At 36.4% G+C, this 57671-nt stretch carries 47 protein-coding genes and 1 tRNA gene (2 of these 48 cut by a window edge); 19 read left to right on the top strand and 29 right to left on the bottom strand.

The features are described 5' to 3' along the window. The 4 genes from trmD to deoC all read left to right on the top strand — a co-directional run. A protein-coding gene (gene trmD, locus JO178_RS16730) for a tRNA (guanosine(37)-N1)-methyltransferase TrmD (protein ID WP_291938330.1) crosses the window boundary here: on the top strand, window positions 1-240 show its end. It extends 432 nt beyond the left edge of the window; only the last 240 of its 672 coding nucleotides appear in the window; its start codon lies beyond the left edge, outside the window; its stop codon occupies window positions 238-240. A 365-nt stretch (window positions 241-605) separates the two neighbouring features. Then, entirely contained in the window at window positions 606-1541 is a 936-nt protein-coding gene (locus JO178_RS16725; RefSeq protein WP_291938328.1) for an endonuclease, read from the top strand. Between the two features lie 27 nt (window positions 1542-1568). Then, window positions 1569-2039, top strand: a complete 471-nt coding sequence (locus tag JO178_RS16720) for an Lrp/AsnC ligand binding domain-containing protein (RefSeq protein WP_047490188.1) — start codon at window positions 1569-1571, stop codon at window positions 2037-2039. A 4-nt stretch (window positions 2040-2043) separates the two neighbouring features. Beyond that, a complete protein-coding gene (deoC, locus tag JO178_RS16715; RefSeq protein ID WP_291938322.1) occupies window positions 2044-2787 on the top strand; it encodes a deoxyribose-phosphate aldolase in 744 nt (247 codons plus the stop codon). Between the two features lie 58 nt (window positions 2788-2845). On the opposite strand, the gene dusB is transcribed toward deoC, so the two are convergent. After that, window positions 2846-3841 carry a tRNA dihydrouridine synthase DusB gene (dusB, locus tag JO178_RS16710; RefSeq protein ID WP_291938320.1) on the bottom strand — a complete coding sequence of 332 codons (996 nt, stop codon included), beginning with the start codon at window positions 3839-3841 and terminating at the stop codon, window positions 2846-2848. Between the two features lie 197 nt (window positions 3842-4038). Between dusB and JO178_RS16705 the strand changes: the two genes are divergently transcribed. Further along, a complete protein-coding gene (locus JO178_RS16705; RefSeq protein ID WP_291938318.1) occupies window positions 4039-6009 on the top strand; it encodes a T9SS type A sorting domain-containing protein in 1971 nt (656 codons plus the stop codon). A 73-nt stretch (window positions 6010-6082) separates the two neighbouring features. On the opposite strand, the gene JO178_RS16700 is transcribed toward JO178_RS16705, so the two are convergent. After that, a complete protein-coding gene (locus JO178_RS16700) occupies window positions 6083-9319 on the bottom strand; it encodes a hypothetical protein (RefSeq protein WP_291938316.1) in 3237 nt (1078 codons plus the stop codon). Window positions 9320-9472: 153 nt separating this feature from the next. Here JO178_RS16700 and JO178_RS16695 point away from each other — a divergent pair, with 153 nt between their 5' ends. The 3 genes from JO178_RS16695 to JO178_RS16685 all read left to right on the top strand — a co-directional run bounded on the left by JO178_RS16695 (window position 9473) and on the right by JO178_RS16685 (window position 12214). Next, the gene (locus JO178_RS16695; protein ID WP_291938314.1) at window positions 9473-10249 is read left to right on the top strand and encodes a T9SS type A sorting domain-containing protein; all 777 of its coding nucleotides are present in this window, start codon (window positions 9473-9475) and stop codon (window positions 10247-10249) included. A gap of 206 nt (window positions 10250-10455) precedes the next feature. After that, window positions 10456-11286, top strand: a complete 831-nt coding sequence (locus JO178_RS16690) for a T9SS type A sorting domain-containing protein (protein ID WP_291938312.1) — start codon at window positions 10456-10458, stop codon at window positions 11284-11286. 118 nt (window positions 11287-11404) lie between these two features. Beyond that, complete coding sequence (locus JO178_RS16685; RefSeq protein WP_291938310.1) at window positions 11405-12214, top strand: lamin tail domain-containing protein; 810 nt, start codon at window positions 11405-11407, stop codon at window positions 12212-12214. Window positions 12215-12267: 53 nt separating this feature from the next. Here the strand turns inward: JO178_RS16685 and JO178_RS16680 are convergent, their stop codons facing one another. The 8 genes from JO178_RS16680 to JO178_RS16645 all read right to left on the bottom strand — a co-directional run bounded on the left by JO178_RS16680 (window position 12268) and on the right by JO178_RS16645 (window position 21590). Then, complete coding sequence (locus tag JO178_RS16680; protein WP_291938308.1) at window positions 12268-15090, bottom strand: aminopeptidase; 2823 nt, start codon at window positions 15088-15090, stop codon at window positions 12268-12270. A 55-nt stretch (window positions 15091-15145) separates the two neighbouring features. Beyond that, a complete protein-coding gene (gene pyrF, locus JO178_RS16675; RefSeq protein WP_291938306.1) occupies window positions 15146-16525 on the bottom strand; it encodes an orotidine-5'-phosphate decarboxylase in 1380 nt (459 codons plus the stop codon). A 114-nt stretch (window positions 16526-16639) separates the two neighbouring features. After that, window positions 16640-16981, bottom strand: coding sequence for a DUF1232 domain-containing protein (locus tag JO178_RS16670; protein ID WP_291938304.1), 342 nt, complete (start codon window positions 16979-16981; stop codon window positions 16640-16642). Window positions 16982-17066: 85 nt separating this feature from the next. Beyond that, a complete protein-coding gene (locus tag JO178_RS16665) occupies window positions 17067-17606 on the bottom strand; it encodes a TlpA disulfide reductase family protein (RefSeq protein ID WP_291938302.1) in 540 nt (179 codons plus the stop codon). Between the two features lie 41 nt (window positions 17607-17647). Continuing rightward, entirely contained in the window at window positions 17648-18211 is a 564-nt protein-coding gene (locus JO178_RS16660; protein WP_291938300.1) for a thioredoxin family protein, read from the bottom strand. A gap of 17 nt (window positions 18212-18228) precedes the next feature. Further along, complete coding sequence (gene aroC, locus JO178_RS16655; protein WP_291938298.1) at window positions 18229-19299, bottom strand: chorismate synthase; 1071 nt, start codon at window positions 19297-19299, stop codon at window positions 18229-18231. Between the two features lie 41 nt (window positions 19300-19340). Further along, the gene (locus JO178_RS16650; protein WP_291938296.1) at window positions 19341-20984 is read right to left on the bottom strand and encodes a hypothetical protein; all 1644 of its coding nucleotides are present in this window, start codon (window positions 20982-20984) and stop codon (window positions 19341-19343) included. A 51-nt stretch (window positions 20985-21035) separates the two neighbouring features. Next, on the bottom strand, window positions 21036-21590 hold the full coding sequence (locus JO178_RS16645; RefSeq protein ID WP_291938294.1) for a glycine zipper domain-containing protein: 555 nt from the start codon (window positions 21588-21590) through the stop codon (window positions 21036-21038). A gap of 320 nt (window positions 21591-21910) precedes the next feature. Between JO178_RS16645 and JO178_RS16640 the strand changes: the two genes are divergently transcribed. Beyond that, the gene (locus tag JO178_RS16640; RefSeq protein WP_291938292.1) at window positions 21911-22357 is read left to right on the top strand and encodes a hypothetical protein; all 447 of its coding nucleotides are present in this window, start codon (window positions 21911-21913) and stop codon (window positions 22355-22357) included. Between the two features lie 400 nt (window positions 22358-22757). Here JO178_RS16640 and JO178_RS16635 read toward each other — a convergent pair whose 3' ends face one another. Further along, the gene (locus JO178_RS16635; protein WP_291938290.1) at window positions 22758-23588 is read right to left on the bottom strand and encodes a glycosyltransferase family 2 protein; all 831 of its coding nucleotides are present in this window, start codon (window positions 23586-23588) and stop codon (window positions 22758-22760) included. Between the two features lie 505 nt (window positions 23589-24093). Next, complete coding sequence (locus JO178_RS16630; protein ID WP_291938288.1) at window positions 24094-24288, bottom strand: glutathione synthase; 195 nt, start codon at window positions 24286-24288, stop codon at window positions 24094-24096. A gap of 607 nt (window positions 24289-24895) precedes the next feature. On the opposite strand from JO178_RS16630, the gene JO178_RS16625 reads away from it, so the two are divergent. Next, window positions 24896-25285, top strand: a complete 390-nt coding sequence (locus JO178_RS16625; RefSeq protein WP_291938286.1) for a hypothetical protein — start codon at window positions 24896-24898, stop codon at window positions 25283-25285. A gap of 550 nt (window positions 25286-25835) precedes the next feature. Here JO178_RS16625 and JO178_RS16620 read toward each other — a convergent pair. From JO178_RS16620 to thrA, 7 genes are all read right to left on the bottom strand, one after another. Then, window positions 25836-25909, bottom strand: a tRNA-Cys gene (locus tag JO178_RS16620). Window positions 25910-25967: 58 nt separating this feature from the next. Beyond that, a complete protein-coding gene (locus JO178_RS16615) occupies window positions 25968-26474 on the bottom strand; it encodes an RDD family protein (protein WP_291938284.1) in 507 nt (168 codons plus the stop codon). A gap of 37 nt (window positions 26475-26511) precedes the next feature. After that, window positions 26512-27876: a DUF4403 family protein gene (locus JO178_RS16610; protein ID WP_291938282.1), complete on the bottom strand. Its 1365-nt coding sequence runs from the start codon at window positions 27874-27876 to the stop codon at window positions 26512-26514. Window positions 27877-27910: 34 nt separating this feature from the next. Next, on the bottom strand, window positions 27911-28279 hold the full coding sequence (gene folB / locus JO178_RS16605; RefSeq protein WP_291938280.1) for a dihydroneopterin aldolase: 369 nt from the start codon (window positions 28277-28279) through the stop codon (window positions 27911-27913). A gap of 4 nt (window positions 28280-28283) precedes the next feature. Continuing rightward, a complete protein-coding gene (gene thrC, locus JO178_RS16600) occupies window positions 28284-29588 on the bottom strand; it encodes a threonine synthase (protein WP_291938278.1) in 1305 nt (434 codons plus the stop codon). Window positions 29589-29601: 13 nt separating this feature from the next. Continuing rightward, window positions 29602-30528: a homoserine kinase gene (locus JO178_RS16595; protein ID WP_291938276.1), complete on the bottom strand. Its 927-nt coding sequence runs from the start codon at window positions 30526-30528 to the stop codon at window positions 29602-29604. A gap of 10 nt (window positions 30529-30538) precedes the next feature. Beyond that, window positions 30539-32989, bottom strand: a complete 2451-nt coding sequence (gene thrA, locus JO178_RS16590; protein ID WP_291938274.1) for a bifunctional aspartate kinase/homoserine dehydrogenase I — start codon at window positions 32987-32989, stop codon at window positions 30539-30541. Between the two features lie 343 nt (window positions 32990-33332). Here thrA and JO178_RS16585 point away from each other — a divergent pair, with 343 nt between their 5' ends. Then, window positions 33333-33503: a hypothetical protein gene (locus tag JO178_RS16585; RefSeq protein ID WP_291938272.1), complete on the top strand. Its 171-nt coding sequence runs from the start codon at window positions 33333-33335 to the stop codon at window positions 33501-33503. Between the two features lie 48 nt (window positions 33504-33551). On the opposite strand, the gene nadA is transcribed toward JO178_RS16585, so the two are convergent. The 3 genes from nadA to JO178_RS16570 all read right to left on the bottom strand — a co-directional run bounded on the left by nadA (window position 33552) and on the right by JO178_RS16570 (window position 36186). Continuing rightward, complete coding sequence (gene nadA / locus JO178_RS16580) at window positions 33552-34571, bottom strand: quinolinate synthase NadA (protein WP_291938270.1); 1020 nt, start codon at window positions 34569-34571, stop codon at window positions 33552-33554. A gap of 104 nt (window positions 34572-34675) precedes the next feature. After that, window positions 34676-35239 (bottom strand): guanylate kinase, encoded by a 564-nt coding sequence (gene gmk / locus JO178_RS16575; protein WP_291938268.1) that lies wholly within the window; start codon window positions 35237-35239, stop codon window positions 34676-34678. 89 nt (window positions 35240-35328) lie between these two features. Then, a complete protein-coding gene (locus tag JO178_RS16570) occupies window positions 35329-36186 on the bottom strand; it encodes a DUF1732 domain-containing protein (protein WP_291938266.1) in 858 nt (285 codons plus the stop codon). Window positions 36187-36280: 94 nt separating this feature from the next. On the opposite strand from JO178_RS16570, the gene miaA reads away from it, so the two are divergent. Then, window positions 36281-37195 carry a tRNA (adenosine(37)-N6)-dimethylallyltransferase MiaA gene (miaA, locus tag JO178_RS16565; RefSeq protein ID WP_291938264.1) on the top strand — a complete coding sequence of 305 codons (915 nt, stop codon included), beginning with the start codon at window positions 36281-36283 and terminating at the stop codon, window positions 37193-37195. A 264-nt stretch (window positions 37196-37459) separates the two neighbouring features. Here the strand turns inward: miaA and JO178_RS16560 are convergent, their stop codons facing one another. The 4 genes from JO178_RS16560 to JO178_RS16545 all read right to left on the bottom strand — a co-directional run bounded on the left by JO178_RS16560 (window position 37460) and on the right by JO178_RS16545 (window position 44371). Then, on the bottom strand, window positions 37460-38872 hold the full coding sequence (locus tag JO178_RS16560; RefSeq protein ID WP_291938262.1) for an efflux transporter outer membrane subunit: 1413 nt from the start codon (window positions 38870-38872) through the stop codon (window positions 37460-37462). Between the two features lie 150 nt (window positions 38873-39022). Next, window positions 39023-42205 carry an efflux RND transporter permease subunit gene (locus tag JO178_RS16555; protein ID WP_291938261.1) on the bottom strand — a complete coding sequence of 1061 codons (3183 nt, stop codon included), beginning with the start codon at window positions 42203-42205 and terminating at the stop codon, window positions 39023-39025. 37 nt (window positions 42206-42242) lie between these two features. Next, window positions 42243-43403, bottom strand: coding sequence for an efflux RND transporter periplasmic adaptor subunit (locus tag JO178_RS16550; protein ID WP_291938258.1), 1161 nt, complete (start codon window positions 43401-43403; stop codon window positions 42243-42245). A 371-nt stretch (window positions 43404-43774) separates the two neighbouring features. Continuing rightward, window positions 43775-44371 carry a TetR/AcrR family transcriptional regulator gene (locus JO178_RS16545; protein ID WP_291938256.1) on the bottom strand — a complete coding sequence of 199 codons (597 nt, stop codon included), beginning with the start codon at window positions 44369-44371 and terminating at the stop codon, window positions 43775-43777. A 301-nt stretch (window positions 44372-44672) separates the two neighbouring features. Here JO178_RS16545 and JO178_RS16540 point away from each other — a divergent pair, with 301 nt between their 5' ends. Then, the gene (locus JO178_RS16540) at window positions 44673-45227 is read left to right on the top strand and encodes a thioredoxin family protein (RefSeq protein ID WP_291938254.1); all 555 of its coding nucleotides are present in this window, start codon (window positions 44673-44675) and stop codon (window positions 45225-45227) included. 72 nt (window positions 45228-45299) lie between these two features. On the opposite strand, the gene JO178_RS16535 is transcribed toward JO178_RS16540, so the two are convergent. Further along, entirely contained in the window at window positions 45300-45527 is a 228-nt protein-coding gene (locus tag JO178_RS16535) for a DUF3892 domain-containing protein (RefSeq protein ID WP_291938919.1), read from the bottom strand. Between the two features lie 174 nt (window positions 45528-45701). Next, entirely contained in the window at window positions 45702-46607 is a 906-nt protein-coding gene (locus JO178_RS16530; RefSeq protein ID WP_291938252.1) for an AraC family transcriptional regulator, read from the bottom strand. Window positions 46608-46730: 123 nt separating this feature from the next. On the opposite strand from JO178_RS16530, the gene JO178_RS16525 reads away from it, so the two are divergent. From JO178_RS16525 to JO178_RS16515, 3 genes are read left to right on the top strand one after another with little or no spacing between them, the layout of a single operon-like run. Then, window positions 46731-47960 (top strand): MFS transporter, encoded by a 1230-nt coding sequence (locus JO178_RS16525; RefSeq protein WP_291938250.1) that lies wholly within the window; start codon window positions 46731-46733, stop codon window positions 47958-47960. A 2-nt stretch (window positions 47961-47962) separates the two neighbouring features. Beyond that, complete coding sequence (locus tag JO178_RS16520) at window positions 47963-49444, top strand: trehalase family glycosidase (RefSeq protein WP_291938248.1); 1482 nt, start codon at window positions 47963-47965, stop codon at window positions 49442-49444. A 23-nt stretch (window positions 49445-49467) separates the two neighbouring features. Then, complete coding sequence (locus tag JO178_RS16515) at window positions 49468-51906, top strand: TonB-dependent receptor (protein ID WP_291938246.1); 2439 nt, start codon at window positions 49468-49470, stop codon at window positions 51904-51906. Window positions 51907-51991: 85 nt separating this feature from the next. Here JO178_RS16515 and JO178_RS16510 read toward each other — a convergent pair whose 3' ends face one another. Then, the gene (locus tag JO178_RS16510) at window positions 51992-52630 is read right to left on the bottom strand and encodes an MBL fold metallo-hydrolase (RefSeq protein WP_291938244.1); all 639 of its coding nucleotides are present in this window, start codon (window positions 52628-52630) and stop codon (window positions 51992-51994) included. 70 nt (window positions 52631-52700) lie between these two features. Between JO178_RS16510 and JO178_RS16505 the strand changes: the two genes are divergently transcribed. From JO178_RS16505 to JO178_RS16495, 3 genes are all read left to right on the top strand, one after another. Continuing rightward, window positions 52701-53927 carry a type IX secretion system plug protein domain-containing protein gene (locus JO178_RS16505; RefSeq protein WP_291938242.1) on the top strand — a complete coding sequence of 409 codons (1227 nt, stop codon included), beginning with the start codon at window positions 52701-52703 and terminating at the stop codon, window positions 53925-53927. A gap of 367 nt (window positions 53928-54294) precedes the next feature. Continuing rightward, on the top strand, window positions 54295-56253 hold the full coding sequence (locus tag JO178_RS16500; protein WP_291938240.1) for a M4 family metallopeptidase: 1959 nt from the start codon (window positions 54295-54297) through the stop codon (window positions 56251-56253). A 280-nt stretch (window positions 56254-56533) separates the two neighbouring features. Further along, window positions 56534-57671, top strand: the 5' portion of a protein-coding gene (locus tag JO178_RS16495) for a hemolysin (protein WP_291938238.1). The gene runs 356 nt beyond the window's last position; only the first 1138 of its 1494 coding nucleotides appear in the window; its start codon is at window positions 56534-56536; the stop codon falls past the right edge of the window.

The following is a 57671-nucleotide window of genomic DNA, read 5'->3' as shown; positions in this document are numbered from 1 at the left end:
TGTGTTCTTGCAGATTCAGTGATCCGATTACTTCCAGGGGTTTTAAATGACGAGCAAAGTGCTTTGACAGACAGCTTTCAGGATGATTTACTTTCACCACCCATCTATACAAGGCCTGAAAGCTATAAAGGTCTGGAGGTTCCCAAAGTACTTTTAAGTGGGAATTTTGCGAAAATTGAAGAATGGCGACATGATGAGGCCGTAAGAATAACAAAAGAAAAACGTCCTGATTTACTTTAAAAAATAATCTAAGTGATCAAATTAACATTTTAATATTTTTTTAATATATTCTTTTGGTCAGGTCGTGAAATGGAATAATATTTGTTATATAAATTCTCATTTAGAAAAAAATTAGTGTTTTTAGATTAAAGTTAAAATTTTATTTTGTTTTTTAAAAAATTCACCTGCTGTCTCATTTTAAATATATGAATTTAAATGAGAAAATTGTTGAATAATTAATTTATCTCAGTTTTTTCTGATGATATTTTTTGGTATATTTGATGGATTTCTTGTTAGGGATTTATTGAAGCAGGTTAAAGGAATTTAATAAAATAAATAATTTGACGATTGAGAAAAGAACATGCTAATTAAAGAAATTTGTGTTGATGGAACTGTTCTCTTTTTATAATGTTGAAAATTTATTTTTGCCTGATCCGAAACCTGTCCATAAATTGGATCCTACGAAATCAGGTTTAAGAAGCTGGGACGAAAGGAGATATAAAAATAAACTTTTTAAGATTTCTCATGCGTTTCAATTGATGAAGGAGGATAACGGTGCGATGCCATTTATAATAGGACTTGCTGAGGTTTCCGGAAGGAAAGTTTTAGAAGACCTTGTAGAAATGGAACCTTTTAATTCAGAATTTGGAATTGTACATTACAATTCTATGGATGAAAGAAAGGTGGATGTAGCCATGTTATACGATAAAAATAAAGTAGAGGTAATCGATTCCGAAACCATTACTTTCTTTTTTGAAATATCAAATAAAAACACAGGAAATTACGACACAACCAGAGATGTACTTTTTTCTAAAATAAAATATAAAGGGGAAATTATTAATGTCTTTATCGCGCACCTTCCCTCAAAGCGTGAAAAAGATATCAATAAACCCAAAAGAGCCTTTATATTGAATGAGATCCGGGAACGGATGATGAAAATAGTAAATGATGATAAGGAACATGTTATATTGTGTGGTGATTTCAACGAAAACCCGGATGATGAAAATTTAGTTAAAATTCTCTATGACAACGATCATGAGAAGGTTTTAATGAATCCTTTTCAAAAGTTGTATTCTACAAGAAATTATTCTACTTTTCATTATAAGTCTGGATTGTTGTACGATCAGATTATCATGTCGAGATCTTTTCTTGACAATAAGATACTTGCCTTTCAGGAGGCCTGTATATTTAATTCTGAAAAATTAAGCAGCAGAACCAGAATGTTTGAAGGCAGGCCATTCCGTACCTATGCAGGGACTCGGTATTTGGGAGGATATAGTGATCACTTCCCGGTTTTTGTTAAATTTAGAGACTTACCTTAAAAAACATAAATAATAAAAAAGTAGAAAATGAAAAATTCGAGCAACACAAGTTATCATTTAGATTCCATCGACAAAGAGATTATTTACATGTTGATGGATAATGCTAAAACATCTTTAGCACACATTTCAAAAAACGTTGGAATATCTACAACAGCGGTACATCAAAGAATCAAAAAACTCGAGCATGCCGGAGTTATTGAAAACTCAATATCATTCCTTAATCCTAAAAAAATCGGATATAAGGTGATTTCGTATATTGGTGTGTTTTTAGATCAGCCCAGTCATTATCCTGATGTGGTAAAGTCTTTACATGATATTAATGAAGTAGTGGAAGCCCATTATACTACAGGGAATTATACCATTTTTCTGAAAGTTCTTTGTAAAGATAATGATCATTTGATGCAGATTCTAAGCAAGCTTCAGAAACTGAAAGGGGTAACAAGAACAGAAACTTTTATATCCCTGGAACAAGGTATTTACAGACAATTGAAAGTATAACGATATGAACATAGCCCAATATTTGGATTCAACGTACTTGAAAACCCCTGAGCAATCAGGAATTTCAAATGAAGAAACCCTTCAAAAAGATAAAGAACTGGCTCAGGAAGCTATTGATAATGGTATTTTCGCGGTGATGATCCGTCCGGATTACGTATCAGATATCAAAAAGTATATTCAGGAAAGAAATTCAAATGTTGCAGTAGGAACTGTAATAGGTTTTCACGAAGGAACATATTCTATTGATGAAAAGCTGGCTGAAGCTTCAAAAGCAATTGAGGACGGAGCAGACGAATTAGACTTTGTGATTAATTATAATGCATATCTTCAGGGAAATACGGCATTAGTAAAAGAAGAGTTTGTACAATGTACACAGCTTGGGCTGAAACATGACAAGATTGTTAAATGGATTATTGAAATTGCCGCATTGTCAGATGAGCAGATTGCTGATCTTACCAAAAGTATTTCTACTTGGGCAGAAGAGAATTTTACTGAACATGATTTTCCTCATATTTTTGTGAAATCATCTACAGGTTTTTATGTAACAACCGAAGGAAAGCCCAACGGAGCTACTTTTGAGGGGATAAAGATTATGCTGGATAATGCAGGGAAATTGCCGGTAAAAGCTGCCGGTGGAGTAAGGACTCCGGAAGATGCAGAAAAAATGATTGGTCTGGGAGTAAAGAGAATCGGAACTTCTTCAGCGTTAGCATTAATTCAAAATCAATCTTCAGCAGAAGGATACTAATATAATTCACTTATAATGATAAAAAAAACCATCAAATGAAAGTTTGATGGTTTTTGTTTTATACCTGTTCCTGATAAGCTTCGTAAAACGCCTGTGTTTCTGTAATCAGATGATCCATTTCTTCCAGGGTAAACACTTCAAGGAATTTTTTTCTGAATTCTTTAAAATGAGGAACTCCGCGGAAATAATTACTGTAGTGTTGTCTCATTTCAACTAATCCCAATCTTTCTCCCTTCCATTCTACGCTCCATTCTGCATGTTGACGTACTGCTACTAAACGATCAGCAACAGTAGGGGCTGCCAAATGTTCGCCGGTTTCAAAGAAATGCTTGATTTCGTTAAATATCCATGGGTAACCAATGGCCGCACGTCCGATCATAATGCCGTCACATGCATACTTTTGTTTATATTCTAAAGCTTTTTCAGGAGAATCTATATCTCCGTTTCCGAAAATAGGGATTTCAATATTAGGATTTTGTTTGATTCTTGAGATATGTTCCCAGTCTGCTTCCCCTTTGTACATTTGTGCGCGGGTTCTTGCATGAATGGTTAAAGCTTTGATTCCTGTTTCCTGTAAACGTTCTGCTACTTCATCGATATTGATGGATGTACTGTCCCAACCCAGACGGGTTTTAACAGTTACCGGCAAATGAGTGGAGCTTACTACTGCTTTTGTAAGACGTACCATCAGGTCTATATCTTTCAAAACACCTGCTCCTGCTCCCTTACAGACTACTTTTTTTACGGGACACCCAAAGTTGATGTCCACCAGATCCGGGTTTACAGCCTCTACAATTTTTGCAGACAAGGACATCGCTTCTTCGTCTCCACCAAAAATCTGTATGCCGACTGGCCTTTCATAATCGAAAATATCCAGTTTCTTTCGGCTCTTCATAGCGTCACGTATTAAACCTTCGGAAGAAATAAATTCCGAATACATAAGGTCTGCGCCATGCATTTTACATAAACGTCTGAATGGAGGATCACTTACATCTTCCATTGGAGCCAGCAAAAGTGGAAATTCCGGCAGCTCTATGTTGCCTATTTTTATCATGCTGCAAATTTACGAAATTCTAAAAAAATACTATTTAACTATTTTTTTTCAATATCCTGTGTTTCGTTTGTATTCGTTTATTTAAGGTATTTTATGAATTTTCGTTTAATTAAAATTCAATTTAAGTTATTAATTTTCATTGAAGTTCAATTTTTATTGAAAATATTTTTATACATTTAGTAATAAAATTAATAATAATGAGAAAAATTCTATTTTGTCTGATGGCAGGTATTGCCGTCTCCAGTTTTCACGCCCAGGTCAGTTTATCCGCAACAGCAGGTACAACGACAGGAACCTACACTACATTAAAAGATGCATTTGATGCCGTTAATGCAGGAACCCATCAAGGAGGAATTACAATCAGTATTACAGGAAACACAACGGAAACTGCAACAGCAAGTCTGAATGCAAGCGGAGGTACAGCAAGCTATACTTCTCTGTCGATAAAACCGGCTACCGGAGTTACCGCAACTATTTCCGGAAGTATTGCCAGTGCACCACTGATAAAAATTATGGGAAGTAATATAACACTGGACGGAAGTAATGATCCTACAGCAGGTACAAAAGATCTGACGATTACCAATACTTCCACTACTGCTCCGCAGGTTCTTACCTTTATAGCAACTTCTGCTGCGACGGCGAATACTAATATTACTGTGAAAAACCTTAATATTATTAATGGAATCAATACTTCATCTGCTTTTGTAATATACGATGGAAATGCTTCCCCCACCGGAGGTTACTTTAGCAACGTAGTGATCCGGAATAATTCCATCAAGAAAGCCTATATAGGAATTTATCTATTAGCCGCAATCAGTGCAAATAATGGATTTAATACTCTGATTACAGGGAATGACCTTACAGCTTCAGGTACGGATGCCAACCGACTTGCAGGAATTTACGTACAGGGGGCAGATGGAGTAATGGTGAGCAATAATAACATTGGAAATTTTGAAACGCTGAACACAGAAATTAAGAGGGGAATCTGGTTTGCAACGGGAACAGTGAATTCCTCTGTTCTCTCCAATACAATTTCCAACCTTGGATATACAGGTACAGGTGCCGGAGGAGCATCCGGAATTACGGTTACTACTGGAAATACCGGTGCATCTGCTATTGCTAACGTAACAGTACGGGGAAATACAATTTCTAACTTTAATTCCAGTGGAACCGGAACCCTTTTTGCCGGAATTTTTGCCGGAGGAACACAGACAACCGGAATGATTGTGGATAATAATAAGATAAGTGGTATAAAAAATACCAATGCAGGAGGTTACGGGGCACAAGGTCTTTATCTGGCTACTACAAGTACTGCTGCAAATACTTTAGTATCAAATAATGTGATTAACGGTATTTCCGGTAATGGGTATTCATTGGGTGGGGATACCAATGATAATGGTAACGGAATTATAATCAGTTCAGGGGCTGGTTATAAGATATATTATAATACGGTGGTAATGAATGTTAACCAGACGGTTTCCGGAAGACCATCAGCTTTTAATGTTACCAACGGGGTAACTGCAGCCGGAGCGATTGATGTGAGAAATAATCTTTTTGTCAATACCCAGACACAAGCCGGTGATAAATATGCCATTTATTCAGGAGCAGCAAATACTGTATTTTCAACTATAAATTATAATGATTATTATTCTTCAGGAACAAATCTCGGATATATAGGGAATGCTGCAAAAGCTTTATTAACCGATGTTCAGGTAGGTTTTGGAGGAAATGCGAATTCTCTGAATATTCTTCCGGTATTTGTTTCCGCTACTGATTTTCATTTATCCACTACCGGCAATACGGCTCTTGATAATAAAGGGACACCAGTTGCTGATGTGACCGTGGATGCGGATGGTAATACGAGAAATGCCGTAACACCGGATCTGGGTGCTTTTGAATTTACTGCAAACGTTCTGGCAGTGAATGAAATGACTAAGAATAATAAAGTAAGCTTCTACCCAAATCCGGTAACAGATTATCTTTATATCAATGGAGCCGGTAAAATTAAAGATGTTGAAGGCTACAATATCTCAGGTCAAAAAGTCATCAGTGAGACTATTAATGCTGAAAAAGGCAGTGTAGATATGAGAAAATTACCTGCAGGGGTTTATGTCTTGAAAATGAATGGAGAAAAAGAATCACAGTCTGTTAAAGTGATTAAAAAATAAAAATTATAAATTCACATAGAGGCTCCGGTACTGGTATCGGGGCTTTTTTATGGTAAAAAAATAATGGTAGAAATCAGAAGCTGGCTTTGACCTGCATACTTCCGATATGAATCGTTCGGTCTCCGGAATTTCTGCCCTCATAATTTAAGTTCAGCTGAATAAAGGAATTAATAGCCTGCTGGATAAATATACTCCATACCTGGTTCTTTCCGGGCTTTAAACCGTCCAGCATCTGGTTTCCTACAATACTGTAATTGTTTCCGGTGAACGTATTGTTAATAAATGAGAAATTTCCCCTGATAGACGTTTTTCTGCGTTCCCACTGGATTGTTCCCGTAATATCAAAGGCTTTCAGAAGTTCTTCACCATCTATTCTCTGTTTCTTACGATAAGCTGCAGAAAATTCGGTCTGAATGGCGTCTGTAAATTTATAAGTTGCTTTTGGCTTTGTTTCAATATTATTGAGACGGTAATCTCTTGTGGCGAAAAGCTGTGAAGAGTTTTTAATATCATGAAGTGAATTTTCCCAGTCTACCCTGAATTCTTTATTGAACCAATATCCTATATTAATGAAATGAGAAGTCTGCTCACGTTCTTCGTTACTGAAATTGGCATTGATAAGATTGTCATTGGATATAAAACGGTAGTTGCCGTTCCACCCTGATTTATCGGTGGGATTAAACTGAACGGAGGTTAAAATATTCTGGTTTTTAAGAATTTGGTCACTGTTTTTTTCAAACGGATTAAGCACTAACACCTTGTCTTTTTTATAGAATGAGTTTTGAGAGTTCAGGGAAATATTGAAATTCCAGCGTTTTAAAAATGCATTTTCAGAATTAAAAACAATAGCAGGATTAACAAATAAGGCAAGCTGTAATTTGTTTTTATTAGAAGGAATATAACGCACAGAATTGGTATAAACACGGATGTACTGAGCAAGGTCAGAATACTCTGCAATCTCAAATTCATCAAGCTGCTGCACACCATCTCCGTTATAATCAGTCCATTTATAGATACCCTGTCCGTCAGTTACCTTAATGTATTGAAATTCTCTTTGCGCTTCCTGCCCGTTACCCAGTTCATAGAATGCCTGAAGTCGCATACCGTTTCTAAAAAGCTGCTGATTGTAAAGGATGTTTCCGACAACGAAGTCATTATTTCTGGTAGTAGCTCCTGCATCTACATTCTGGTAGAAAAATTTTCTGTAATGTATTAAAGCATTTAAGGTCGTTTTCTCATTTTTAATAATCTGACTTTCGGCCATAACTCCCAGGATATTATTCATATTCTGAAGTCTGTTATCACGTACCGAGTCGTTATCTCTCATATAGACTTTGGCAAGAAGTTTAGTCCGGGTACTATCTCCGATTTTCTTTTGAACAAAGATTTCCTTCCAGCTGAAACTTGTGACATCCATCAGTTGAGTGTCATTGTACTTCTTTTCATTGTGTTCCATACTTCCTCCGATAGCCCAGCTTCCTTTTTTACCGGTATATTCTGTTGAAACAGCCCCCCGTATAAATTTAGTGTCCTGTAAAATCGCATTGGTGGTAAGGAGAGATAAATTCCCTTTTGTAAGGAATTTTCCGGTAATCCACCCGAAATCTAAATCGTTTTTAAGCCCTTTGTAAGATGCCTGTTCATTTAAATAATTGATGCGATAATTTAGACTGGATTTATTATTCCATTTGTTTAAAAAGCTGAATATAAATCTGTTCTGTGTCTTCTGGTTGAATTCCTGAGCCAGGTTAAAATCCCTGGAGAATTCTACATCATTGATCCGGTCAAGAATATGGAATTGTCTGTCGATATATTGATACTCAAAACTTGGAGTACCTCTCCAGTTATTTTTGGTAAAGCTTTTATTTCCGAAAATACGCCACGCATATCCCAGATTCTGATCAGCGTCTTTTGAAGAAAATAAATTAATATCATAATTACTCAGGGAAATATCGGCCCCTATTTTTCCTTCATTCAGCAGATATTCTGAATTAAGAGAGAATACCTGCGACTTTTGGGGAGAAGGAAGCTTTCTTACAGCTTTATAATCTCCCGCATTAGGGCCCATATACTCAAAGACACGCCCGTTATTGGTCGTTTGTGATACTTTATAATCTCCCAGATTTGCTCCAAAATAAGTGAAAGAAACCTGATACAGCGTTTCATTCTGATCTGTGGAAAACTCATAATAATTTCCGGAAGTACCGGATCTTAAGCCGTATAATATTTTATTCACATCATAAGGTGTGACAACTCCGGACGGAGCATACATCAGATTGGGATCATTTCCTGCATTGGCCAGAATTTCTTCATCTTCTTTGGACAGATTCAAGGAAAGCGGAGCATTTTTATTATCATTTTCCATAAACCAGTTGAAGCCCACTTTGAATTTTTCTCTTTGATGCTCAAGCTTACCGGTAAACAGATATCTTGAATAATTTCTGTTGGCATAGTTATAAGAAATGGTGATAAAGTTCTGCTGGAAAATCGGGCGGAAACTGGTGAAGGTAACTTCCCCCGTATTGTAGTTGATGATATAATCCTGGTTTTCCCCGCGTTTCATTAAAATACCATCAATAAATACCTGCTCCGAACCGGAAATTAGAGTGATAAATAACTCCCCGTTTTTACCTGTCAACCTGTATGGTCCCTGGTTTCCTTCAATTCCCTGAAAGCGGATTCTATGAAACTCACTTCGTGCAACCCCCATGGAAATATCTACAAACGTTTTATTTTCATTTCCGAATTCCGTCTGAAACTGGAGTCCCATACTTCTTCGCTGATATTTGGCAAAATAATTTTTAGCCTCCACAAGATCCAAATGCCCGGCTCTGAGGATTGATTTATCCTTGATGTTGAGCTGCATATAAATTTTATCGAATTCCTCTAATGTCTGAGTATAACCATCCGCTTGTATAGGAAGATTATGGTCTGAAATACTCGCTAAAATGGTAACATCTTTTGACAGCCGGCCCGAGATCTGAAGGTCCATAGAACTCTGTACGGACTGCCCCTGATTATTCCCAAACGTAATCCCACGGATAATGGAGCCTTTAGAATTAAGTTCCCCTAAAAATCGTTTTTTATCATTTTTAGCGAGTACCGCTTCATCGATAACAATCTTATTGTTAGTTCTTATAAAGTCGAGGGTGTCTTTTGCGAAAATATCCTGTTCAAGCCTTGCAGCGAGAATACTGTCTTTTTTTATGCTGTCCTCAGGTACATTCGGATTTTTCCATGAAAATACCTGGGCATTTCCCGAGAATATGCCTAAGAAAAATAAAACAAATAGAACAATACAATTCCGCAAGCCAGTAAAAATAATCCGTAAAAATACTTAAAAAATGTTAACAGCAATGGGTCAACTATTATTAACAAAAAATTAACCTATTTATTGTATTAAGTTAAAAAATAGGGTTAATTTTGTTGCAGAGAAAAATAATAATTATTAAAATTTTAAATCATGAAAAAACTTTATTCTTTTTTTGCTACCGTATTATTAGCAACAGGGGTATTTGCTCAAACCGTTTTTAGTGCTACATTTGATGATGTAACAGGAACAGGCGGAAATGATGCAGGATGGAGCGGAAGTGTTGCAGCATCCGGATTTTCGGATGGAAGCACATCTTACACAACGGGCGGTGCATGGACTTTCGCCAAAGTTTACAAAGGAAATCAGTGTCTTAAAGCAGGAACGAGTTCTGCAAAAGGAACAGTGACAACTCCTACATTCAACTTAACAGGAAACGGAACTTTAACTTTCAGAGCAGGAGCATGGAATGGAGCAAGTGAAGGTACAACATTGAATATTTCTGCTACAGGTGCTACTTTAGGACAAGCTAATGTAACGTTAGTAAAAGGAGCATTTTCTACTTATACAGTAAATATTACGGGAGCTACAGGGCCTGTAACTCTTACATTTGAAGGAGCAGTAGCTTCCAGTAACAGATTCTTCATTGATGATATCGTTGTGGCTGCCGGATCTACTTTAGCGGTTTCTGATATCCAAAAAACAAAATCAGGAAACTTTGTAAAGAATACATTGGTTAAGAATAATGAAATTATTTTCGGATCTGACGTAAAAGATGTGAAAATTTTTAACATGTTCGGACAAATTGTAAAAACAACTTCTGTAAAACAAAACGGAACGGTAAGTGTTGCTGAATTAACAAAAGGAAGCTATATCGTAACAGGTACAATCAATAACCAACCGGTTTCTGAAAAAATATTGAAAGACTAATTCTTTTTAGATAAAAATATACATCATCCGTTTCATTGAAGCGGATGATTTTTTATATACTAAAATAAAAGGTTAATGTATTGAAAAACAATATGTTAAATTGATTTTAATTTAACTTTAAATTATTATTAAATATTAAAGCATCACCAAAGGACGGGGATGCTTTTTTTGTAGTTTTATCTGGCAAATTTTAAAAAAAATTATTTATGAAAACCTTTTATTCTCTATGGCTTGCTATAGCAGCCTCATCGGCTATGTTTGCCCAGACAACAATTACCCAATGGAATTTTGATGCAGGTAATATTACTCCGTCCACCGGAGCGGGAACAGCAAGTTTTGTTACGACTAAAGCTTCGGGTACCCAGTATCCGTCAGGAAATCCCTCATCAGGAAAATCATGGAGTGCCACTTCATTTCCTGCACAAGGAACAGCATCCGGTACAGCAGGTTTTAAGTTTGATGTGAGTACTGCAGGATATACAGGCATTTCGGTGTCTGTGGATATTGCCGGTTCAAATACCGGATCAATGTACTTTCAGATGCAGTATACCACAGATGGCACTACATGGACGGATGTAGGAAGCCCTTCTGTAGTGGGACTTCCCACTGCATGGACGACCATTCAAAATTCTATTCCTGCAGCAGATAATAATGCAGGCTTTGGATTCAGGCTCGTTTCTGTTTTTGAACCTTCTACCAGTACTTATAAAGCAATAAATTCAAGCAATTATGCTGGGAGCGGGACAATAAGACTAGATAATGTTACTGTTTCAGGAACTGCTTCAAGCTTAGCTGTTTCAGAGATTAAAAATGTAAAGACTGAGACTCTGGTAAAGAATTCTCATGTGACAGATAACGAAATTCAGTTCGGATTACCATCGGAAATTAAAATTTTCAGTGTCAGCGGAAAATTGCTGAAATCTGCTTCAGTAAAAAAGGATACATCTCTGAATGTAGCAGATCTGTCTAAAGGAATTTATATTGTAACAGGTACCCTGAACGGTGAGCCGGTATCTCAGAAAATTATGAAAGATTAATTTTTTCAGGATACAGAAATACAGATCACCCGCTTCGAGAAGCGGGTGATTTTTTCAATACGCTGTGGTACTATTTTTGATGATTTTGAATAGAAAACTATTACTAAAGTTTACTCTGATGAAAAAAACATTTACTATTGCCGGGCTGGTACTGATGACTGTATTTGTCAATGCCCAAATTGTGATTAATGAGATCTATGGTGGCAATGAGAACTCAGGTGCCATCTTGAAAAATAATTATATCATTTTAAAAAATATAGGTTCGGCACCGGTTTCATTATCCGGAGCTACTATTCAATATGCACCTGCAGTGGGGGCTTTTACACAATACCATACATTGCCGGATATTACTTTAAATCCCGAACAAACTTATCTGATACAGGAAGCCGCAATAACAGGAAGTTCTGTGGAGTTACCAACTCCCGATTTTATTGCTACTAAAGTCATTAATTTTGACGGAAGTCTTAATAAATCAAGCGGAATAAGAATCTCAGGGGTCTCCGGAAAAATTGCTTTAGCGAATAATAATATACAGGTTCCGGGACCTTCCTCTTCCAATCTACTGGATTTTGTAGGGTATGGTTCCAATGCTGACCAGTTTAAAGGTGACGGACCTGCCCCGTCTCCGACTCCTACAACCGGGATTGTGAGAATTGCAGGAAATAATGAAAATAATATGGCAGATTTCTCTCTGGAAGGAAATGCCAAAACAGGATTTGTTCAAAATCCGTATATAAAAGGAAATGAAATTATTTTTGGATCAGAGATTACGGATGCCAGAATATATGATTCTTTCAGGAGAGTGATCAAAAAATCACCTACAAAAACTGCTTTAAGTATGGATATCACAGACCTGCCTAAAGGCTCCTATATTGTAACAGGAACGATTAATAATGTTCCTATTTCTCAAAAAATAGTAAGAGATTAAGTATTTTTATAGTTGAAGAACAGCTGTTCCAATAGAGAGCTGTTCTTTTTTATTTAATACCAGCCTCTTCTGGCAGCATTGATTATTGATCCTAAATTAAGAACAAGAGTATATCTGATTCGCTTTGCATAATCTTTAAAGCCCGGCTCAAATCCCAGTGAAGATTGTACGGGGAAGTATACTTCAAGAAAATCAGGAATAATTCTTACTTTGATTCCGCTGTCCCAAATGAATTTTGGATCACGTCCCTGATTTTTATATAAACCGGCATCAGCATAAACATGGAATATTTTCCAGATACTGGAGTCTACATTAAAAGATGTAATCCATTGATTGACTGTTCCCGGAATAAATGATTTAAACCCTCCGTCTGCCAAAATAAACTGCTGGGAAAGAATGCCGCTATTCGCACTTTCTCCTAAAAGACTGTATGAAAACGCATAATTCGAGACTCTGGAAATTCCGTAATTAAACAAATCGTTTCTCGTATTGTTTTTGATAAAATAGCCGGCAAATAAGCGAAGACTTAATTTTTGTTTAGGCGCAAATTCCCAACGATAGAATCCTTCAGCAGTAAGTTTGTTGAAATCCTCCATTCCCTGTGTACTCAGGCTAAAGCTTTTTTCATGTATCATCTGGCTGTCACTGTAGCCGTAGCCGAAACTCCAGAGATTATATTTTTTGTAATCATCATTGGCAATCATTACCGGGTTCAGATCTCTTTCAAAGTAGTTATAAGAAAGACCTATGCTTCGGCTTACTGTACTTCTCGGGTTCTTTCTGAAACTGATGGATGAGAGTACAGTCCCTTTTCTATACGCTAACCCATAGTCATAATGAAAATAAGCTCCGGATACCCCGAATGTAAGACTTCTGATAATACTTTCAGCGGGAAGAAAAGAATAGGAGATTGCTCCTGAGCCAGTCAGTTGTCCTGTTCCCGTACTATAGGTTGGAGTAAATGAATACAAAAATTTCTGATCAAAGAAAGACTGGTTTTTTAAATTAACTCCCAAAAGGAATTTATCATAGGTATTATTAAAACGAACTCTGGGACTTATATAGATTTCATTATATTCCGGATTAGGAATATCTTTTATAAGTTTAAGCTTGATTTTTTTTGCATTGGAGAATAATCCTTTTGCATATAGAAAGTTATCTCTGTAATTGGACTCCGGAAAGATATAACCACTGTTTAAGGTGACTTTGTAAATGTTATCCGAAGCCGGTAGAGAGAGATTGGTAATACTTTGGTTTTCTTCAGTTTCGATCCAGTAAGCTTTCTTATCACCTTCTCTGGTTTGGGTTTCCAGTTTTACTGGAATCGCTGCATCCGTGTTTTTAACGATTTTGATCTGTAAAGAATCATTCTCTTTTTTAATATGTTTCAGCTTGAAATCAACTCTGTTTTTTTGCCTGAAAAAATCAGTCAGATATCGTGTGTTTTTGTCTTTTTCAGAAAGATCCTTCAGGAATTCTTCAGGGTTAATTTTTTGTCCTGAATGAATAGTAATATAATTTTTTATAATCGTATTGAACTTATCATAGCCCATTTTATCCGCAGAGTAATTGAATAAACTTCCGGTTTCAAAACCACTGATAGCCATGTCGTTGAAATTGCTGAGCGAAGAAAAATTTTCATCAATTTTCTGATCAAGGTTCTGAAGCATGATATACTGATAGGTTAGCCCGTAACGATCCAGTAGTTTTACTTTGGAAGCATGAAATATTTTTAGAGGCTTTATTCCGAATATTTTATTTTCAGGAAGACTTCCTAAAAGCTTTGTGTCATTGTAAAACTTTTTTAGGTATTGAATTTCAAGATATGATTTTAATCCGTTTTTAAACCAATGGTCTTTTTCTTTATCTGCAATAATATTCTCATCAAGAATTTTTTTTGTGATGATTCCGAAATAGTCGAGATCTGTTTTTTCCGCATCGGTAAATAGCTGAAATCTGAATTTCCAGAATGCAATATCATTATTTCCAAAAAAGTCTTCTTTCTCTCTGAATTTATCAGAAATAAAGAGGCTGTTGGGAAGGAAACCAATTTTATCTTTAAGGAATTTTAATTGTAAGGGAAGATAAAACTCAAGGTTTTCTTTTTCTTCAGGTCTGAGGTTATAGCCAAATTTAATATCAGTAATAGTTCCGTCTACATCAGCCTTAATGATAGGATACGAATTAGTGGAAATAACAAATTCAGGATCGGAATCCAGATATCCTTGAAAGGAATTCATCTGGATTTGCGGAAGGTTTCCTTCAATAAAGCTACTGACAGGAATATCAAAATTGATCGTCCAGAAAGTATTAAAACTTACAGGCTCTTCGGTATCAAGATAATTTTTTTGAGAAATATTGTCCGGATCAAAATGATCCGGAACAATAAAAAAGTATTTTAAGGCAGTATTCCGAGCGGATGTACCATATCCTGTAAATTGCTTATCAGGTAGCTGTATCCGGTATTGTAACTGCATAGTAACGGCTTTACCCGGTTGTAAGGCTTCTTTCAGAGGAATAAAAAGATTCTCATCGGAAAGATTACCGACAGCAACAGATTGGTGGTCTGAATTTTTAATGTCCAATTCCAATAGTTTACCCAATTGATCAGACTTTGCAAAATGCAGATCACTGTTTCTGTCTTCCAGTTTTCTGTAAACTAATGAAGTTCCCCGTTTGTTATAGGCAGAAACCCAGTTTAAGAGTTTTAAGGTATGAAGATCTTTATCAGAATGATTATAATACACTATTTCCTGACTGACTTCAAGTGTTTTTCTGTCAGAAGATAGTTTTGCTTGAATATATATACTGTCTTTCTGTGCAGAAACCTGAGCAACTCCAAATAACAAAATAAGACAAATGCTGATCTTTTTCAAATATTTCGTGATAAAGCACCAAATATAGCTTATTTTGTATATACTTTACAGGTTTTTAATTCTGAATTGCTTTTTTTTCCAAAGAATTAATATACGCATTCCAACCTTCTGTTTTATAGGTAATCGCAGAGGTTTCAGGATCGTCAGATTTATAGATTCCTCTTCCTACAATGATAAAATCTGTATGTAAAGTTTTAAAGACCTGTTCCGGAGTATTATACTGCTGACCTTTGCCATCTCCTGAGTCTGCCAAATTAACCCCCGGAGTAAATAATAGAAGATCTTCAGGAATTTTATTCTGAGATACTCCGCCGATTACATTCGGGTGAGATGAAGCGATTTTTAAAGCCTCTTCACGGTAGCTCGCTGTTGTCAACGTTCCTTTTGAAGACATTCCTACAATAGCTACCACTCCTACATTAGTAAAGCAGTCTAATGATTCGAACCCTCCGATTACCTGTGATGTTACGAAGTCTGCCCAATCTGTAATTTTGAATACACCACTAGTAAACTGAAGCTCCTGAGTGTTTCCAATGTCAGCAAATTTTCTGTCTTCCATTAATAAAAACTGGTGTTTTGCTGCAATTTGTTTTAAAGGGCTAATTGTTTTTTCGTAATCGAAATCGGAAATAATATCAATATGGGTTTTTAAAGCAATAATATGCGGGCCTACTTTTTCAGCTAAATCCAATAACTCCTGAGTAGTGGTGACATCTGCAGATGCAATAAGATTAGATTTTTTTGCAATAGCCGTTTCCAGTAATTTTTTCGAAACAGAATGCTGGGTGTTTTTTAATTTTTGTTCGTAAGAAGCTCTGATTTCTTCTTCAAACTGGATATGATTTCCCTGAAGAAAATCCTGAATTCTTTTTACCTCTTCATCTGATAATTCTCCTGTTTCCTGAAGAATTCCGCATACTTCTGAGATATTGAACAATGTGTGAACTCTGTATCCTTTGCTTTCCAACAATTGTTTTCCACCCTGCTCTCTGTCCAGGACTACAACAATATCCGAAACCTTCAGATCTTCCTGCTCTACTTCAGCAATTGTTTCTACCAAAGATTTTCCTGAAGTGATTACATCTTCTACCAGCAGACAATTCTGGCCTTTCTGATAAATTCCCTCAATTAGTTTTTTGGTTCCGTAGCTTTTTGCTTCTTTTCTCTTAATGATTAACGGAATGTAGCTTTCCAATGACATCGCAGTAGCCATTGGAAGTGCAGCGTAAGGAACTCCACAAATCAGGTCAAAATTATCTAACGGAAGCATTTCCAATAAATAGTTTGCAAGATTTTTTAAAATTTTAGGATCTGAAGCCAAAGGTCTTAAGTCTACATAAAACGGACTTTCAATACCACTTTTTAAGGTAAACCTTCCAAATTTGATGATGCCTAGTTTGTAGCACTCCAAGAAGAATTCTTTTTTACTTTCCATTATTTTTTATTAGATGTTGCAAATTTAAGGAATTGAAATAAGGCTCAAAAATTTATCGCTCATTTGTAAATAAAAAACCATCCGAAAGGATGGTTTTACACTATATAATAACTATTATTTTATGATTTCAGCATCAATTATTTTGACCCCGCTATATTTTTGCTGGGCTTCCCAAAGTAAAAATTTGTCAACTTCTTTGATGAGCTTAGGAATGGTAAGTGACAATACCGCTAAGTCATCCATTACTCCGAGTACAGGAATTGCAAACTCAGGAAGTAAATCAATAGGAGAGATGACGTATAAAATCCCCAGCAAAGGAAGAATGATATCTATGGATTTCATTGGATACATACCTTTTCTCCACATTTTTACCATTCTGAAAATATCAGGAATTTTTTTTATAAAACCTTTGTGACTGATAGCTTCTTTTGCAAGATTTAACTTTGAATATTTCATTTTGTGTTTGGTTTTTAAAATAAGTTTTTCAATGCTGTAAACTTCACAAATCCTGTACCAATAAATTATAAATTTAGTTAAAAGTCTATTTGATAATATTGTCAATGAACTGATGCACAGTCTCTGTGTTCCAATCTCTGTAGGCGTCTTCTTTGATAATTATTCTGCCTGTTTTATCCAAAAGGAAAGTGGTGGGAAAAACTTTAGGCAGAATTTTTTCAGATATAGGGCTTTGAGCAATATATACCGGAACCGTGTAATTATTTTCTTTCAAAAATTTTCTTACATCTTCTTCCTTATCATTCATCGCAATAAGTACAAAATCTACGTGATCTTTTCGGGTATCATAGAGCTTTTGAATGGTAGGCCATTCTTTTCTGCAGGGAGGACACCAGGTTCCCCAGAAGTTCAGGAAAACAGCTTTGTCCTTAAAGTTTTTAAGGTTAGTACTCGGTGCATTGATTCCTTTCAGATCAATATCATAATCTTCTTCACTGATGTGAACTGCATTTTCAATGGTAGCTACCGGAAAGAACTGATTTTTTAAAAAGTCTCTTACACCCGGTATCAAAGTAATGATACCAATAATGACGATGATTACAATATAAATAATAGTCTTTTTCATACACGATTTCTTTTATTGTCAAATGATCATTCAGGGCTCTTTTATAGTAAATCTAAGATTTCCTGAACAGCATCTTTACCTCTGTTTTTTGCATAATAGATCTGAAGATCATTGTAAAAACTGTCCTTAGGATACCCCTCAGGATCGGCTTTATACTTCATCAGTAATTCATAACCATATTTTGGGCGTGGTCCCCATGAGTTTTTTACATTGAAATCTTTATCCAGAATAATAACTTTTGGAATAGATTCCGTTCCATTTGTTAAAAACTGATTGATCAGGCTTTTATCACTGTCTCTTAAAAAGACCCTGATTTCATTATGACCTTCAAAGAATTTGAAAAGTGCAGGTACGGTAGCGCTTGCATCACCACACCATGCTTCGGAAATTATTAAAATCTTTCCGTCAAAATTTTTGTCAGCCAGTTCTTTACGTTGTTCTTCATCCGGGACATATTTTTTTACCGTTCTGTCCATTCTTTGAAGTCCCAGTTCGTAATATTGTTTATAATCAGCCTCCTGTTGGTTAGCAGGATTTTCTAATCTTTCTTTTGCAATCTGAAGATAGTCTTCAAAAGAAATTCCTTTATCCCAGTAATTTTTCATTACTAAAAATATTTATGTTAAAAGTTATTGATATTTCTTGTTTTGTTGATCAAAAACAGATCAGCAAGGACAAATGCAGCCAAAGCCTCCACTACAGGAACAGCTCTTGGAACGACACATGGGTCATGACGGCCCTTTCCTTCTACAATAACAGGGTTTCCATCTTTATCTATACTATCCTGAGGTCTCAAAATAGTGGCGACAGGTTTGAAAGCAACACGGAAATAAATATCCATTCCGTTTGAAATTCCGCCCTGAATTCCCCCTGAAAGATTAGATTTTGTACTAAAGTCTGTATTGAAAGCATCGTTATGTTCTTTACCAGTCATTTTGGCACCACAGAATCCGCTTCCATATTCAAAACCTTTGCAGGCATTAATATTCAGCATTGCTTTTGCCAACTCTGCCTGAAGCTTAGAGAAAATGGGTTCACCGATTCCTACAGGAACATTTTTAATAACACAGGTAATAGTTCCTCCGATGGTATTGCCTTCTTTTTTGATTTCTTTGATTCTGGCAATCATTTTTTCGGCAGTATCCTCATCAGGACAACGAACATCATTACTTTCGGTTTTAGAAAAATCTAAAGCCTGATAAGGTTTTTCACAAAAGATATCCCCTACAGAAGAAACATAGGCATTGATTTCAATTTCCGGTAATAATTGCTTGGCAAAAGCACCTGCAACTACCCAGTTCATTGTTTCTCTTGCTGAAGATTTACCTCCGCCGCGATGGTCTCTTAATCCAAATTTCTGATCATAAGTGAAATCTGCATGACTAGGACGGTATGCACCTGCAATATGGTCATAATCTTTTGATTTCTGATTTTCATTTTCAATAATAAAACCAATGGGTGTACCTGTTGTTTTTCCGTCAAAGATTCCTGAAAGAAACTTTACGGTGTCGCTTTCTTTTCTCTGGGTAACAATAGCAGACTGGCCGGGTTTTCTTCGGTTCAATTCATATTGAACCTGATTAAGGTCGACCGTTAAACCTGCCGGGAAATTATTAATGATACCGCCGTAAGCCACTCCGTGACTTTCTCCAAATGTTGTAAGACTAAGAAGATTACCTAATGTGTTGAACATGATACAAAATTACCTTTTTTTCTCCAGATAATAAAGTTTCACTATTTGTTCTGTTTATATGTATTTTTGATCATATTAATAATCGCCAGGGCTTCTTTTTTCTCACTGGGATTCAGTCTTTTCCAGATAAATCCTTTTCGAATATTATTTTTATCACAGAGCTGGGGAAAGATTCCGGCCTTTATATCATCGAAAATATAATTGGCAGAAATACAGGGGAGGGGAGTGTCAAAGTTATAGGGATAGTCTTTGGAAACATTAAATTTTAAATTTCCTATCCGGAAAGTATCAAAGCGATGATATTCGTAGACGGAGGGCTTATAGAGCTGTTGCTTTTCAAAGCCTGCCATAAATCTGCCTGGTCTGAAACTCGGAAGGTATTGCTGGATAACCTGTGGAAAAGACAGGATTGCAATTAAAACCAAGCTTAATACAGAAAAAGCGGTAACCGATTTTTTCTGATTAAAATAATAACTGAACAGGATGAAAAATATAACAAAAAATACATCGATGAAAAATCTGTATTGGGCTGAAAAAAACAATACTAATACAGTCTTTATCAGTAAAGATATGCAGATGAGTGTGAGGAGCTTTCTTTTTTTCTTCCAGGTAAATACTGAAAATATAACCAGACTGATAATAAAAAATAGATTGATTTTAGATTTGATACCTTTTAAAAATACCCAGTTTTTGATATAGTCATACGTAGAAAACTTTTGAATTTCTTCATATGAATACTGCATATCATAGGTTTTCTGAATAGCTATTTGTGAAGATATCTTTAATACTTCAGAATTAGGCTTCCAGTCTGCTCCCAAATCTATGAAAGATACAGGAAATACGGGATAGCCAAATGTCCATATATTTTTAATGAAAAATAAAAGAAGAATACAGCCCCCGAAAATTAATGATCTGAAATTAAATTTATAAATGAAAACCGAACATAAAAAGACTAGCATAGGAAGCCATATCATGGTAGGTTTTATTGCAAAAACAAAAACTGAAAAGGCAAAAAGAGAAGACAGGTTTTTATTTTCTGTTGTGATTTCATTTAAAATAATTAATGAAAAAACAATCACAGGAAGGTCCGGACTGGGTGACTGTGCAAATAATAACAGAACAGGGATAAAACACAGATGAATCCAGTTTTTTTTCTCCACAATATAAAAGGTGTAAACAATCAGTAAAATTGAGTTTAACCTTAAAAAGGGGTCCGAAAAATTTGAGAAACCTGCCTGAAAAATATGCCAGACAGACATTTGCCCCAAAATGAGATCCAGATTAGAAATTCCTTTAATCAATCCGTATTCTGAAATCCATTTAACCGTGGGAACATAATATCCGAAATGATCCAGTATATAAGGGTAAAAAGAGCCGGTTAATGCAATAACTAAAGAAACACTAGCGATTAAGAATAGGTCTTCTTTTGAAAACTGATACAACTTCCGGTATAATTTTTCTTTTAAAAAATAAAATAACCCTAAAGCAAGAGTCGGGATTTCGACATATAAATTGAGAGGAATAAAAAAGGAAAGTAGAGTCCATACAAGGCTTATTCCCAGAATGCCTGATAAAATTTTTCCTGCAATTCCCTGAAATAGGATTCCAAAGAAAATCTCCATGATTTTTCCCAATCCAATCAGGACCGGGATCATAAAAATCGTAGAAAATAAAATTAATATCATAAAAAAAGATTGCTTAAAAATAAGCAATCTTTATATGTTATAGTAAAAATATTATCTTCGGGGTTGTACTCTTCCGTCTTTTCTGTCCTGAGATCTGCCGATTGTGTATCCGGTAGCTCCACCTACTACACCTCCAATTACAGCACCCAGACCTCTGTTGTTCTTGGCAACGATAGCACCCACTGCGGCACCTCCTACAGTTCCTATAATGGTTCCTTTAGCTGCTTTACTCATCCCTTTTTTCTGAGTAGTTCCCTGTGAAGCACTGCTTCCGTTATCTGCATATCCGCCGTTGCTTCCTCCACCTGAATTAGAATGTGTGGTTCTGTCTCTGTAAACCGTTCTGGTCTCTCTTATGACTTGTGGTTTTGAATTATTTTCAGCAGCTACCTTTTTTCTGGTTTCTGAAATACTATCTGCCTTTTTCTGAGCTTCATACACCAGTTTTTCTTTTTCAATAGCCAGTTTCTGCTTTTCTATTTCAAGCTGTCTTGCCTGAAACTCAAGTTTTTGTTCATCCAGAGACTTCTCTGCTGTCCTGTCATCTTTCTTGCAGGCCGTTATCAAAAAAACGGATAAAAAACCTGCCAATACTATCTTTTTCATAATTCAAATTTTAATAAGCTTAAGCCTTAACGACTTTAGTTTTAGATTTATTTTCAATTTTGAAGCCAAAAATCAGTTAAAGAATGTTAAAATTAATGACGGGAATGCAGACATAATCAAAATTTGTAATGATAATCGAGTTTAACATAGGTTTTATTATACCAGTACATGTTTTCATGAAATGAATATTATTTTTATGGCCGCATGTTCTTAATCAGGGGGGCTTCTGTATATGTTCCGAATTGTAAATTTAAGTTCATTATTAGTTTTCGTTGAATTAATACGAGATGATTACATTTGAGTAACCAAATTATTCAATTATGAAAAAGTCAACTTTTGCAGTGTTAGCCTTTGTAGGTTTACTAGGTACTGCTGTTTCATGGTCTTCCACTGATAATGTAGTGAAGGCTCAGCCTCAGGTTCGTTCGGAAGTTTCAAATCAGGACGCGAAAACAAAAACTTACAAAGTTAGATATGGACTGCTGGATCAAAACGGTACGAAAATTCTTTCAGGCAGTCATGATGTAGGAAGCTTCCTTGCTGAAAATATGGCTACAGGAGAGGTTTTTGATACGTATTATGGCGGAGGTTTTCAGGCTCTGCCTCAGTATTATGAAGGAATTCCTGCAGGAACATATACTTTTTCTGCTATGCAAGGTCAGGGTGCATGGACGGGGTATGGATCTGTAGTGGTTACCGTATCTGATGCAGCGGTAGATGCAGACGGATATATTACCGTGTATATTCCGATAACTTGGGCAGAATAAATTTGTAAAAACAAAATATTTACCTAAATTTACCAAATCCTCATCAGAGGATTTTTTCTTAATAGATAGTCATAGAACGGTTTTACACAGAGATTTATAATTTTAAAACTGTTTTTAAAGATATTCTGTTTGGAATTTTCTAAATAGATTTTTTTCATCATTTGTGTTTTTTAGGCCTCCTGAATGGAGGCCTTTTGTATTGAGAGTTTAAAAAAATATAAACATTTATGATCCTGCTCATAAATCATTTGAGAGATATAGGGTATTTTTGGATAAGAAAGTAAGCTATAATCAGTATTTGACTGAACATAGCTTCATTACTGAGAATAACATTTTTTTATTCCATATTTATACCCGATGATTATAAAAAAACTCCTCACATTTGTGAGGAGTTTTTATTTTATAGATCCAGAGCAACTTTTATTTTGTTGATCAGCCGATGCATCCTGTTAGTCTGATAGTCCAGTAGTTCATAGATTTCCTTTGAGCCGGTATAGCGCTCAGGAACATCCTGGTTGTTAATTTTTGTGATTCCTCTTCTTTTCATTGTTTCATAAATTACCCTGGCAAAAGATTCTTTTGCATTCTTTTTTGAACTGTGCTGGGAAATTCCTCTGGAATGCAACCTGTATAAATATAGAGGTTCTTTAATGTAGTTTACGTCTCCGTGTTCCAAAATTTTCAGATATAAATCCTGGTCAACAGCACTTTTCAGGTTGGGATTGATTCCTATTCCCTTAAAGTATATATCCTTTTTAAAAGCAAAGAAGTGAGCAAACTGGATAGGACAGTTGAAGAAATAACGGTTATTGTAGATTTGCTTGGTATTGGCAGAAACCTTGTCCGGAATAAGTTTATCGTCGCACAGCATCATTTGAGAATAGGCAGCTACAATATCATTTTTTTCTGTAAATTCTATCATCATTTTCTCCAGTGCTTCCGGATAAATTGCATCATCCGGGTCGAGGTAAGCACATATTTCTCCTTCTGCATGTTTCATGCATTCCCTTTTGGTAAAGCCACAACCTCCGTTCTTTGTATTATAATATAGTTTGAACCGGGGATCATTTTTAATTAATGATTGTATTATATCTACCGAGTCATCCGTAGAAGCATCATCAACAATTATAACCTCCCAATTTTCATAAGTCTGACTGATAATTGAGTTGTAGCAGTCCCTAAAGTACTTTCCATTATTATAGTTGGCTATAAGTATAGAAAATTTTATCACGTTTTCTTGAATTAATTTTGTAAAAGTATTAAATAAAAAGTGCGAAAAACATAACCTCGATCATAGCATATCTGGTTTTTTTTTCTTATTTTATAAGGGCTGATAGAGAAAAATTATAGTGAACTGAGTATTTATGAGTATAAAACACTGATGGTATTCAACGGGATAGGGCAGATGACTTATTGCCATTTTCAGTAATACAATATACAAAGGGGCAATTTTTATCATGTGAAAGATTGGTAACTCCTGCCAGAGAATACAGCTATTTTAAATTATTATCATCAAAAGAAATGAAATACGGAGAAATTTCCGGCTGTCAATTATCGTTTGCAAGAAAGTAGTATTTAAAAATATTTTACAAAGTATGATTATACTCATAAAATAAAAATGACGGGTGGTATACCTTTAGAAATAGATTAAACAATTAATAATTTTATTTCTAATATAAAATTTTTTTCATCATTTGTGTTTTTTGAGGCCTCCATTTTTTGGAGGCTTTTTCTTTTTAATTATCTAAAAGAATTCTACCGTCAAACGGACGATCCCAAACAATAAAAATATCGTTGTTCAATCTTCTGATCGGAGCCTGAATGGTTTCATATTCTCCTTTCTCATTTAATCTTTCAGTAATAAGGTTGCTTCCTTCACCAATTTCACTGACTTTAAATTTAATCTGATACTCATTTTCATTATGTTTCATGAAATCTTCTTTTTTAAAAAATTTGTATACCATGATATTGTATTTAAATGATTATTTTAATAATAGAATAAATTATGCCAATTTGAATATTTTATATGTTCATTTGTCTTCATTATTATTTTAAAGTTTATTTTTATTTTGGTTTTTAATTTATTTTGTTGATTTTTGCATTAGGTAATATGTAATAATATTCTTTACACGCCTTTTTATTTGGAATAATTTTAATTAATTAAAATTGATTTTTAATTAAATTATGAAAAATAGGCGAAAATATTTAAAATTGTCATTTATTGTGCTTTAATTATTTGTGAAAATATTTTTTCCGAAATTTCAATTCTGGCACGATTTTTCAATATAGAAATGTAACTCATGTTTAATTTGAGTTTTCATGGTTATTAGTTTTTATCCTCGGTATTTCCGAGGATTTTTTTTTGTGGTATATGACGCTGCTCATAAAAGGCAGATTACTGATCAATTATCTTTGGATAGATATTTTTCTATATCTCATTATTTTGGCTTTATTGATCGTGCTTTTGTTATAAAATTAACAATTGTTTTGAAAATAAGGCATCATTTTTGAGTAGCTACTGTTAAAAAAGAAACGAATATGAATGATAAATTAGATTATAGAGTTTTAACCGGATTAGATGAAATTAATGCCATACCGTATAGAAATAAACTGATAGGGACTTCTGAATTCTTTTCGTGGGTTCAGCTGAATATCGAGATTTCTGAGGGATTTATTGAAGAAGATGATTTTATGCCACAGCCCCAATTAAAAGGTATACAGTATTTGAAAGACCTTCATGAAAAAAATCAGATGGTATATGATAATGAATTAATCAGTGAAGATGAATATATGGGAAATATTTTGCTGATCAGAAATAAACTGAAAGATAAGATGGTGTCTTTCCTGATTGCTAAAAAGAAAAAAGCAAGCAAGCTGGATCTTTATTCCCTTCGTGCCGGTATCAAAAATCTTGATAATGAAAATTAACAAAACCTGATGTAATCTCTACAGGTAATAAAAAAATATAATAGGCCTCAGTATAATATACTGAGGCCTATTATATTTTCTGATGAGTTTACACCAGCTTATCGGTAACTAATTTCTGAGAATGATAAATAGTATGACTATACTCATAAAGTAGTGAAATAAATGGCGTTATTTTTATGCCGGAGTTTTTCATTACAACCGTTTATTTGTATTGTTTCCCTGGAGAAATCCGGGGACTTTTTTATGACTGCAGTCATAGGTGCCGGTTTATCATTGAAGTATATTTGAGCGCTTGAAAATTTCATATCTAAAAAAATAAAACTTTCCTTCCATTGATTTGGAAGGTTTTTTATTTTTTTAAAAAGACATCGGGGAAACTGAGATTCTTGAGGAATTAATTAGGTGTATGAATTGCTGTCCGGAAAATAGTTTTTATCATGATATTATTTAACCTATTTATTGATGACCGGATAAATACCCTGAAATAGCATTGAGAAAAATATCAGGAAAAATAACATAAAAAAACCTCTAAATAAAATTTAGAGGTTTTTGGAGGTACCTAGCGGATTCGAACCGCTGTAGATGGTGTTGCAGACCACTGCCTAGCCGCTCGGCCAAAGTACCATTTTTACCATTTTTGAGGTGTGCAAATATAGTAAAAATTCTTTATGAACAAAAGTTTTTAGGCAATTTCTTTGTTTCCTAATTCATCAATTTCGCTTTTAGCCTGTCTATCAGCATAATATTTTTTGTAATTAATTACCCGTGTATCACTCCAGTTGTCATGCCATCCGTTATTTCCCAAAAAAGAAAGGGAATCAAAAGGGACTGCACGGGAAAAAGTACGGTTCGCGATTTGTTGTGCCGTAGGTTTATTACCATCTATACTGATGACTTCCGTTCCGGTAATGTATTTGGCAATTGTTTTTCCTAAATAGAGCTCCATAATAAAGAAATATAAAAAAGCTACCATAAGATAAACCCCAATAGAAATAACGGAAGCTGTAATACTATTGTCAAACTCTTCCGCATTGATTACTTTTCCGGAAACAAGCGTATATATTATTCCGAATATGAAGAAGATCGCGTAAAAAATAATTTGTATAAAAAGTCTGTCTAAAAAATAATTGATAAATCTTATCCCGGTCGACGCTTTATGTCTGTCGACAATTACTAGATATTTTCTCATAATAGGTATTAGTTTTTATAGGTTTTATGGTTAAATTTTAAAATCCGTTGACGAGTAGTTTCAATGCTGCATTGGTGTCAATAACAGCGGTGATTCCCGTACTGCTTAATAATATTTTACTGGGTTTAAGGTTAAATACTCTTCCGTTCATTTTTAAGCCTTTATAATATTCTTTATTGAAAGCATCTTCAATACTTTTTCTGGATGTTTCTTCCAGTTCCTGGGTAGGAATTCCATATTCATCTTCAATCATTTTTACAATTTTACCCTGAAAAAGGACAGATGCAGTTTTCTGCAGAATGTTGGTTGTTTTGAGCTTAAATTTAGTGTCAGACAATACAATTTTTCTTTTGGCCTCGTCATAAACAGGAATTCCTGAAATAATAGAGGTCCCTTTTATATATCCGTCTGTTTGAGCTTCAATGATAATCCGGTTGTCAACACCATAGACTCTGATGTCGGTTACTTTTACTTTAGAATCCCGGATATCAAATTCTTTGTTTAAAAATGTTTTCCTTGCCATATTGCTGGCCTCTGTGAAAGGGATATTAGCAGTAGTCTGTAAAAGAAAACTATCGGCAACAGTAGGTGAAAAATTAAAGTTCGTAGCAGCTGTTACGGGCTGGGAAGCACCTGGCTTATTTCCGGTAAAAGTTTCAGAATAAATGTCAATACCCAGTGTCGTATTGATCTGGTTACCATAGAATTTTAACGGAGTAATGTTAACTCCCACCGGACTTATTTTTAACCAGGTATTGTATTCCTCTGAAATATTAAATGGCTGTTGAAAAGTATTCCAGGCCATTACGGCATATTGCTGAAAGTTCAGCTGAGTGGCCATTTGCTGATCAATGGTTTTGCAGAACTTTTCCTGTTGCTCTTTCAGGCTTTTTTCAACAATCGGGGTGATGGGAATTTGTATTCTTCCGTAATCGAGCACAGGTTTGGTCACCCATCTGAATCCATTAGGACGTGTTGTGGTAGTAATAGTCCAGTTGTTGTTTAGACTCACTGTTGTATTAAATGACATCACCGTCTCAAAAGTTGTATTCTGATAGGTATAAACTCCCAATGTTCCGATTCCTTTTTCTGCCCATATTTTCAAGGGAACCTCAATCAAAAGATTCTGACTGGTGCCACCTACAAGGCGGATAGGTCTTGTTTTCCATACCTTTACTTTGAACTGATCATTATTATTGTCCGTATAAGAATCATCCTGATAAATTAAGTCTTTTACGGAGGCATTGATCATATTACTAAGCTCAGACAAAGGGATCGTAACCGGCATTGTAATACTGGATCTGATTTTTGGAAAATTATAGCCTGCTAATTGATTATCCATCCCGGATTGACCGAAAGCATTGATGAATACTACTAAAAATAATATTTTAACGAATTTCAATTTGTATCTTTTTTAGGAGACTAAAATAAGGATTTTAGTTCTCAGGTTTAAAACTTTTTTCAAGCTCAATACTGGCTCCTTTCATTTCACCCTGCATAGGAGGAGCGGTTTTGGTAACTTTAATTTTAATATAATCGATTTGCGGAAAGCGGCTGCGGATTTTTGTGATTATTCTTCCTGCCACATGTTCCAGAAGCTGAGAAGGGATTTTCATCTCAGTATGGAGGATATCATTGATATCTGCATAGCTGATGGTATCATTCAGATCATCGGATTCTGAAGCTTTCCACAAATCTGTGTGAAGCTCCAGGTTTAAAATATAATAAGTTCCGATAATATTCTCTTCCGGAAGTACTCCGTGGTAGGCATATATTTTTACATCTTCAAGATATATTTTGCTCATTGTCTCAAATTTTATGAAGCAAAAATCGCTTTAATTCTTCAAAGTCTGTACTTATTTCCTGAGTTTTTTTCTCCTTTTTCATCAGATGATTTAAAGCTTCAGGAATTTTAATTTTTCCACCGATTGCTTTTTCTACTGCATCAGGGAATTTTACAGGATGCGCAGTCCCCAATATAAAACCTTTTTTGCCTGGATTATCAATCAGGTATTGCTCCATGGAAGCATAAGCAACAGCACTGTGAGGCTCAAGGGTATAGCCGTATTTCTGATATACCTGTGTGATGGTTTCCAGCGTTTTGACATCATTGATAGAATATCCTGAAATTTTATCTTGTAATCTGCTAAACTGATGTCCGAAAAGTTCAAGTATTCTTACAAAATTACTGGGATCTCCTACATCCATTGCATTAGATAGAGTAGGAACCGCTTTTTTAGATATGTAATATTGAGTTCTTAAATAATCCGGTACGGTATCATTATCATTACAGGCAGCAATAAAGTGATCTGCCGGAAGACCACGGAAATGAGCGAGAAGCCCGGCACATATATTTCCGAAATTGCCACTGGGAACACTAATGACCGGTGCTTCTTTTTCATGTTGCTGCCATTGTTTTAAGGCCAGAAGATAATAGATCTGCTGAGGAAGCCACCTTGCAATATTAATAGAGTTGGCAGAAGTCAGAAATATATTATTTTGGATTTCTTCGTCTGAAAACGCCTGTTTAACCAGATTCTGACAATCATCAAAACTTCCGTTAACTTCTAATGCCCTGATATTTCCGCCCAAAGCTGTGAGCTGTTTTTCCTGAACCGGACTTACCCGGTTTTTAGGGTAAAGAATAACGACATTGATTCCCGGAAGTTGGTAGAATCCATCTGCAACAGCACCTCCTGTATCTCCGGAAGTAGCCACCAAAACACTAACTTTCTTCTTCTGATCTTTTAAAAAATAGGAAAGACAGCGGCTCATAAATCTGGCCCCGATATCTTTAAAGGCCAGCGTAGGCCCGTGAAAGAGTTCCAAAACAAAGATCCGGTCATTGATCTTTTGTAAGGGGATTTCAAAACTTACCGTTTCCGAAACAATTTCCCGTAATATTTCTGAGGGAATCTCATTTCCTATAAAATCTTTCATGCAGCGAAAAGCTATTTCCTCATGAGTATATAACTTCAGATTCTGAATGAATTTTTCTTCAAACTGCGGAATTGTTTCCGGGAAAAATAACCCTTTTCCTTTTCCCTGGCCTTTTATCGTTGCCTTTCTGAAATTAACTTTTTCCTGATCGTCTTTTAAATTATAATATTCCATCTGTCTTTTCTTATTAATGTTGTTCAATGATTTCTATACCTGTTGGGTTTATTTTGGATACATAAACAAAACTTTCTATTCCTGCTTGGTCATACACTGATTTCATCAGCTTTGCAATGTTTTCTGCAACTTTATTTTTTTCGGAAAGCATGAAAATAGAAGGTCCTGATCCTGAAATTCCGCCTCCCAGTGCACCTGCTTCAATACTGCCTGTTTTAACCTCTTCAAATTGAGGAATAAGAATGCTTCTTACAGGTTCTATAATAACATCATTGAGACTTCTGCCTATCAGAGAAAGATCATTTTTCTGAATCCCGGCAATCAGCCCGGCAATATTTCCCCATTGTTCAACGGCACTTTTTAACGAGATATTTTTCTTTAGAATTTGCCTTGAATCAGATGTTTTCACTTCAACCTGAGGATGTACTGCCGTTACAAATAAATCAGGAGTGTTCAACGGAATAATATCAATGGGGCTGGAAGATTTTACAAGAGTGATCCCTCCGTAAATACAAGGGGCAATATTGTCTGCATGGCGTACTCCGGAAGCTAGCTCTTCTCCAAACATGGCGAAATGTACGAGCTCTTCTTTCGATAATATGTTTCCCAACAGCAGATTGGCTCCGAAGGCCGCTCCTGCTGCACTTGCCGCACTGGAGCCCAGCCCGCTTCCCGGTTTTATATGTTTCCGGATCACCAATTCAAACCCATGCGAAAGCTGAAAATATTCCTGGATTTTCTGCAATACAACACCGGCAACATTCTTTGACGCTTCCTCGGGAAGTCCAAAAGAATCTTCGTGTTTAATAATGATTTCCGGAGAAGCGGAGATACTGAGTGTCATTTCATCGTAAGGTTCATGAACGGCCATTCCCAGAATATCAAATCCACATACTAAATTGGCAACACTGGCAGGTATTTTTAATTTTACTTTTTTCATAATTTATGTTTTAGATAGATCGCATGATGTCGGCAAATACACCGCTTGCTGTTACATCGGCTCCGGCTCCGGCTCCTTTTACTACTAATGGCTGTTCAGAATATCTTAAAGTTTTAAAAATGACAATATTGTCTTTTCCATACAAATGAAACAGATCACTATCCGGAGCTACGTGTTGTAAGCCTACACTTGCTTTTCCATTTTTAAATTCAGCGGTATATTTTAAAATTTTATCTGCTTTTCGGGCTTCATTCAACAGGTTTTTAAAATGACCTTCATATTCAGTAAGTTTTTGATAAAAGCCTTCTACACTTCCATGCATACATTCTTCCGGAAGAAAACCGGTATTTTCAATATCTTCAAACTGAAGCTGATATCCTGCCTCTCGGGCCAGAATTAAAATTTTCCGGGCTACATCCGTTCCTGAAAGATCCAGTCGTGGGTCTGGCTCTGTATAACCTTCCTGTTGAGCCTGTGCAACGACCTCTGAGAAAGGCCTGCTTCCGTCATACTTATTAAAAACAAAATTTAAGGTTCCGCTTAGTACAGCCTGAATTGAAGTGATTCTGTCACCACTTTTAATAAGGTCCCCAATAGTTCCAATTACCGGTAGTCCTGCTCCTACATTAGTTTCAAAGTAAAAATGACAACTGTGATTTCTCGCTGTATTTTTCAATATTTTGTAAGTTTCAAAATCTGAAGAAGCGGCAATTTTATTACAGGCTACAATGTTGATACTCCTTTTTAGCAGACTTTCATAAACCTCGGGGACTTTCGGACTTGCAGTAACATCTACGAATACTGAATTTCTCAAATTACGGGATATGATTTCATCAGCAAACTTCCGGGATGAAGCTTCTTTTCCGTGTTCATTCCAGTTGGTGTATTCTTCCTGACCGATTCCTTTGTCTGAAAATATCATTTTTCGACTGTTAGATAGCCCGGCAATTCTTACATTGATCAGAAAATTTTCTCTCAGATATTGATTCTGATTATAAATTTGCTGTATCAGCTTGGAACCTACATTCCCTGTTCCGCAGATATAAAGATGAATCTGTTTTATTTCCGCTTCAAAAAATTCTTCATGAAGGACATTGACGGCCTTTTTGATATCATTTTCTGAAATAACAATGCTTATATTTCTTTCCGAAGATCCCTGTGCGATCACTCTTATATTAATACCGTTATTTCCCAAACATCCAAACATTTTAGAGCTTACACCGCTTCTGTTTTTCATATTTTCCCCTATCAGAGCAACAATAGAAAGACCGGTTTCTATTGTTACAGGAAAGATTCTTTTCAGATTAATATCATCTGCAAAAGATAAGTTGATGGCATTTTCAGCATGAAGGATATCTTTCTGGTCAATAGCAATACTAATAGAATGTTCTGAAGAACCCTGGGTGATCAGAATAATATTAATTTTTTCCTGGCTTAAACACTGGAATAATTTAGCTGAAATTCCTGGTATTCCCACCATTCCGCTGCCTTCCAGAGTAAGCAGCGCGATATTGCTCATATTTGAAATCCCCACTGCAATAGGCTGGTCTTCACTTCCTGAAGCCTTCAGATGATGGGATACCAGTGTTCCCTGTATTTCCGGTTCAAAAGTATTTTTAATTCTGAGATCAATATTGCTGATCATGACAGGCTGGATGGAAGGCGGGTAGAGAACTTTTGCCCCGAAATGAGAAAGTTCCATGGCTTCATGGTAAGAGATTTCTGCAATAGGTTTGGCATGAGAAACCAGACGTGGGTCTGCAGTCATCATTCCGCTTACATCTGTCCATATCTGAAGTTCTTCGGCCTGAACAGCAGCAGCAATAATAGATGCTGTATAATCAGATCCTCCTCTTCCTAATGTTGTTATATTGTTATTCTGATCCTGAGCTATAAATCCCGGACAAACAATAATCTGATTGTGATGGGCATTAAAGTAATTATTTAAATTATTTTCAGTAAGCTTAAAATTTACCTTGGCGTTGGTAAAATGATCATTAGTTCTTATAAGGTCAGCAGAATTCATCCACAGACAGTCCAGTCCTGAATGCCGGAGTCTGGCTGCGATAATATTTGAAGATAAAAACTCCCCGTAAGATGTTATTCTATCTTTAATTCTCGGAGTCAGCTCTCCCAATACGAAAATACTATTATACAGATCTTCAATGTCATTGAAATGTTTTTTAACAAAACTAAGCCATGCACTATGGTCTAAAACAGGGACGAGTTCTTTGACAAGCTGTAAATGTTTTTCTTCAAGGTTTTTGACAAGTTGTGTATATCTTTCATCTTTGCCGGAAGCATATTCTGCGGCTTTAATCAGATGATCAGTTACACTGTGAAGGGCAGAAACGACAACAATAATTCTGTTGTTTTCAGATTCTTTTTTTATGATGTTCTCAACAAGAAATATATTTTGAGCGTTGGCGACAGATGTTCCGCCGAATTTTAAAATTTTCATCAATTATTTATTTGAGGTGGGATAAAACGAAATGTTTACTCTTCAAAAAAAGAGTACAGGGTACCGGAAATAATATGTGAAAATTTACCCCTTTATGGGGTTGTCGTTGTCGTTGTGAATGTAGAAACAGAAGATACGCCTGAAACGGAAGTCTTCAGGGCAGAAATATCAGCTATGTTTCTTAAAAAATTCATTTACAGGGCAAATGTACAAATTATTTTGAAATGGCAAATTATTTTGAAAAATAAATGATATTTCAATTTTTGTGGAATTAAATTCAATGAAAATAAATTTAATATGTTGAATTTCTTATATTTACGGTGTAATTGAAAATTAAAATAATATGAAAACCATTAAAAAATTATCAAGAGAAGAAAAGAAAAATATCAGTGGAGGTTTTACTGATATTCAGATTGAAGCCTGCGGTGGTGCTGCGTATGTATGTTTCCGTGGCGGAGGTGCCTGGGGATGCTGGAGAAAACCGGGGGGAACATGTTATGCTCCCATGCTGTAATGGCAATCAGTTAGAAATAAAAAAGCACTGTAAAAACAGTGCTTTTATTTATTTTATGCTTTTTGAAAGATCGAGCATTGCTTCAATCGGCTTTAAGGCTCTTAACCTTAATTCTTCGTCAATCAGGATTTCAGGAAGTTCATATTTCATACACAAATACAGTTTTTCCATCGTATTGCGTTTCATATAGAAACATTCCGAGCAGTTGCAGCTTTCATCAAAAACTAAGGCCGGAATCAGCTCTTTATGGGGAGCACGCTTTTTCATTTCATGCAGAATTCCCTCTTCTGTAGCAATGATGAATTTCTGACAGTCATCTTTTTCCACAAAATTCAACAGGGCAGAAGTAGAACCAATAAAGTGAGCCAGTTTTAAAACAGCTTCTTCACTTTCAGGATGTGCTATCAGTTTGGCATCGGGATTCTCTGCCAGCTGTTTTGCGATTCTTTCCATAGAGAATGCTTCGTGTACGACGCAGCTTCCGTCCCACAGAATCATATCACGACCTGTTTTTTTAGATAAATATCTTCCTAAGTTTTTATCCGGTGCAAAAATAATAGGCCTGTCTGTCGGAAGGGCCTCAATTACTGTTTCAGCATTTGAACTTGTTACAATGATATCACTTTCGGCTTTGGTTTCTGCGTTACAGTTGATATAGGTTGCGATAAGAGCATTAGGATGCTGTTCACGCATTTTTCTTAATCCTTCTCCGGAACATCCGTCAGCTAAAGAGCATCCGGCCATGGTATCAGGAAGAACTACTTTTTTAGTTGGGTTTAAGATTTTAGCGGCTTCAGCCATAAAATGTACTCCGCAGAATACAATCATGTCAGCATTGGTTTCTTTGGCCTGTCTTGCCAGCTGTAAAGAATCTCCAAGGAAATCGGCGATATCCTGAATTTCTCCCGGCTGGTAATAATGGGCAAGAATAACAGCATTCTTTTCTTCTTTAAGTTTAAGAATGGCTTTCACTAGCTCTTCTCCCTGAGGAATGGCTATATCTTTTATATCCAGAAATCCTTTTACAGGAATTGCAGATTTAGCTTTTTCTAATGTTTCGGTACTCATATCCACCTCAATTTTTTTATGATCAGAAGTCAGAGGTTAGAAATCGGAAATTGGATTTTAGAGTATTGCGATTACTTCTGTTATCCGGCTTCCGGCTTCTGACGTTAATTACTGATAAAACTTTTTATTAAACTTTCTATTTCTTTTTTGGCTTCGTCCAGATCGGTATTAATGACGATCTTATCAAACTCTCCGGCATAAGACAATTCTTCTTCTGCTTTTGCCACACGTGTTTTGATGGTTTCTGTATCATCTGTATTTCTTGAAATCAATCTTCTTTCCAACTCCTCAATGGAAGGGGGTTCTATAAAAATTGATAAGGCTTTTTCTCCAAAATATTTTTTTAAAGAAATTCCTCCTTTTACATCTACATCAAAAATAACAACTTTTCCCTGATTCCAGATGTTTTCTACTTCAGATTTTAAAGTACCGTAATATTTATCAGTATAAACCTCTTCATACTCTACAAAAGCATCTTCAGCAATTTTCTGTCTGAATTCGTCAGGGGATAAAAAATGATAGTCCACAGCGTGAACTTCACTTCCTCTTGGCTGTCTCGTTGTACAGGAAATTGAAAATTGAAGCTCCGGAAATGTTTCCAGCGCATACCTTACCAATGTAGTTTTTCCGCTCCCTGAAGGTGCTGAAAATATAATTACTTTATCCATATTTTTTAGTTTCGGGTTTCGGGTTTTGAATTCCGGGTGATTTTCTTTTTTCTAAAACCAATAACCCCCCGAATTTCAGACCTCGTAACTTACAACACGTTTAACGTTTGTTCTTTGATTTTTTCCAAATCATCTTTCATCATCACAACCAGTTTCTGAATTTCAGCGTGATTGGCTTTAGAACCTAATGTATTGATCTCTCTTCCGATTTCCTGAGAAATAAAGCCCAGTTTTTTTCCATTGAAAGATTCGTTATCCATTACTTCTTTATAATATTTCAGGTGTTGGGTAAGTCTTACCTTTTCCTCCGAGATATCAAGTTTTTCCGTAAAATAGGCCATTTCCTGATAAAAACGGGTTTCATCCACGTTTTCAAATTCTTTCAGGGATTTTTGATATCGTTCTTTTACACTGACAATTCTTTCTTCTTCAAACGGAATCACTTCAGCCAGATATTTGTCAATATTCTGAATATTTCTGTGTAATTCTTCATGCAAAATACTGCCTTCAGTAGTTCTGAATTCTTCAAACCTGTCAACAGCGGCATTCACAATTTTTGCCAATGCTTCCCATTCTCCTTCTGTCAGCTCATCAGGCCTTGAGGTAATGGCATCAGGAAGTCGTACTGCCATTTTCAGGTATTCAAAATCAGGTCCGTCTGAAGCGATATTCTTAAGTTCATTGATGTAGGAATCAATTAAATTTTTATTAATTTTTACATCGTTTGATTCTTCAAGATTTTCCAGGTTGACGTAGCAGTCTACTTTTCCACGGATAATTCTATCGTTAAGAATTTTTCTGATCTCAAATTCTTTCTCTTTATAGCGTAAAGGAATTTTGATATTTAAATCAAAGCTCTTGCTGTTCAATGATTTAATATCTATTGTTATTTTTTTTCCTTCAAAAACACCTTCGGCTCTACCGAAGCCGGTCATTGATAAAATCATAGTTTTTTATTGTTCTACAAAGATAAACATTTAAATTAGCACAGTGAAATCTATAGAGATTTCAAGCGACCGATAAATTAATGAACGTGAACCGATGAAAAATTTAATTTCTGTTGTAGGCCCCACCGGAATTGGTAAAACAAAATTAGCAATTGATCTGGCTCAATATTTCAATACAGAGATTGTTTCCTGTGATTCCAGACAGTTTTTTAGAGAAATGAAAATAGGAACTGCCGCTCCTTCCGAAGAGGAACTGGCTGAAGCTCCGCATCATTTTATCGGAAATCTTTCAGTAGAAGACTATTATTCTATCGGGCAATACGAAGAAGATGCCCTGAAAAAACTCAAAGAGCTTTTTAAAACGCATGATACCGTCATTCTTGTCGGCGGAAGCATGATGTATGAAAAGGCCGTCATTGAAGGGCTGAATGATCTGCCTGAAGCCAATGCAGCTCATCAGGAAAAACTTCAGCATATGATGGAGCAGGAGGGAATTGAAAAACTTCAGGAGATTCTGAAGGAACTTGATCCTGAATATTTTGAAATAGTGGATATTCACAATCACAGAAGACTTTTACGGGCTATTGATGTGATCTGGCAAACAGATAAAAAATATTCTGAACAGATTGCTGTTTCGCAGGATTCAAGAGATTTCAGTGTTATCAGAATCGGAATTGAAGCCCCAAGAGAAGAATTGTATGAGAGGATCAATCGCAGAGTTGATATCATGATAGAAAAAGGGCTTCTGGATGAGGTAAAAGGGTTAGAAAAATTCAAAGGACTTACTGCCTTAAATACGGTGGGCTACTCTGAACTATTCAAATATTTTGATGGTGAATGGGATTTGGATTTTGCCGTTTCTGAAATTAAAAAAAATAGCAGAAGATATGCCAAACGCCAACTGACATGGTACAGAAGAGCGGAAGATATTCATTATCTGCCGTTGGGATATTCACAGGCGGACTACGAGGACTTGCTTCAATGGATTGCGGGGCAGTTTCTGAAATAATTATTTGCGATCCCTGAGAAGATTAGTACGAATACATCAATATCATACAACCTATAGATCTATGTGTTAGATTTTTTTAAATCATTAAGGTTGTTTTTGCTATGAATACACAGATGAAAATTATTAAATTGCTAAAAAAATGTATTCATTAATAAAAGAAGTTCGTGCATCCGTGGTCTAAAAAATCCTCAGCTTTTTTCACTAAAGAGAATAACAAAAAATGCGGTCCCGAAGAACCGCAATCAAACAATATAATTTAAATTACTACTTCCAACCGCCGCCCAGCGCTCTGTATAAATCTACAATGCTGCTTAATCTCTGTCTTTTAATGGAAGCCAGATTCAGCTCTGCCTGTAGGGAGTTTCCCTGTGCTGTAATCACTTCCAGATAGTTGGCTGAACCTCCTCTGTAAAGAAGTTGTGCGCTTTTAATTCCGTCTTTTAGGGTAGTTGCCTGTTCGGTGGCTTTCTGTTCCTGAATTTTTAAATTTTCATTGGAAACCAACGCATCGGAAACTTCACCTACGGCATTCAGTACCGACTGACGGAAAGCTAATACATTTTTCTCTCTCTGGATCTTAGCCACTTCAAGATCTGTTTTCAGTTGTCTTTTCTGGAAAATAGGCTGAGTAATTCCACCTAAAACCGATCCGAACAATGAAGCCGGAATCTGAAACCAGTTGTCAAATTTAAATGAATTGACTCCTCCGTTTGCCGTGATTTTCAATGCAGGATACATATTGGCCTGAGCAATTCCTACCATAGCATTGGATTCCAGTAAAACAAGTTCCTGCTGGCGTACATCCGGTCTGCGGCTCACCATCGCTGCAGGAAGCCCTGCTGTAATATTCTGAGGCAGTGAAGTATCGGACATTTCAATCGTTCTGCTTATTTTATTCGGAGTTTCTCCCACTAAAATACTCAATGCATTTTCCTGAATGGCAATATTCTGCTCCAGCTGAGAGATCAAAAGTTCAGTGGCCTGCTTTTGAGCAGTAGCCTGCTGGACTCCTAAAGAAGTCGTATCACCGCTTTCCCACATTTTCTGAGTAATCAGCAGGGTATTTCCTGTTAATTCCAGATTGGATCTGGCAATACCGAGCTGCTTGTCCAGCATTAAAAGATTGTAATATCCCTGGGCAATAGCTGCGACTACCTGAGTCTGAACAGCCTTGGAGGCTTCATACGTTTGTAAATACTGCATTCTTGAAACTTCCTGCTGATTTTTGATTTTTCCCCAAATATCGGCTTCCCAGGAAAGATTGAATGCCGCGTTATAATCTTCGACATGACTTTGTCCTAAAAACAAATTTAAGCTCTGCCCGTTCATGCTGTTTTTCGAAGGTTTTGAAATCTGCCCGCTTACTCCGAACCCAACATCAGGATATTGCATATATTTTGCCTGTTTTAGCTTTTCCTGTGAAGAAGCCACTTGCTTCAGGGCAATCTGAAGATCATAGTTATGTTGAATTCCTTTTTCAATCAATCCCTGCAAAATAGGATCGCTGAAAAATTGTTTCCATTCCAGGCTGGCAACACTGGCGGTATCAGCTGTTGCCGTATACTGAAACTTTTCCGGAAGCGGTAGGTCCGGTTCTGTGTAAGCCAGTTTTGACACACAGGAAACAGAGCCTAGAGCCAGCGCAAATGTTAGAATAATATTTTTTAATCTTTTCATAGTTTTTAAACTTTTAATTGAATGCAAAACTTTGAGAGGTTTTTACTGAAGCAGAATAGTCTTTAGTAGGAGAACAGTTGTGCTTTAAAAAACCATTAAGAACGGAGGTCGTTTTTAAAGTTTTCTCAAAGTTGAGTCATTCCTATTTTATTAGTGAGGAGTCGCCAAAAGTTCTTCCTCCAGTTTTTGTCTTTGAAGTCTTTTCTTTTTTCTGCTTGGCATTTTTTCATGCAGATACTGGAATATAACATACATAACAGGAATGATAAATATTCCGAAAAGAACTCCTGTTAACATTCCGCCTACGGTGCTGTAGCCAATAGAGTGGTTACCTTTCGACGAAGCGCCCTGTGTCCATACCAGAGGAAGCATTCCCACAATAAAGGCAAAAGACGTCATTAAGATCGGTCTTAAACGTAATCTTGATGCCTGAAGAGCCGATTCTATCAAAGACTTTCCTGCTTTTCTTCTCTGTACCGCAAATTCTACAATCAAAATAGCATTTTTGGCTAATAATCCGACCAGCATGATCAGTCCTACCTGCACATAAATATTATTGTCGATTCCCGCTAATCCGGTAAAGGCAAATACTCCGAATATTCCTGTTGGAATGGTAAGGATGATGGCAAACGGAAGAATGTAGCTTTCATATTGTGCTGCCAGAAGGAAGTACACGAAAAGAATACTTAGGAAGAAAATAAAAGCAGTCTGTCCGCTTGTTTTAATTTCTTCACGGGTAATCCCTGTCCATTCATAACCATAACCTCTTGGAAGTGATTTCTGAGCCACTTCTTCTACTGCTTTGATTGCATCTCCGGTACTGTATCCGGGTTTTGGGGTACCGTTGATTGTTACTGCATTGAAGAGATTGTTTCGGGTTACCGTTTCAGGACCGAAAGATCTCTTTAAGGTCACTAAAGTTTTTGCCGGAACCATTTCTCCCATTTTATTTTTAACATAAATTCCTTCCAGAGAGTTCACATCCGTACGGTAAGGAATATCTGCCTGTGCCATTACTCTGTAATATTTTCCGAATCTGTTGAAATCTGAGACAAAGCTACTTCCGAAATAGATCTGCATAGTCTGCATCAGTTCCGTGACAGAAACACCCAACTGGTTAGCTTTATCGGTATCCACATTAATGGTATACTGAGGGTTTCCGGCAGCATAGGTGGTAAAAGCAAAGGCTATTTCCGGACGTTTCATCAGCTCTCCGATGAACTGTTGAGTAGTTGTTCCCAACTGTTCAAAAGAACCGTTTGTTTTATCCTGAAGCATGAATTCAAAACCGGAAACGTTCCCGAAACCTTGTACAGTCGGGAAGTTAAAGAAGAATGCATTGGCATCTTTTACCTGAGCTACCTTTCCTGTAAGAGTTGCAGCAATCTGGTCCGGATCTTTCATATCCCCGCGTTTGTCATAATCTTTAAGCTTGATAAAGCCCGCAGAATAAGGAGATGCATTGGCATTACTGATAAAATTCATTCCGTCTGCTACCCAAAGGTGATTGGTTGCTTTTTCCCCGTTGATGATCTTGTCGATCTGTTCTGTTGCTCTGTGAGTTCTCTCCAGTGAACTTCCGGGAGGAGTATTCACGGCATACAGTACAAATCCCTGGTCTTCTGTAGGAATAAATCCTGAAGGTGCTTTTTTGATCAGAAAAACACTGGCTGCTGTAATAACAACCAGCCCGCCTATGGCTAGCCATTTATTTTTAATCAGAAATTTAAGACTGTAAATATATTTTCTGGTCATGGTGTTGAAGCTGGCATTGAAGGCATTGAAAAATCTTGCTCCAAAACCTTTTTTATGACCGTGCTCTCCATGCTCTCCCTGAGGATCATTCAGGAACATGGCGCATAATGCCGGACTCAGTGTTAAGGCATTAATTGCTGAGATCAGGATGGCGATCGCCAGAGTGAAAGCAAACTGTCTGTAGAAAACTCCTGCAGGTCCCTGCATGAAACCTACCGGAATAAAAACGGCACACATCACCAGGGTAATTGAAATAATGGCTCCTGAAATTTCACTCATAGAATTCATAGTAGCATGTTCCACCGGCATTCCCGTCTGTTCCATTTTGGAGTGCACGGCTTCTACCACCACAATGGCATCATCCACTACGATACCGATGGCCAGAACCAGGGCAAACAGAGTAAGCATGTTGATACTGAAACCGAACAGCTGAAGGAAGAAGAAAGTACCAATAATGGCAACCGGTACGGCAATAGCCGGAATTAATGTAGATCTGAAATCCTGAAGGAAAATATACACGACAATAAATACCAGGATAAAAGCAATCACCAATGTTTCCACAACCTGATGAATAGAAGCATCCAGGAAGTCTTTGGAGTTGTACATAATGATTGGTTTTACACCTTTCGGCAGGGTAGTTTCCATTACTTTTACCTGCTTTTCGATTTCTGTAAGGATTTCATTGGCATTGGAACCGGCAGTCTGTAAAATTGCAAATCCGGCAACCGGTTTTCCGTCTACTCTGTTGGTTGCGGTATAGGTATAAGAACCAAATTCCACTCTTGCCACATCTTTCAGTCTGAGGAATGATCCGTCGCTGTTTGCCTTAATGGCAATACTTTCGTAATCTTCTCCTTTATTCAGTTTTCCTTTATATTTAAGGATGTATTCATAGGTTTCCTTGCTTCCCTGTCCGAGACGGCCCGGAGCAGCTTCAAGGTTATGATCTTTAATCGCTGCAAGTACTTCCTGTGGAGAAAGGTTATTAGCGGCTAATCTGTCAGGTTTCAGCCAGATTCTCATGGAATAATCTCTGGTTCCGAATACCTGAGCCTGGGCAACTCCCGGAATACGCTGGATCTGTGGAATCACGTTAATCTTCAGGTAATTCTGTAGGAAAAGTTCGTCGTATTGTTTAGCATCTTCACTGGTTAATCCCATGAACATGATCATACTGTTCTGAACTTTCTGCGTGGAAATCCCGGCCTGTACTACTTCCTGAGGAAGCTGGCTCATGGCTTTTGATACACGGTTCTGAACGTTTACGGCTGCATTATCAGGATCTGCACCCTGTTTGAAGAAAACGCTCAGTGTCATCGTACCGTCATTACTGGAGTTAGAAGTCATATAGGTCATATTTTCTACTCCGTTTACGGCCTCCTCAATCGGGGTGGCTACAGAACGGGCGACAACCTCAGCATTGGCTCCCGGATAAAAAGCCGTTACCTGAACACTTGGCGGAGCAATGTCCGGAAAGAGGGCAATCGGTAAATTAAAGAGAGATAATGCTCCCAATAATAAAAGTATTATGGAGATGACCGTTGAAAGTACCGGTCTTTCTATAAATTGTTTTAACATAAGAAGTTTATTTTTTTAAGTCTCTGCTTTCAGAATATTACAAAGGTTTCGCTTTCAATAAACTGTCAGAAGAAATGGCTTTTGGTCTGATGGAAGCTCCGTCTTTCAGGATTCCGATTCCGGTGTATACGATTTTTTCTCCCGGAGAAAGTCCTTCAGAAATAAAATAATAGCTGTCTGTTTTTCCGGATATTTTCACCGGTTTTCCGGTTACTTTCTGATCCTTATTCATCACGTAAACATAAGTTTTATCCTGAATCTCAAAGGTAGATTCCTGTGGAATAACCACTGCATTGGAAATCAGCTGTGGCATACGCACTCTTCCGGTATTTCCTGTTCTCAATGCTCCTTTGGTATTAGGGAAAACAGCACGTACACTGATGGCTCCGGTTGTTTTATCAAACTGTCCGTCTACAATACTCAGTTTTCCTTTTTCCGGATAAGTACTGTTATCGGCAATGACAAGTTCCACCATCGGCATATTTTTCAGTTTTTCCTCTAAAGTAGCCCCCGGATATTTATTTTGAAAAGCAATAAAGTCCAGTTCGCTTAAAGAGAAATACGCATAGATCTCGCTGATATCTGATAATAATGTCAATGGATTCGGATCTGTTTTTGAGATCAGACTTCCTTTTTTATATGGGATTCTGCCGATATAACCGCTTACGGGTGCTGTAATAGTTGTAAATCCTACATTGATTTTTGCGCTTCCCACAGAAGCTCTGGCCTGAGCAGCAGCGGCAACGGCAGCCTCATAATTGGCTTTTGCTGTTTTCAGCTGTACATCTGAAACCACTTTTGCGGCGACCAGCGGCTGAAGTCTGTCCACTTCTACTTTTGCTTTCTGTATATTCGCATTGGCAGCCTGCAGATTTGCCTGTGCCATATTCATCTGTTCCCCATAGCTTCTTGAGTCTATTTTAAATAAAGGCTGCCCGGCTCTTACATAAGCGCCTTCCTCTACATAAATTCTGTCAAGATAGCCGTCTACCTGAGATCTGATTTCCACATTGTTTTTTCCTTCTAGGGCAGTTGGGAATTCCTGATATGTAGTAGCGGGAGAGGTAATAACGGTATAAACCGGAAGTTCAGGAGCTGGAGGTGCGGCATTGGATCCTTCTGCAGCTTTTGTGCAGCTCTGTAAAAGAATTATACTTGCAATAAGTACAATAAACCTTGTTTTTCCAGGTATTTTCATTGTTAGTTTAATTTTTTTAAATGAAGTGTTAGATTTAAGTAAATGTTTCTTTTAATAAATGCTGTTTTTTTTCCTAACAGTGTTAATAATTTGTTCAAAAAAAATTACAGAATTTTTAATGTCCGATCAAGTCGATTGTTTCCATAATTGAAAATTGTTTTTAATGTATTTAAGTATATGAAGATGTGAGGTGTAATCTATGTTAATTTTGCTAACGGTGTTAATCTTTGAAGAAAAAATGCTTAGCTTTAACAATTGAATGTTTATGATTTTGCATAAATAGTTTTTGCTTTAATTAGGTTTAAACGAATTAATTATATTAATTCAGTGTTAAGTTTCCTAACGGTGTTAATTTTTGATTCAAAAAAATTTTATAAAGACTTAATAAAAGCCGAAACAGTTTCGTCCAAAGTTGTTTTATTCATAGTTGACGGGATGTCTGCTGTACGCATCATCATGATTGAAATCATTCCGTGTACTGCTGAAAAAAGAGCGTGAGACATGTGACATGCATTATCCGGGTTAGAACCGTTCTTCTTGATAATGTTGTAAGTACATTCGTAAATCAGCTCTTGGAATGACGAAAATTCCTTTTTCATCTGTCCTTTTCCACAACACTGCATTCCCAGCCCAAACATAAGTTGGTAATATTCTTTATTCTTAAAAGCGAAATTCCAGTAAGCGTCTACAATAGCCACAAGCTGATCTTCCGGAGTTTCGTGTTTCTGCTGTGCTTTTAATAATTCTATATGTAATTTGTGAAAGCCATCTAAAGAGATTTCGAATAAAATGGCTTCCTTGTTTTCAAAATAATCATATACTACCGGAGCACTATACTCAATAGCGTCTGCTATTTTACGCATAGAAAGTGAAGCCCAGCCCTCAGTTTTAGCCAAAGTGAATGCAGCCTGCAAAATATTTGCACGGATGGATTCTTTTTCTCTTTGACGACGTTCATGTAGGCCCATGATAATTTATTACTAACAGTGTTAGCAAAACTACAAACTTTTGAAGATATCTTCCAAACGTTATTTTGATTTTCATGAAAAAAGAAGGTCACGGAAGCTGACTCAAAGCCGGAAGAACCGGAACTGGAAGAGGTTTGGGCCGATAAGATTGAAATTATTGTAAAAATTAATGAGGTATATAGTCTGAGTCAATAAATGGATATAAGGATGTATTTTTTATTGTTTTCCTATTTTTCATCCTTCATCTTCTTTACGATATAATAAAAGAAATTTTTATCTTTGTGAATTAAAGAAAAAGGATATGAATACTCCCTCAAATATGTTGGCATTAGGTACAAAAGCTCCGTTTTTTGAGCTTCCAAACCCGTCAAAAACGAATGAACTTCAGTCTTTAGAAGAGCTGAAAGGAGAAAAAGGAACACTGGTTATTTTTATGTGTAACCATTGTCCGTTTGTTCTTCATGTCATTGATAAGATCAATGAATTGTATGAAGACTATAATGAAAAAGGAATTGAATTCATTGCGATCAATGCCAATGATATTGAAAAATATCCGGCAGATGCGCCTGAAAAGATGATCGAATTTCAGATTGAGAGAAATTTTGATTTCCCTTATCTGTTCGATGAAAGCCAGGCGGTGGCAAAAGCATATGATGCAGCCTGTACTCCTGATTTTTATTTCTTTGATGACAAACTGGACCTTGTATACAGAGGCCAGATGGATGATTCAAGACCGGGAAATAATAAAGATGTTACCGGAGAAGATTTAATTATTGCTTTTGAAAATCTTTTAGCCGGAGAACCGCAGGAAGAAATTCAGAGACCAAGTCTTGGGTGTAATATTAAATGGAAGTAATTCTCTTATATTATAAAAAATAAAAAAGCTGTTCTATTTAATAGAGCAGCTTTTTTATTTAAGACCTGTAGATTATTTACATTCGGGAAGTGACAATAAATTATTTTTTTCACTGCTGTCAGCCTCCGTTTTTAAATATTGAGTGCCGTTAGAGCTTACTGCCGTAACAACCTTTACATAATTTTCTTTGTCATCTGTTACATAGGCCATAACCTTCTGATCTTTTATCAAAGAGTAGATCTCCAGTCTCGTATTTTTTCCTTTCTCTCCTTTTTCGTCAATCCATCCTAAGTCTGTAATAGCTGCATATGGATTTTAATGATTTCCATTGTCTTTTTTGATACATGTGATTCTAATCGTCATAATTTGTAATTTTAAATTGTTAATAAATTATTTTTCACGAAAATAATCCATGTTAATGGTGTGTCCTTATGGTTTTCCATAAGTTGAAAGTTATTTTAATAACACTAATGATTAAAAAACAGCTGTGGCTTTAACTTCTTTTTCAGCCTTCAAATCTATATTAACCTTGTTATGAGAATAATTCTTTATAAACTCTGAAGGGGTCTTTCCGGTATATTTTTTAAACATTCTGTTGAAATACGTTACATTATTAAAACCGCAGCTGTAACTGCATTCCGAGATGCTTTTATCCTGAGCCATCAGCAGACAGGCTTTATTGATACGGTAACGGTTTACAAATTCAGTGAATGTAATCTGAGTGGCTTTTTTAAAAAAATTACAAAAAGCCGGTAAAGTCAGATTGGCAAGTTGGGCCACCTCCTCAATATTGATTTCTTTATCATAATGATGTTCCACGTAAGTGAAAATATTTTCAAGGCGGGTTTTGTTCTTAGAAATAATGGTATAAGGCATGATCTCTTTATTCAAAAGCTCATAATCTTGACATTGGGATAACTCAAATAAGATTTCAAGCAGCAATAAATATCTTTTATAGCCTTCATATTCCAGCATCAGTTTTAGTTTGGGCAATATTATCTTTTTTACTTTGTGATGAAAGTGAATGCCGTATTTTGAAAGTTCCAGTAAATTTTTAATGGATATTGCTTCTATTTCCTGCTGGGGAAACTGCAGAATCTCTTCCCTGAACTGCAGGACGATTTCTTCATGAGGATCAATGGAATTTAATCCGAATCCGGAATGAGGAATATTGGATCCGATCAGTACCAGATCTCCGTTTGTATAATTACTTTTATGATAGCCTACATGTCGGGTACCGCTCCCGGAAATGACACAGACAAGTTCAATTTCGGGATGATAATGATACTCCCATTTGAATTCGGAAATAGGAGAGTTATTATGAATCGTCCGGAACGAGCTCTTTTCATTAGGGATTACTCTTTCAAAAGTAACTTTCATTTAATTAATCATATTTAATCACTAAAAATACTAATTATATTAATATTGTTCAAATATTGATTTACTGTGTTAAATTATCGTTAATACAAATGCTTCTATCTTAGCCGGCAAGAAATAACCTGAATGAAAAATTTCAACATCAAGGCCGTTCTATTTTTAAATTATTTTGTTTTCGCAATTCTTCTGAATTCTGTGGGAACTGTGATCTTACAGGTCCAGCAGAATTTTGGAATTTCAAAATCTTCGGCCAGTGTTCTGGAAGGTTTTAAAGATCTTCCGATCGCGATTTGCTCATTTATTCTGGCTTCATTTCTTCCCAGGATCGGTATTAAGAACTCAATGCTGACCGCTTTATTTTTGGTAAGCGGTATGTGCTTTATCATGCCATTTGCCGGTAGCTTCTGGATTTTTAAATTATTATTCGCCATCGTAGGGGTTTCCTTTGCTTTAATCAAGATATCGGTTTTTACCTCCATTGGACTGGTTACGGAAACCGATAAAGAGCATTCAAGTTTTATGGGATTTCTGGAAGGTTTCTTTATGATCGGCGTGTTGGCGGGAAATGTTTTATTCAGCCTGTATATTGATGATCATGATCCAAAATCTACAGAATGGTTAAATGTATACTGGGTATTAGGTGTTTTGTCTGCATTTTCTTTTTTCTTTTTATTTTTTTCCAGACTGAATGAGAAGGATGCTAAAAGTGAGAAAACGGATGTACTGGGCGATTTGAAAAACAGCGCAAGTTTATTCAGCTATAAAAAAGTATTATTCTTTTTATTATGTGCATTCCTTTTTGTATTGGTGGAGCAGAGTTTTCAGACATGGACGCCTACTTTTTATAAAGAGATATTAAAAGTTCCTACCTCTATGAGTATTCAGGCTGGAGCCGTATTAGCTGGAGCGTTTGCTTTGGGGCGATTTTTATCAGGTTTCTTTTCAAAAAAATTCAGCTGGATTTATGTGGTCTCATTTTGTGTAGTTGGTTTCGCAATAAGTTTGCTTTTGGTACTGCCGTTAACGCATAATATTCATATAGATACTGCTACCAACTGGCTGAATGCTCCTCTTGTCGTGTATTTATTTCCGTTAATGGGAGGTTTGCTGGCTCCGATCTATCCAAGTATCAACTCTGTAATTTTGGCTTCTATACCTAAATATTTACACAGTGCAATGTCCGGGCTGATCGTTGTTTTTTCAGCTATCGGAGGAACAGTAGGATCCATTATTACAGGTTTTGTATTTCAGGAGTTTAGTGGACAGCAGGCATTTTACCTTTCACTGATTCCGCTTTCATTACTGATTATTTCAGCAATTTTCATGAATAAATTAAAAATTAATCCTAAACAATAGACATGAGTAACCCACTTTATATCAACGAAATTCAAGTTCTTTTTGATGAGGTTCAGAAATCTGAGATTTTTGAAGATCAGAAAATGATGACGGATGCTGTTCCGTTGCTTCCGATTGCTGAAATCAACGAACTCTATGAACAGGAAAAGAATACAGATCACTTTGACCTGAAAAAATTTGTGATGAATCATTTCGATTTTTTAGGAGCTCAGGTTTCTGTTCACAGGGAAGAACATCTGCCTATTAAAGAACATATTGAAAAATTATGGGATGAGCTTACCCGTACCGCATATGAGGAAAAAGGAACGCTGTTGAAATTACCCAAATCTTATATTGTTCCGGGAGGCAGATTTAATGAATTTTTTTATTGGGATAGTTATTTTATTATGCTGGGACTGAAGGTTTCCGGCAGAGTGGCAATGATGGAGAATATTGTAGAAAACTGTTCTTATCTGATTCAGCATATAGGTTTTGTTCCGAATGCGAGCCGAACTCATTTCCTAAGCCGTTCACAGCCACCGTATTTTTCGCTGATGCTGGATCTTCTTTTTGAAACTACCGCGGATGATAAGATCTATACAAAATATCATGACAGTTTAGAAAAAGAATATTATTTCTGGATGAATGGTGAAGAAGGGCTGGAAAATAACACCGCGGTAAAAAGAGTAGTCAAAACAGTTGAAGGGGATATCCTGAACAGATACTATGATTCAGAAAATACACCCCGCCCTGAAAGTTATCTGATTGATATTGAAGATCATGAAAATACTTCAGGAGAAGAGTTTTACAGAAATATAAGAAGTGCCTGTGAGTCCGGCTGGGATTTTTCCAGCAGATGGTTTGCAGACGGAAAAAATATACAGACCATAGAAACGCTGAATCTTGTACAGGTAGATCTGAACTGTCTATTATGGCATTTGGAAATCAGTCTGGCAAAATCTTCAGCACTTCTTGGGCTTAGAGACAAAGAAAATTATTTTACTGAAAGAGCAGCAAAACGAAGACAGATGATCAACAAATACTTCTGGGATGAAAAAGTAAAGATGTATAAAGATTATCACACTAAAAAAAACACAAAAACACCGTCTGAACATATTGCTGCTCTTTACCCTTTATTTCTCGGACTGGCAGACCAGAAACAGGCAGAGGGAATGGCGGGAAATATTGCGGAAAAATTTCTTTATCAGGGAGGACTGGTAACGACTACCGTACAATCAGGCCAGCAATGGGATCTACCCAATGCATGGGCTCCTTATCAGTGGTTGGGATTTAAAGCCATGAAAAATTATGGCTTTGATGAGCTGGCTGAAAAGATAAAAAATAACTGGTGTTCCAATGTAGAAAGAGTCTATAAGAATACCGGAAAACTGATGGAAAAATACAATGCATTGGATACGGAAACAATTGCAGGCGGCGGGGAATACCCCAATCAGGATGGGTTTGGTTGGACGAATGGAGTGTATTTACAATTACAACAAAACTGAAACTAACAACAAAAAATAGGGCTATGAAAAATAAATCAATCTTTTTAATCGCCGCTACAGCTACATTGTACTTCAATAATGCTTATGCCCAGGAAACAACTCAGGATTCTGCCAAAGTTTCTTCCATCGATCAGATTGTCATCACAGGAAATTCCAATCCAAAGAAAAAAATAGAATCCAGCACAGCAATTTCAACATTCAGTGCAAAGGAAATCCAAAAGCAAAATCCGATTAGTGCGGCTGCATTGCTGCAGCGAGTTCCGGGGTTTGCTGTGGAAACTTCCGGAGGTGAAGTAGGGAATAATCTTTTTGCAAGAGGAATTCCTTCTGCAGGAGCGTATGAGTTTGTACAGGTTCAGGAAGACGGCCTTCCTGTTTTTGAAGACGGTGCTCTTCAGTTTGCGAATGCCGATAATTTTTTCCGTGTTGACAATACCGTTAGCCGTTTGGAAGCTTTAAGAGGCGGATCAGGATCCATTTATGCCAATAATTCTCCTGGAGGTCTGATCAACTTTATTTCTAAAGAAGGAACGAATGATTTTAAAGGAACAGCAAAGCTTGAAACCAGTACTTACGGATTAATGCGTACCGATCTGAATGTGGGCGGAGCATTGGTGAAAGATAAATTATTTTTTAATGTAGGAGGTTTTTACAGAACGGATGACGGAATCAGAAAAACAGGCTTTAAAGCTAACAATGGCGGGCAGATCAGAATGAATCTGAAATATGTCTTTGATAAAGGCTATGCGAAAGTATATTATAAAAAACTGGATGACAGAAATACATTTTATTTACCGATTCCTTTGCTTCAGGACGGAAATACATTAAAAGCCTTTCCCGGTTTTAATGCCAATTACGGAACTTACAGTTACAGAACAATCGGGCAGTTGAATATTCCTCAGGCAGGAGGCGGCTTTTTCAGCAGAGATCTTGAGAACGGAATTCATCCGAAAATGGATGTGGCAGGCGCTGAATTTAAGTATGATCTCGGGAATAATTTCAGTGTACTGAATAAAACCCGATATACGGATATCAATATGAATTATACAGGGATTTTTCCTGCAGGAGCACCTAAAACCACAGCTGAATTTGCCAAAGAAATGGGGATGACCAATTATCAGTATTCTCTTGTAAGTAACGGAGCGGCTGTTGACCCTGCTTATGTTCAGAAACTCGGCTTCTGGGCCATTGATAAACAAATGAACAATTTTGTAAACGACCTGCAGTTTAGCTATAAGTTTGATAAAGGAAATGTGACGGCAGGATTTTATAAGTCAAGCTGGAAATCTCATCAGTATTGGAACTGGAGCAATATTTTGACTACCGCTACAGACCGCCCCCAATTGCTGAATCTTGTAGATCCTTCACTGAACCCTTCAGATACAGGTTATTCTAAGACCTATAACGGAGTTACGGATATGTCTTTTCTGATCAGAGATTCGCAGATTCAGGGAAGTCTGAATGATCTTTATTTAAATCTGGATTATAATATTACTGATGCATGGAGCTTCAACGGAGGTATTCGTTACAGCCGTGATTTTTACAAAGGATACGGTGTGAATACTACAACGGCGAATCTTAATAACTCAGGTCTGACGACAGATGGAACTCATAGCTTTGCAACTACGACAGCTGATGATAAAATGGCTGTTTTAGGAAACCAATATACATATTGGTATTATGATGTAAATAAAGTGTCTTATACTTTGGCAAGTAATTATAAAATCAATAGAGAAAATGCGGTTTATGCACGTTTTTCAAGTGGTTTCAGATCTCCGAATGAAGAGGCTTATTATAATAATATGTCAGATCTGAGCCAGATCAAGCCTGTAGAAACCCATCAGCTGGAAGTAGGGTATAAGTACTATTCCCGTACTTTTGATATTGCGGTCATTCCTTTTTATTCTGCCCTTAAAAATCTTTCGTTCACTGATGTATTCTCAGACGGAACTTCAGAAAATAAGTTTGCAAACACCACCAATTTAGGAGTGGAAATTGAAGGGTATGCGAGATTATTTAATAATATTCTTGAAGTTACATTTAACGGAACAATTCAGAATCCGAAATATAAAAATTTTACAGGAAGAAATGCTGATGGCAGTCTGTTCGATTATAGCGGAAATGTAGTAAGGAGAATTCCTAAATTCTATTTCAATATCGCTCCGGCAGTCAATATTACGAAAGAATGGAGAGCTTATGTAAGTATGAACTATTATGGAAAACGTTTTCAGAATGAAGGAAATACGGATGACAATATTCTGCCGTCTTTCACTGAATTCGGAGCAGGAATGTCTTATCAGTTAGGAAAAATTCGTTTTGCTGTAGATGGTACGAATATCTTCAACACAATAGGAATTACAGAAGGAGACCCAAGATCTCAGACTATGGGAGGAACCAATATCAGAATGGCAAGACCTATTATGGGAGCTGCTGCCAGAGCATCTATTACTTTAGATTTCTAAACTCTATTTCTTTATAACAGGAACCCGTCAGAATTTCTCTGACGGGTTCTTTTTTTATTTCTCTCGTTGAATTGTTTTGATCGCTCTACTTCAAAAAAGGATTATACTGTTTCTCAAAACCGATCGATGTAGGGTTGCCATGGCCTGAGAATACCTGAGTATCATTATCTAAAATGAAAAGTTTTGTTTTTATACCATCAATCAGTTGTTCGTAGTTCCCTTTATATAAATCAGTTCTTCCGATACTGCCTTCAAAAAGAACATCGCCGGAGATCATGAACTTTTGATTTTCATTATGATAGACTACGCTTCCCGGAGAATGTCCCGGAACATGATAAATACTGAACTTTTCTCCATCAAGATCTAATTCATCACCTTCTTTTACATACTCAATATCCACCTTTACCGGATCTATTGACATTCCGAACCTCACGCCGCTTGCCTGAAGCATATCTAGTACTTCCTGGTCTTCCAGATGCATATTTACAGGAACTTTAAAAGTATCAAAAGCCCATTGAAGCCCGAAAACATGGTCAATGTGAGCATGAGTTAAAAGAATTTTCCGAATGTTCAAGCCTTTCTCTTTGATAAAGTTATCAATCGCCCGGGTTTCCTGTTCATTCATATTCCCCGGATCAATTAACCAGGCATTTTTATTTTCATTGTAGATGATGTATGTGTTTTCGCTTGCAAAATTGAAAACGAAGCCTTGAATCTGAAGCATATCTGAATATTTTGAGATCAAAAATACGATATTATTAAGAAAATGATGATTTTTCGTTATCTTCGTCATAATGAAAACTTTGCGACTACTTTTACTTTCTTTGGGCGGCCTGGTCTTTGGACAAAATATCCAGAGTATCCAGTTGTTTAATCCACAGACGAATGACGAAACTCCTGTTATTAAGTTTAAATCAAATGAAATACTTGTTTTAAGTTTTGATGATCTTACGAATGCCAGTGAGATCTACCGGTATACGATTAAACATTATGACAGAAACTGGAATGATGATAATCTGTTTTATACAGAGATTGCTACAGGAAGTATGAATGCTCTTCTTGATCAGTTTCAGTATTCCTTTAATACACTTCAACCCTATACTCATTACAAACTCAGTTTTCCAAATGATAAAATACAGCCGAAAATTTCCGGAAATTTTGAATTGATTGTTTATAAGGATTCAGCAGATAAACCTCTTTTTAAAAGAAGGTTTTACCTGGTTGAAGATGTTACGGCTCTCGGATTAAACATCACAAGAATATCAGATGCGAAAAGACCGGATATCAATCAGAGAGTAGAAGTACAGGCTACTGCTAAAGGCGGGGATCTTTCATCCAATGTGAATTCCATGACTTTAAATGTGATGCAGAATAACAATCCGAATGTGATGGTCCCTAATTTAAAACCAAGCTCTGTGCTTGGAAATCAATTGCTTTTTCAGCAGATGAATCTTAGTTTTCCCGGGAATAACGAATTTTATTATTTCGATAACAAAAATATGAATACACCGGCCGATATGGTACGTGCAACGGAAATCAAAGACGGAGTGAATCAGACATACCTGCATCCTGTCTGGGCTTTTCCTTTAAATTATCAGTACCAGCCTGATGTAAACGGAGCCTGGTATTACAGGAGAAATGATCTGGGAAGAGAGCGGGATCCGGATAGAGAAGCAGATTATTCTTGGGTTTATTTTTCTTTAGATTCAGATCCTGTGGATAAAGAAATTTATGTGCTTGGCGGATTTAATAATTTTCAGCCGACTAAGGAAAATCAGATGCAGTATGATGCAGCAGCCAAACAATATGTGGCGAGAATATTTTTAAAACAGGGTTTTTATAATTATGTTCTGGCGACAAAAGAAAATAATGGTGCCCTGAACTTTGGAGAAGTGAACGGGAATTTCTGGCAGACTGAAAACCTGTATCAGGCTTTTCTGTATTATGCTCCTTTCGGAAGAAATTATGACGGGTTGATGGGATATGGAGAATTCAGAACCCCTATTTCCAGTAAAAAATAATATTTTTATAAAGTCAGGTTTAATTTCTGATTATAAAAAAATGAACAATTAGAATGAACGATCTTAAAGAAGATTGTTCATTTTTTTTGTTAAGTATTATGAATAAAGGATTTCTTGTTTTTTTAGATCAAAAATATCATGTTTAGCATAATTTGTGAATATTAATTCACAAATTATTGATTTTAGTTAATTTTTTCAATTAATATCTACTAAATTGATAGGATAATGATAGTTTATGTTTTTTTTTTATAAAATCATTATTGTGTTTTATTAATTGATTTATAATATCTATTAAATTTTATTCATCATTTTATTCATTTTAATGTGAAAAGTTTATAAGTTTGTCATGCAATTAACAAATATTATTATGAAAACAAAATTTATCTTAGTAGCAAGCATTGCTGCCTGCTCTTTTGTTTATGGGCAAGACATTCCGTCAAAATTAATTCCTGGTAAAGGAGGATTACATGCTGATTTTATGAGATTTGATAAAAACGGACCTGCATTTCAGGGAGCTCCGGTTTTATTTGATGAAACCTCTCAGCGCTTAGCACCCGGCCAAGCCCGTAAATTAGGACTTGAGAAAGATCAGCTAGGGTTTGAGACTCATAAATTCCAGCAAACCGTTAATGATATTCCTGTAGAATACGGAGTAATGGCGGTACAAACCAAAGGCGGGAAAATTGTAGGAGAGTCAGGGAAATGGGTGCTCAAAATTCCTCAAAATATTGAAAAACAGGCAAATATTTCCGAAAATATTGCTTTGCAAAATGCCCTGTCTTTTGTAGGAGCAGATTCGTACAAATGGCAAAACAGGGAAGAAGAAGATTTTATTAAAAAAGAAACCAATGATGTGAATGCTACTTTTGCTCCGAAAGGAGAACTGGTCTATTATTCAGATCCTACCGATGAAAAACTGAATGATTTAAGATTAGCCTATAAATTTGATATCTATTCTGAAAAACCATTAAGCAGACAATATGTTTTTGTAGATGCCAAGAACGGAAATATCTTAGGAATAGATGCAATTATTCATGAAGTTAATGCTCCGGGTACGGCAACAACAGGCTATAGCGGAAACAGAAATATTGTAGCAGACTCTTATAATGGCAGCTACAGACTAAGAGAAACCGGAAGGAATGCCGGAACAGCAGTGGAAACCTATAACTTACAAAAAGGGACAAATTATTCGGCTGCCGTAGATTTTACAGATGCCGATAACGTGTGGAATAATGTGAATGCCAATAAAGATCAGTACGCAACCGATGCACACTGGGGTGCTGAAATGACCCTGGATTACTATTATACAAAATTCGGAAGAAAGAGTATCGATAACAATAATTTTGCTATAAAATCTTACGTTCATTATTCCACCAATTACTTCAACGCATTTTGGGACGGCTCCAGAATGACCTATGGAGATGGAAGTTCAACTACAAACGGAGGGAAACCATTAACAGCAATTGATGTTTGCGGGCACGAAATTTCTCATGGCCTGACTTCTAAAACAGCCAACCTGGTATACCAGAGAGAACCGGGAGCTTTAAACGAAGGCTTTTCCGATATCTTTGGAAACTCTATTGAACGTTGGGCAAGACCTAATCAGGCCAGCTGGACGTTAGGGGAAGATTTCAATTATGTTATCCGAGATATGTCTAATCCCAATGCTTACAGCCAGCCGGATACCTATAAAGGAAAATACTGGAAAGATGCAACCACTACCGGTTGTGCCGTACCGGGACAGACTACCAACGACTATTGCGGAGTGCATACCAATTCAGGAGTGTTAAATTTCTGGTATTATTTATTGGTAACCGGAGGATCCGGAACTAATGATAACGGTTTTGCCTATAATGTCTCCGGAATCGGACTGGATAAAGCCGGAGCTATCGCTTACAGAACATTAACAACTTATCTTACTTCTTCTTCCACATATGCCAATACCAGAACTTATTCTCTTCAGGCAGCCGCAGATTTATACGGAGCAGGAAGTAATGAAGTAACCCAGGTGACCAATGCCTGGAACGCGGTAGGTGTAGGAGGGGGTACTTCCGCAGCAGGACTTGTGGCAGCAGCTCCAAATACTTCCGCTTACACAATCAGTCCAAATCCTGCTACAGACAGATTTACTGTAGTCTTCGAAAGTAAGGCAGGTAAAGGAACTGTGGAGCTGGTAAGTTTAACAGGTAAGAAAGAAATTTCTGAAAGAGTAAATCTTACGGACGGAGTGAATAAAATAGATATTCAGCTTCCGACCAATATGCTTCCCGGAGTGTATGTCGTAACTGTGAATGGTCAGAATGCCGGAAACCTTTTGAAAAAATAATCTCTCATATATCTTGATAATGAGTCTGCCTCCTGACAGGGGTAGGCTCTTTATTTTGTAAGAAACAGAGGCGTTATGAGAATCTCTTATCTCTTTAGCCTTTTTGTTTCTATAGTTTTATTTTCGAACCGGTACAAATTTCAGACTTATTATTCACCTATTGATGATATTTATCATTTGTTGTATTTTGGGTTTATAAGTTCACGTAATATTGAAATATATTTTTTTAAATTCGCGGCAACCTCTATAAATAGGAGGTTTCTAATAAAAAAATATAAAAATGAAGCGAATTATTTTATTTTGCTGCGCAGTTTCGCTGTGCCTGATTTCCTGTGTCCGGGATCATAATAACGAAGAAGTTTTAAATACTGACCGATCTCAGAACATGGGCCGTTTTGACAATAAGCCTTTTAGCTGGGATGTCTCTACAGTTGATAAAGATCATATCTTTGTCGGTGACCATAGTCCCAAAACCGGAGTTCCCGGAAATAGCCAGTCTACAGGGAAGAATATCAGTGTAAACAGCTCAACAATATATCCCGGAGCTGTATATCCTTTAAGCAGAATTGAAAACTTTGCTTTTGATTCAGAAGTTAATTATGAAAAGAATCCTTATGATTTAATTTTTTCATTTTCAAATCCTTATGTTATTGAAGGAATCGATAGCCCGAAAGGATTTACTACTTATAATAATATGTTGTCTCAGGCCGTGACTTCTAAAAACTTCAATGACTACATCAATTCCGGTGTTAAAAAAAGCGTTGATTATTCTGCTACAGAATGTTACAGTTATTCGGATGTTCAAAAAGCACTTTCTTTTAATGTAGGTTTAGGGACTATTTTTACTACAAAAATGTCTCAGAATACCCATACGACGAAATATAAGAGTATCTATTTTGCAAGGCTTGTAGCCACTTCATTTGATGTGATCTTTGAGCCGAGTAAAAACGGGTTCTTTAAATCAGCAGACTACAACAACGATGCTAAGACTATTCAGCAGACCGGATTTCCTTCTCAATATTTTACCAGTAAACCTTATTTTACAAAACAGGTGACTTACGGGAAATATGCTTATTTAGCAATTGAAAGTGAATATTCTTATGAAAAAGTAAAATCTGCGATTGAAGCTACCTTTAAAATCTGGAAAGTTTCCGGAGGCGGAGGATATAATCAGGAAACAACAGATATTTTATCTAAATCCGTAGTCACTGTAATGACAACGGGAGATAAGAGTACTGAACCATTCTGGGGAAATTCACTGGATAATCTATATTCTATGTTTAATGTTAAGTTTGACTCTAACTTCTACGGATATCCGATCTTCACCCAGATGAGAAGCGTGGCGAATGATGAAACCCTTGAACTGGATAATCCTGCAAGTGTAGACAGAGCTAAACTGGTTACTTATGTATATAAAG

Origin of the sequence: Chryseobacterium sp., assembly GCF_019236175.1 — a bacterium.
In the GTDB taxonomy this organism is placed as follows: domain Bacteria; phylum Bacteroidota; class Bacteroidia; order Flavobacteriales; family Weeksellaceae; genus Chryseobacterium.
Note: the sequence above shows the minus strand (reverse complement) of the source record. Positions and strands in the feature narration are given on the sequence as shown.

Excerpts from the sequence above, each read along its gene's own strand:
- JO178_RS16645 (WP_291938294.1), bottom strand. The coding sequence starts at position 21,590 with ATGAAAAAGATAGTATTGGCAGGTTTTTTATCCGTTTTTTTGATAACG.
- JO178_RS16555 (WP_291938261.1), bottom strand. The coding sequence starts at position 42,205 with ATGTTAAAACAATTTATAGAAAGACCGGTACTTTCAACGGTCATCTCC.
- JO178_RS16570 (WP_291938266.1), bottom strand. The coding sequence starts at position 36,186 with ATGATTTTATCAATGACCGGCTTCGGTAGAGCCGAAGGTGTTTTTGAA.
- JO178_RS16505 (WP_291938242.1), top strand. The coding sequence starts at position 52,701 with ATGAAAACTTTGCGACTACTTTTACTTTCTTTGGGCGGCCTGGTCTTT.
- JO178_RS16615 (WP_291938284.1), bottom strand. The coding sequence starts at position 26,474 with ATGAGAAAATATCTAGTAATTGTCGACAGACATAAAGCGTCGACCGGG.
- nadA (WP_291938270.1), bottom strand. The coding sequence starts at position 34,571 with ATGAGTACCGAAACATTAGAAAAAGCTAAATCTGCAATTCCTGTAAAA.
- JO178_RS16585 (WP_291938272.1), top strand. The coding sequence starts at position 33,333 with ATGAAAACCATTAAAAAATTATCAAGAGAAGAAAAGAAAAATATCAGT.
- JO178_RS16510 (WP_291938244.1), bottom strand. The coding sequence starts at position 52,630 with ATGCTTCAGATTCAAGGCTTCGTTTTCAATTTTGCAAGCGAAAACACA.
- JO178_RS16690 (WP_291938312.1), top strand. The coding sequence starts at position 10,456 with ATGAAAACCTTTTATTCTCTATGGCTTGCTATAGCAGCCTCATCGGCT.
- thrC (WP_291938278.1), bottom strand. The coding sequence starts at position 29,588 with ATGGAATATTATAATTTAAAAGACGATCAGGAAAAAGTTAATTTCAGA.
- JO178_RS16685 (WP_291938310.1), top strand. The coding sequence starts at position 11,405 with ATGAAAAAAACATTTACTATTGCCGGGCTGGTACTGATGACTGTATTT.
- thrA (WP_291938274.1), bottom strand. The coding sequence starts at position 32,989 with ATGAAAATTTTAAAATTCGGCGGAACATCTGTCGCCAACGCTCAAAAT.
- folB (WP_291938280.1), bottom strand. The coding sequence starts at position 28,279 with ATGAGCAAAATATATCTTGAAGATGTAAAAATATATGCCTACCACGGA.
- JO178_RS16725 (WP_291938328.1), top strand. The coding sequence starts at position 606 with ATGGAACTGTTCTCTTTTTATAATGTTGAAAATTTATTTTTGCCTGAT.
- miaA (WP_291938264.1), top strand. The coding sequence starts at position 36,281 with ATGAAAAATTTAATTTCTGTTGTAGGCCCCACCGGAATTGGTAAAACA.
- JO178_RS16545 (WP_291938256.1), bottom strand. The coding sequence starts at position 44,371 with ATGGGCCTACATGAACGTCGTCAAAGAGAAAAAGAATCCATCCGTGCA.
- deoC (WP_291938322.1), top strand. The coding sequence starts at position 2,044 with ATGAACATAGCCCAATATTTGGATTCAACGTACTTGAAAACCCCTGAG.
- JO178_RS16560 (WP_291938262.1), bottom strand. The coding sequence starts at position 38,872 with ATGAAAAGATTAAAAAATATTATTCTAACATTTGCGCTGGCTCTAGGC.
- JO178_RS16525 (WP_291938250.1), top strand. The coding sequence starts at position 46,731 with ATGAAAAATTTCAACATCAAGGCCGTTCTATTTTTAAATTATTTTGTT.
- JO178_RS16650 (WP_291938296.1), bottom strand. The coding sequence starts at position 20,984 with ATGATATTAATTTTATTTTCTACGATTTTTATGATCCCGGTCCTGATT.
- JO178_RS16625 (WP_291938286.1), top strand. The coding sequence starts at position 24,896 with ATGAATGATAAATTAGATTATAGAGTTTTAACCGGATTAGATGAAATT.
- pyrF (WP_291938306.1), bottom strand. The coding sequence starts at position 16,525 with ATGGAAAGTAAAAAAGAATTCTTCTTGGAGTGCTACAAACTAGGCATC.
- JO178_RS16695 (WP_291938314.1), top strand. The coding sequence starts at position 9,473 with ATGAAAAAACTTTATTCTTTTTTTGCTACCGTATTATTAGCAACAGGG.
- JO178_RS16550 (WP_291938258.1), bottom strand. The coding sequence starts at position 43,403 with ATGAAAATACCTGGAAAAACAAGGTTTATTGTACTTATTGCAAGTATA.
- JO178_RS16660 (WP_291938300.1), bottom strand. The coding sequence starts at position 18,211 with ATGAAAAATTACTGGGATAAAGGAATTTCTTTTGAAGACTATCTTCAG.
- JO178_RS16670 (WP_291938304.1), bottom strand. The coding sequence starts at position 16,981 with ATGAAATATTCAAAGTTAAATCTTGCAAAAGAAGCTATCAGTCACAAA.
- JO178_RS16595 (WP_291938276.1), bottom strand. The coding sequence starts at position 30,528 with ATGAAAAAAGTAAAATTAAAAATACCTGCCAGTGTTGCCAATTTAGTA.
- JO178_RS16630 (WP_291938288.1), bottom strand. The coding sequence starts at position 24,288 with ATGAAACATAATGAAAATGAGTATCAGATTAAATTTAAAGTCAGTGAA.
- JO178_RS16520 (WP_291938248.1), top strand. The coding sequence starts at position 47,963 with ATGAGTAACCCACTTTATATCAACGAAATTCAAGTTCTTTTTGATGAG.
- JO178_RS16515 (WP_291938246.1), top strand. The coding sequence starts at position 49,468 with ATGAAAAATAAATCAATCTTTTTAATCGCCGCTACAGCTACATTGTAC.
- JO178_RS16500 (WP_291938240.1), top strand. The coding sequence starts at position 54,295 with ATGAAAACAAAATTTATCTTAGTAGCAAGCATTGCTGCCTGCTCTTTT.
- JO178_RS16530 (WP_291938252.1), bottom strand. The coding sequence starts at position 46,607 with ATGAAAGTTACTTTTGAAAGAGTAATCCCTAATGAAAAGAGCTCGTTC.
- JO178_RS16705 (WP_291938318.1), top strand. The coding sequence starts at position 4,039 with ATGAGAAAAATTCTATTTTGTCTGATGGCAGGTATTGCCGTCTCCAGT.
- JO178_RS16540 (WP_291938254.1), top strand. The coding sequence starts at position 44,673 with ATGAATACTCCCTCAAATATGTTGGCATTAGGTACAAAAGCTCCGTTT.
- dusB (WP_291938320.1), bottom strand. The coding sequence starts at position 3,841 with ATGATAAAAATAGGCAACATAGAGCTGCCGGAATTTCCACTTTTGCTG.
- aroC (WP_291938298.1), bottom strand. The coding sequence starts at position 19,299 with ATGTTCAACACATTAGGTAATCTTCTTAGTCTTACAACATTTGGAGAA.
- JO178_RS16640 (WP_291938292.1), top strand. The coding sequence starts at position 21,911 with ATGAAAAAGTCAACTTTTGCAGTGTTAGCCTTTGTAGGTTTACTAGGT.
- JO178_RS16665 (WP_291938302.1), bottom strand. The coding sequence starts at position 17,606 with ATGAAAAAGACTATTATTTATATTGTAATCATCGTCATTATTGGTATC.
- JO178_RS16720 (WP_047490188.1), top strand. The coding sequence starts at position 1,569 with ATGAAAAATTCGAGCAACACAAGTTATCATTTAGATTCCATCGACAAA.
- gmk (WP_291938268.1), bottom strand. The coding sequence starts at position 35,239 with ATGGATAAAGTAATTATATTTTCAGCACCTTCAGGGAGCGGAAAAACT.